The 43927-nt window shown below is 50.3% G+C and carries 30 protein-coding genes; 19 read left to right on the forward strand and 11 right to left on the reverse strand.

The features are described from left to right. The first annotated feature begins 248 nt into the window (after positions 1-248). From BLA28_RS12970 to BLA28_RS12995, 6 genes are all read left to right on the forward strand, one after another. Positions 249-1568: an ABC transporter substrate-binding protein gene (locus BLA28_RS12970; protein ID WP_069159060.1), complete on the forward strand. Its 1320-nt coding sequence runs from the start codon at positions 249-251 to the stop codon at positions 1566-1568. 300 nt (positions 1569-1868) lie between these two features. Continuing rightward, positions 1869-3293: an ABC transporter substrate-binding protein gene (locus BLA28_RS12975; protein ID WP_069159061.1), complete on the forward strand. Its 1425-nt coding sequence runs from the start codon at positions 1869-1871 to the stop codon at positions 3291-3293. Between the two features lie 106 nt (positions 3294-3399). Then, the gene (locus BLA28_RS12980; protein ID WP_069159062.1) at positions 3400-4311 is read left to right on the forward strand and encodes a carbohydrate ABC transporter permease; all 912 of its coding nucleotides are present in this window, start codon (positions 3400-3402) and stop codon (positions 4309-4311) included. Between the two features lie 59 nt (positions 4312-4370). After that, on the forward strand, positions 4371-5213 hold the full coding sequence (locus BLA28_RS12985; protein WP_141702989.1) for a carbohydrate ABC transporter permease: 843 nt from the start codon (positions 4371-4373) through the stop codon (positions 5211-5213). 173 nt (positions 5214-5386) lie between these two features. Then, positions 5387-7219, forward strand: a complete 1833-nt coding sequence (locus BLA28_RS12990) for a sensor histidine kinase (RefSeq protein ID WP_069159063.1) — start codon at positions 5387-5389, stop codon at positions 7217-7219. 21 nt (positions 7220-7240) lie between these two features. Next, positions 7241-8809 (forward strand): response regulator, encoded by a 1569-nt coding sequence (locus BLA28_RS12995; RefSeq protein ID WP_069159064.1) that lies wholly within the window; start codon positions 7241-7243, stop codon positions 8807-8809. A 45-nt stretch (positions 8810-8854) separates the two neighbouring features. Here the strand turns inward: BLA28_RS12995 and BLA28_RS13000 are convergent, their stop codons facing one another. From BLA28_RS13000 to BLA28_RS13020, 5 genes are all read right to left on the reverse strand, one after another. Then, positions 8855-10897: an FtsX-like permease family protein gene (locus BLA28_RS13000; RefSeq protein ID WP_069159065.1), complete on the reverse strand. Its 2043-nt coding sequence runs from the start codon at positions 10895-10897 to the stop codon at positions 8855-8857. Continuing rightward, complete coding sequence (locus BLA28_RS13005) at positions 10887-11654, reverse strand: ABC transporter ATP-binding protein (RefSeq protein ID WP_009250621.1); 768 nt, start codon at positions 11652-11654, stop codon at positions 10887-10889. Before BLA28_RS13005 ends, BLA28_RS13000 begins: the two co-directional genes overlap by 11 nt. Positions 11655-11764: 110 nt before the next feature. Further along, positions 11765-12853 (reverse strand): sensor histidine kinase, encoded by a 1089-nt coding sequence (locus BLA28_RS13010; protein WP_069159066.1) that lies wholly within the window; start codon positions 12851-12853, stop codon positions 11765-11767. Continuing rightward, entirely contained in the window at positions 12850-13521 is a 672-nt protein-coding gene (locus BLA28_RS13015; RefSeq protein WP_009250619.1) for a response regulator transcription factor, read from the reverse strand. The genes BLA28_RS13010 and BLA28_RS13015 overlap by 4 nt, the downstream gene beginning before the upstream one ends. A 123-nt stretch (positions 13522-13644) precedes the next feature. Next, positions 13645-14697: a carbohydrate-binding family 9-like protein gene (locus tag BLA28_RS13020; RefSeq protein ID WP_069159067.1), complete on the reverse strand. Its 1053-nt coding sequence runs from the start codon at positions 14695-14697 to the stop codon at positions 13645-13647. Between the two features lie 460 nt (positions 14698-15157). Here BLA28_RS13020 and BLA28_RS13025 point away from each other — a divergent pair, with 460 nt between their 5' ends. From BLA28_RS13025 to BLA28_RS13060, 8 genes are all read left to right on the forward strand, one after another. After that, a complete protein-coding gene (locus BLA28_RS13025; RefSeq protein ID WP_069159068.1) occupies positions 15158-16087 on the forward strand; it encodes an ABC transporter permease in 930 nt (309 codons plus the stop codon). 10 nt (positions 16088-16097) lie between these two features. Then, the gene (locus BLA28_RS13030) at positions 16098-17030 is read left to right on the forward strand and encodes a carbohydrate ABC transporter permease (RefSeq protein WP_044972345.1); all 933 of its coding nucleotides are present in this window, start codon (positions 16098-16100) and stop codon (positions 17028-17030) included. Positions 17031-17093: 63 nt separating this feature from the next. After that, entirely contained in the window at positions 17094-18731 is a 1638-nt protein-coding gene (locus tag BLA28_RS13035) for an extracellular solute-binding protein (protein ID WP_069159069.1), read from the forward strand. 171 nt (positions 18732-18902) lie between these two features. Further along, the gene (locus BLA28_RS13040; RefSeq protein WP_069159070.1) at positions 18903-20192 is read left to right on the forward strand and encodes an alpha-L-fucosidase; all 1290 of its coding nucleotides are present in this window, start codon (positions 18903-18905) and stop codon (positions 20190-20192) included. Continuing rightward, on the forward strand, positions 20185-21561 hold the full coding sequence (locus BLA28_RS13045) for an alpha-L-fucosidase (RefSeq protein WP_069159071.1): 1377 nt from the start codon (positions 20185-20187) through the stop codon (positions 21559-21561). Before BLA28_RS13040 ends, BLA28_RS13045 begins: the two co-directional genes overlap by 8 nt. A gap of 15 nt (positions 21562-21576) precedes the next feature. Further along, complete coding sequence (locus tag BLA28_RS13050) at positions 21577-22611, forward strand: glycoside hydrolase family 18 protein (protein WP_069159072.1); 1035 nt, start codon at positions 21577-21579, stop codon at positions 22609-22611. Between the two features lie 3 nt (positions 22612-22614). Then, positions 22615-25149 (forward strand): transglutaminase domain-containing protein, encoded by a 2535-nt coding sequence (locus BLA28_RS13055; protein WP_069159073.1) that lies wholly within the window; start codon positions 22615-22617, stop codon positions 25147-25149. Between the two features lie 11 nt (positions 25150-25160). Then, positions 25161-26579 carry a leucyl aminopeptidase family protein gene (locus BLA28_RS13060; RefSeq protein ID WP_069159074.1) on the forward strand — a complete coding sequence of 473 codons (1419 nt, stop codon included), beginning with the start codon at positions 25161-25163 and terminating at the stop codon, positions 26577-26579. A 119-nt stretch (positions 26580-26698) separates the two neighbouring features. On the opposite strand, the gene BLA28_RS13065 is transcribed toward BLA28_RS13060, so the two are convergent. Further along, positions 26699-27736, reverse strand: coding sequence for a LacI family DNA-binding transcriptional regulator (locus BLA28_RS13065; protein ID WP_141702990.1), 1038 nt, complete (start codon positions 27734-27736; stop codon positions 26699-26701). 413 nt (positions 27737-28149) lie between these two features. On the opposite strand from BLA28_RS13065, the gene BLA28_RS13070 reads away from it, so the two are divergent. The 4 genes from BLA28_RS13070 (at position 28150) to BLA28_RS13085 (ending at position 33813) form a co-directional block, all read left to right on the forward strand. Further along, positions 28150-29946: a hypothetical protein gene (locus tag BLA28_RS13070; protein WP_069159075.1), complete on the forward strand. Its 1797-nt coding sequence runs from the start codon at positions 28150-28152 to the stop codon at positions 29944-29946. A 136-nt stretch (positions 29947-30082) separates the two neighbouring features. Continuing rightward, the gene (gene msrB / locus BLA28_RS13075; RefSeq protein ID WP_069159164.1) at positions 30083-31228 is read left to right on the forward strand and encodes a peptide-methionine (R)-S-oxide reductase MsrB; all 1146 of its coding nucleotides are present in this window, start codon (positions 30083-30085) and stop codon (positions 31226-31228) included. Positions 31229-31313: 85 nt separating this feature from the next. Next, positions 31314-32093, forward strand: coding sequence for a response regulator transcription factor (locus BLA28_RS13080; RefSeq protein WP_069159076.1), 780 nt, complete (start codon positions 31314-31316; stop codon positions 32091-32093). Further along, the gene (locus BLA28_RS13085) at positions 32077-33813 is read left to right on the forward strand and encodes a cache domain-containing sensor histidine kinase (protein ID WP_069159077.1); all 1737 of its coding nucleotides are present in this window, start codon (positions 32077-32079) and stop codon (positions 33811-33813) included. The genes BLA28_RS13080 and BLA28_RS13085 overlap by 17 nt, the downstream gene beginning before the upstream one ends. Positions 33814-33820: 7 nt before the next feature. Here BLA28_RS13085 and BLA28_RS13090 read toward each other — a convergent pair whose 3' ends face one another. From BLA28_RS13090 to BLA28_RS13105, 4 genes are all read right to left on the reverse strand, one after another. Continuing rightward, positions 33821-35011 carry an aminotransferase-like domain-containing protein gene (locus tag BLA28_RS13090; protein WP_009250603.1) on the reverse strand — a complete coding sequence of 397 codons (1191 nt, stop codon included), beginning with the start codon at positions 35009-35011 and terminating at the stop codon, positions 33821-33823. Positions 35012-35022: 11 nt separating this feature from the next. Continuing rightward, positions 35023-36534 (reverse strand): MocR-like pyridoxine biosynthesis transcription factor PdxR, encoded by a 1512-nt coding sequence (gene pdxR, locus BLA28_RS13095; RefSeq protein WP_069159078.1) that lies wholly within the window; start codon positions 36532-36534, stop codon positions 35023-35025. 298 nt (positions 36535-36832) lie between these two features. Then, positions 36833-37723 carry an ROK family protein gene (locus BLA28_RS13100; RefSeq protein WP_069159079.1) on the reverse strand — a complete coding sequence of 297 codons (891 nt, stop codon included), beginning with the start codon at positions 37721-37723 and terminating at the stop codon, positions 36833-36835. 353 nt (positions 37724-38076) lie between these two features. Beyond that, positions 38077-39102, reverse strand: coding sequence for a MerR family transcriptional regulator (locus tag BLA28_RS13105; protein ID WP_069159080.1), 1026 nt, complete (start codon positions 39100-39102; stop codon positions 38077-38079). Positions 39103-39341: 239 nt separating this feature from the next. Here BLA28_RS13105 and baiCD point away from each other — a divergent pair, with 239 nt between their 5' ends. After that, the gene (gene baiCD, locus BLA28_RS13110; RefSeq protein WP_069159081.1) at positions 39342-42815 is read left to right on the forward strand and encodes a bile acid Fe-S flavoenzyme BaiCD; all 3474 of its coding nucleotides are present in this window, start codon (positions 39342-39344) and stop codon (positions 42813-42815) included. 88 nt (positions 42816-42903) lie between these two features. Here the strand turns inward: baiCD and BLA28_RS13115 are convergent, their stop codons facing one another. Then, positions 42904-43476 (reverse strand): hypothetical protein, encoded by a 573-nt coding sequence (locus tag BLA28_RS13115; protein WP_069159082.1) that lies wholly within the window; start codon positions 43474-43476, stop codon positions 42904-42906. Between the last annotated feature and the right edge of the window lie 451 nt (positions 43477-43927).

The raw sequence follows: 43927 nt of genomic DNA on the forward strand, positions 1-43927 counted from the left end.
AGGACCGGCGTATTTATACGGCCCATACAGGAATCCTTGCAGAACCGCGGGCCGTACAGAAAGACAGGGCAGGGAAGACGGGGGCAGGCGGAACCATAAGGCTAACGGCACAGAAAACTTGAAGACTGTCGGCATTATTTGCTTCTATACAGTCCGCATGCTTTGGCGTAAAATAAGTCTATAACCGGCTGTTTCAAAGCAGGTCAGTTCAGGCTGTCACGAATATATGCCGCAGAGGAGGAACGGAAGTGGGAGAAAGAAAGGGAATATATCAGGGAATGCTTTGCAAGATTCTGCTGCTGTCTGCGGCTGCCGCAGTCCTGGTAGGGTGCGGCAGGCAGGAGGAACCGGAGGTGACGGAGCTGACATTCATCCATGGCTGGGGAGGGACGGTCAAGACACACTCCACCATGCAGGAAATATACCGCGCCTTTGATGAGGCGAATCCGGACATCGTGCTGAACTACCAGCCATCCTCCGACAGCAATATTGCTGTGGAACAGGCCAATAATATGCTCGCCATAGATAAAATGCCGGATATTGTGAGCACAAACGGACAGTCCTATTATGTGCAGAATGCGGTAAAACGCGGTATGGCGCTGGATCTTCTTCCCTATATAGAAGCGGATGAGGCTTTTATCCGGAGTATCCACCCATCGGTTTTGGAAACCTGGACAGAGGAAAACGGCGGCCTTTATACTGTGCCGGATGCGCTGGAGGTGATGGGCTACTGGTATAATGCGGAATATTTCCGGGAAGCCGGGATTGTGGACGAAAAAGGGAATGCCAGGCCTCCGCAGACCTGGGAGGAGTTCCGGGAAGCTTTTGCAAAGCTGGATGCCTGGGGCGAAGACAGGGTGAATGAGCGGGGAGAGGGCAGAGTAGATACCTGCGCGCTGGAAAATGTGCAGGTGGCGGAAAATCTTTTTCTTGCGGTATTAGCGGGAAAAGGGCCGGAGGGACTGCAGATGGCCGGGGCGCTGCCCGATACCTTCGACACGCCGGTGTTTCGGGATGCGGTTCGGGAGTTCTCCTGGATTTTCAGCCATTCCGTTTCAGCGGAAAGTCTGGATGATGCGAGGGAATATTTCCGTGAGGGCAGGACGGCGGTTTACTTTAACGGCATATGGGAATGTGAGGAGTTTAAAGGCTGTGCGTTCGAGGCAGATATTGCATACGCCAACTATCCCACCGAATCGGGGGAGAGTCTCTCCTATATTTCCCCATCCTCCGGCTATGTTCTTTTCGACAGCTATGATGAGAAGAAAAAAGAGGCTTCCATACGTTTTTTAAAGTATATGCTCAGTGAAGAGGTACAGCTGAAGCTGGCGCTGGAAACGGGGCAGGCTCCCTCCAACCCCAATGTCGATCTGGCGGTAATCAGGGAGGAATACCCGCTGCTGGGAAATGCGCTGGAGCAGGCGCATGCGGCGGATATACAGATTAAGACGATCACAAGCGTATGGAACAGCGGGATCATGGAAACAATCGGTGCGGATATCCGGCGCGCCTGTATGGAGGAAGAGGCTCTGGATTCCCTGATTTCGGCCCTGGATAAAGGTCTTTGATAAGCAGGCTGAAAGTTGAATGAAAACACTCGGCTGATATGCGGACTAACAGGAACTGTTTCTGAAAAAGATGTTATTTTTTTACTGCCCTGCCCTGTAAAAGGGCTGCCGGTAAAAAAATAACATCTTTTTTCATTTAACTGTGGCAACAGGTGAAAAAAAAACAAAATTGTCTGCGGCTTTGTTTATTCAGAACGAACCTCCAACATGGTAAATTGTAAGCATCAGGAAAATGCAGCGGCTTCTGTTCACAGATAAAGAACCGGTGCAGCTTCGTTACCGAAAGGGAGGAAACAAAATATGAAAAGAAAATCTTTAACATGGCTGCTTTGTACCGCAATGATGGCTTTGCTTCTGGCAGGCTGTGGGAACAGTGCGGAAACGATGGATTCCGGGCAGACGGCGCAGGAGAGTAAAACGGCGGAGGAAAGCAAGGGGGAAGACAGCGAACCGGCGGAACCCGCAGCCGATGCAAATGCGGCAGACGGGGAGCTTCCCACCATCACCTTTGTCCATGGCTATTATCATGACGAATCGGAATGGGCGGCAGCCGCTGAGATGCGTTCGATCTACCAGGAATTTGCGGATGCTCACAAAGATGAATTCCATTTTGTGATACAGGCGGATGAAACAGGGGCGGAAGGGATTTATAATACGGCGCTGAACGATATCAGTGCGGGAGAATTTTACGATATTGCGGACTTCGGAGGCTGGGATATCACCCCGGTTGCATCTGCGGCGGGGATGATACTGGATCTGAAGCCCTACCTGGATGAGGACAGCGGCTTTAAGGACGGAGCCGGCGTCTGCTATGAACAGAATCTTACAGAGGACGGGAAAATTTATTCCGTGAGAGAGCAGATCGAAGGCGTGGGCTTCTGGTATAATGAAGCGCTTTTTAAAGAGGCGGGAGCGGATACGCCGGATGCATGGAAGACCTGGGATGATTTCAACGGGGCGGTGGATAAGCTGACGGCGGCAGGTATCATGCCCTTCGGCCTGAATGCGGGATGGCCCACCAATATCCTTACGGCGGCTTATCTTCAGAGGAGCGGGGATTCCAGAAACTTTTATGCGGAAGGAAAAATGACGGAGAGCTTTAATCAGCCGGCGTTTGTGGACACTCTTTCTTTTATACAGAAAAATGCCCTGCAGAAAATTGATTCCGCTAATTTCGGCCCTGGCGGAGATGATGACGAGGCTTATCGTTCCGATTTCTTTGCCGGAAAGACGGCAATGCTCTTTAACGGGGTTTGGGATGCAGGCGGATCCGTAGATTGTGAGGCAGGCGCAGAAAACATCAAGCCTGCGGTGTTCCCTACGGATGAAGCCGGCAAGAAAGCGGCATTGCTGTCAGGCGGCTGCGGTTATGTCGTATCCTCACAGCTGGATGAGGCACAGACGGCGGCAGCGGTGGAATTTATTAAATACATGACCAGCCCGGAGGTGGCGGCCCGTATTATCGAAAAAGGCATCGGTATGGCTCCAAGCACGGCTGTGGATTATGACGCGCTGGCGGATTCTGTGGAAGCGCCCGAGGCAAAGCTTCTGGTAGAAGCCTGCAGACTGTGTCAGAATGCAGATTACCAGGCACTGGGACTGGGAAACAACTTCGGGGATGCGGAAGGCGAAATCCAGGCCAAATATGCCGGCCTTAAGGATGGAAGCAAGACCGTGGAAAGTGCTGTGGAGGAACTGGACGCGTTCCTGGAAGCGGCGGAATAAGGCGGCTTGTTGGAAGAAAAGAACATATGGATGAAAGAGGCTGTCTTGCGGATGGCCTTTTCCCATATGCGGTCTTCCGGATAACAGTGGGGAGAAGAGGATGTATATGAAAAAAATAAGGAAAGTGATGACAAGAAAAAATGGGTTTATCCTGGCATTTCTGCTGCCCGGTATTCTGCTGTTCGGTATTATTTATGCCTATCCGCTTGTGAATATTTTTATGACCTCTTTCTGCAAATGGAATTACAAGAATTTCCTCAGGCCGGAATTCCTTGGCTGGGGCCATATGTTTGATAACTATATCAAATTATTTACCGCAGACAGGAATTTTCAGATGGCTCTGGTGAATTCGCTGAAATGGGTTGCCCTTACCATGCTGTTACAGATCCCGTTTACGCTGCTCGTAGCTTTAATATTGGCAAAAAAGCCGCTGGGCTGGAAATTTACAAGGAATGCCTTCATCATTCCCAACATCATTTCCACGGCGGCCATAGGCCTGATATTTTTGAACCTTTACAGTCCCTCCAGAGGAATCGTGACAGAAATCTGCAATTGGATACGTCCGGGAAGTGATATCAGTGTGCTGGCAAATGAGACTTATGCTTTTTGGGGAGTGACCTTTTCTTTTATCCTCTTCGGCGGTTCCTCCTGCCTGCTTCTGCTGACGCAGATTTTCAGCATCGATACCAGCCTGCTGGAGGCAGCGCGGGTGGACGGGGCCGGCGCAGGGCAGATAGACCGGAAAATTATCCTGCCTCTTCTGCGCCCCATGCTCGGTACGGTATCCGTGATGGCAGCGAACTATGGCCTGCTTTTGTATAATGAAATTGCCCTGATTACAGGCGGCGGACCGGATAATGCTACCTACAGCCTGAGTTATTATGTCTACAAGACCGCTCTGGGAAGCACGAAGCTGAATTTTGCCAGAGGCAATACGGCCGGGGTGATTCAGTTCCTGCTGGGACTGCTTCTGGTGGGGATGATCAACAGGGCCTTCCGTACGGACTATGTAGATTAAGGAAAGCATCGGGCTGCTCTGAAGGGCGGCCGCATGATTAAAAGCAGAAAGGAACGGATATGGAAAAAAAATCACCTGAAAAGCGCAGTGCTTTGCATATTCTGACAGGAGCAGGACGCTGTCTTGTTATGGCCTTTGTCCTGTTTATTTCGATTTATCCCATCCTCTGGGTTTTTCTCTCCTCCTTTAAGAAAAATCCCGGAGGGCTTGCCCTTCCTACGGAATGGGTTTTTGACGGTTATATCACTATTTTTACAAAGCTTAGTATTCAGACCTATTTTGGAAACAGCATTTTCATTACGGTTATTTCCACCGTTATCAGCGTATTGGTGGTGGCTATGTCCGCCTATGTGTCGGCGCGTATGGAGTTTAAGCTGAAGGGGCTTGTCACCCTGATGTTTACCACCACGCTTTTTATTCCGTCCATTTCCATCAGCTTTCCTATCTACAGACTGCTTGGGGATCTGGGGCTGAAGGATACGAGAGGCGGGCTTATTTTCATTTACTCCGGCCTTGGCATAGCGGTAACCTTTTTTATCATCCGCAGCTATTTCCTCACGATCCCGAGAGAAATGGAGGAAGCGGCCAGAATAGACGGCTGCGGCTACTGTGCCTCCTTTTTCCGGATCATAGTGCCGATCGCGAAGCCGGGCCTTTCCACGGCGGCCATCATGGTATTTCTGAATAACTGGAACGAATTTTATTTCGCCTCGATTTTACTGAAAAGCAAGGGAAAAATGACGATACCGGCACTGCTGGGGCAGTTCACCACGGCCTATTCCAAGAATCTGAACGGCATGTTTTCGGCAATTATTGTCTCCGTGGTGCCTACGATCCTGATTTTCTGCCTTTTGTCCGAAACCTTTGTCAAATCACTGACAGCAGGAGCCGTTAAGGGCTGAGCGCCGTACAGGCGGCGGGGGGAGACGGTGCCGCCGTGCGGCATATACAGGAAATGGCCCGGACGGCAATTGCCTCCTTCTGTTGTGCCGGCACAGTAAGAGGCGTGACTTCCCGCTTCCGGCAGGGTATAATACCTTTATAAGAAAAAGGCGGATAAAAATGTGGGGGAACTATGGCCGGAAAAAAGAAAAAACGGTATTCCATGCGCGGAAAAATGATAACGGTAAATATGGGGATCATGCTGGGGGCGCTGCTTTTGTGCGGTAGCATCTTTGTGTTCTCCGTGTTTTTTATTATCAGCGACTATATCCACCATGACATGGATTTTTTCCTGACCGCCACGGCTGACGGTATGGAATCCGGCCTTTCCTATCTGGAGAAGGTGATCTATGCGCTCCGGGATTCGGAAACCGTGATGGGGTATATGGAAAAGAGCAGGAATGGCAGGCTTACAGAGGAAGAGTGCAGGACGCTGGAAGCCGCTTTTTCCCGTGCAGTGGATATCAGCAGTCCGGAAAATCTGGGGAACGTACAGATGCCGGCAGCGCTTGAAATCAGTCTGGCCGATTCCCGGGGAGATTTTGTGAGCACCGGCTATTATGCGATGCCGACCTCAGAAAAGGAAACGGGCGCCCGTGTATTCCGGGAAGTATTCCGGGCTTTTGAAAAAGAATCCGCGGAAAGCGGCGCCGGATATTTTTATCAGGAGAGGGAAGACGGCCTTTTCCTGGCTTTTCCCCTTTATGACGGACTTATGGACAAGGCGGGCACCGTTCTTTTCAAGCTGAATAAGGATGCCCTGGAAAAAAGGATGGAAGAGCTGACGGCAAGTTATCCTGGAGCTTTCTGGGCTCTTTGTGACAGAACGGGGAAATCCCTTGACGGAGGAAATCAGGAAGCCTTCTGGAATACGGCGGGAGCTGAGCGGGAAACCTTTGAGGAGTACCGGTACGAACCCTTCCGTATGGAAACAGGCGGGCGGGATTATCGGGCTTACAGGAAGCTTTTGCCCATGGATTTACAGGTGTTTCTGGGAATCCCGGAAAACCATGCCATGATGCTGATGTATTCCTCCGTCCGTATTTATGTGCTTCTCATTGCGGTCATTACCGGCTGCGGCTGCCTGTTCCTGCTTGTTCTGATCTACCGTCTGACCAGGCCTATCGAGGAAATTACGGATAAGCTGCAGGCCGTGAAGGAAGGGAACTTTGAGACAAAGCTTCCGGCGTATGACAGCCGGGAGTTCAATGAAATCAGCGAAGTGTTTAATGAGATGACGGCCTATGTGAACAATCTCATAAAAGAGGTTTATGAGAAGCAGATATCCATCAAGGAGATGGAACTGAAATTCCTGCAGACGCAGATGAATCCCCATTTTATGTTCAATGTCCTCAACACCTTATCCCTGCAGGCGAAAATGGACGGCAATGAAGAGCTGTTCCGCATGATATCCACCTTCAGCCAGCTGATCCAGGCTAAAATATACAGAAGCGGGGAAGAAAAGGTGACGCTGGGACAGGAGCTTTCCTATGTGGAATATTATCTGTATCTGCAAAGTTATCGCTTCGGGGAACGGTTATCCTATGAAATTGCGGTTTCCGAGGAGAAACTGAAGGAGCAGTATATTCCCAAGCTTTGTATCCAGCTTATTGTGGAAAATGCGGTGGTACACGGACTGGAGCCGAAGGTGGACAATGGTTTTGTGAAGGTGAGCGTTTACCGGCAGGAGGGCTGCATATGCATCGATACCGTGGATGATGGCGTTGGTTTCGATGCGGACGGGGAGGTGGCGCTGCCTCTTGAAAAAAGGGAGAAGGACAGCGCCCATAACCACGTGGGCCTTGGCAACGTACACCATATGATTCAGCTCATGTATGGAGAGGCCTACGGCGTAACTGTCTTTTCCTCTCCCGGCAGGGGCTCCACGGTGCGGATCCGCATACCGGAGGATCAGGGGGAACCGGAGAAGCCGGAAGAGGAACGGCAGAAAAAGGAAAGCGGATAAAAACCAGAAAGGGAGAACGCCATGTACAGGGTAATGCTGGCAGATGACGAACCGATAGTGAGAAAGGCGCTGCAGACGCTGATTGACTGGAAGCGTCTGGGCTGCGAAGTGGTTTTTGTGGCATCCAACGGAAGAGAAGTCCTGGAACATATGGAAGAGGAAGCGCCGGATATTCTTGTGACGGATATCCGCATGCCCGGCGCGGACGGGATTGCGCTTGTTAAGTATGTGAAGGAGCATGAGCTGCCGGTACAGGTAATCATACTGACCGCATATGCGGATTTTTCTTATGCCCAGGCGGCCGTGAAATACGGCGCGGCGGATTATGTGACCAAAACAGGAGCGCTGGACGGCCTGGAATCGGCTGTCTCCAGGTGCTGCAGCCAGCTGGAAAAAGAGCGGAGGGCGGAAGGGGAATACGGCAGGGATGAGGCGGTGGAAAACTTTCTGCGCGCCGTGCTGGACGGAAGCCTTTATGACGAGGAGGAGCTGGAGCAGAGGTACCGGGCGCTGCCCCTCCGGCTTGAAAATTACCTGGTGCTTTTATTCCGTTTCCGTCTCAGCCCGGAAACGGACAGCGGCACGCGGAGCCGGATATATAAAAGCCTGAGCGATTTTTTGGCCATGGCCTTTGAGGAACATATGGAAAAAATGCTTTTCATACAGAGGGATATGCTTTGTGTGCTTCTTAAAGGGATGGAAGAAGGATATGAAACGGCGGTGAGGGCCAAATGCGGACAGATCATTGAGATGATGGATAATTTTATGCAGCTTTTTGTATGTGTGGGAGTCAGCGGCATGGGAAGAGGGGCAGGAGATTTGAAGCGCCTTTATGAACAGGCGGCTTCCGCTCTGGCTTACCGGTTTCCGGATGGTACCGGGAAACTGAACTTTTACAGGGAAGGAACGGAACCGGAGGAAATACGCCTGCCGGGGGAAGAAAAGTGGATAGAGGATATCTGCGGCACTGTGGAAAAGGGGGACGCCGAAAAAGCCGTTTCTCTGTTTCATGGGCTGCTTCAGCGGCAGAAGGAATACGGCTGTACCGCTTCCGCCGTCAGGAATTCCGGGATGTCCCTTCAGGAACGGTGCCGGAAGCTGCTGACGGAGGGGGAGGCGGATGAACGCAGCAGACAGGGCCGGCCCGGAGGGATCGCCCATCAGATCTATGGCTGTGTCTATCTAGAGGAATACAGCCTGCTGATGGAAAGCCTGCTGAAGAATACCGCACAGGCCATGAAGGGCGCTGCCCAGGGGAAGGAATCCCTTATCAGCGCCTGTCTGCGCTGTATCGACGATCATTACCGGGAAAACCTGTCCGTGTCGGATATCGCGGGCAGAATCGGCGTGAATGCCAGCTACCTGAGCCGGATATTCCGGGAAGAGACAGGCAATACCATAATCCATACAATCAATGAAAAAAAACTCAGCAGGGCCAGGGAATATCTGGTTCAGACAGATATGAAAATATATGAAATCGCGGAAATACTGGGATTTGAGAACGTGACCTATTTTTCCCACTTTTTCAAAAAACACACCGGTTTGTCACCGAAGGATTATAAGGATAAAACGGAGCATAATCAGAAATAGAAAAGAAGCGTCGTCCGGGCATTTTTTCCCGAATGACGCTTCTTTTCATTCCTTCCATATATCTCTCACAAACCCGACATAGGCTGCAACGAAGTAAAGCAGATATATCCCCGTAAATAAAACAAGAGAGGGGCCGAAATAATGGAAAAAGGTACCGTTTAAACCTGTTATATCCAGAAACTTTCCGCTCACGATCCAGGCGATCGTTCCGCTTATCAGTACAGCGGGGATAACCGGACAGAGGTAAAAGAAGAACATCTGGCGCAGAACTGTCATGTTTATCTGCCTCCTGCGCAGTCCGAGAGAGGAAAGGAGGTGGCAGTGGAAACGGTATTTACCGGAATCACTCAGCTGTTGGACGGATAAAATGGTGAGAGCCGCACACAGATAGACCAGGCCGATATAGATAAGGGGAAGAGACATCATAGTATATCCCCATCGTCCTTCTTCCAGCAGTGTCTCGGAGAAAAGAATATCGGAAATGACAAGGGACATGGAATCTGTGCCGCTGGCATTTATTCCGCTGTATTCTGTGTGGGCATTCCAGAGGGCATTCTCCAGTCCGTCAGGAAGCTGTCCGGGAATCATGGAGGAAAGTCCGGTATAATAAGTTTCCATGGCTTCCGCTGTCTCATCAGCCACGACTAACAGATAGTCCGAACCATTATGTCCGTCCTGGCAGAAGGCGTCCGTGTAGATTCTTTCCAGATGCAGTTCCTTTCCTTTTACAGGAACGGTAACATCACGGATTCCATCCCCCAGTTCCCTCACAAGCCGGTTCTTTGTCTGCAGCAGATAGCCATCCCCGGAAAGAACGGCCTCTTCAAAGCCCAGCATGCGCCGCAGCACATTGTAATCGCTCAGCTTCATAAAAGTATCTTCCGCATGGTATTGGCCCCACATATTGGCAGGCATGGGAATGAGACCGGGAGTGCCGGTATTGTCCTCCTCTTCTGTGCCGGCTTTTGTAAATGCTTTCAGATGAGCATAGTAATAGTCTTTTACCGAAGTGCTGCCATTGTGGTAGATTTTATATACCAGGGTATCCGCATCAGGAGAATAACGGCGGATAACTTCCTCTTCTTCCTTCAGGCTGTCACCTGCATTTCCGACTATGTTGACGGAAAAAGGATATTTATAATTAATTTCGGTATTCTGATACCGGTTGAGCATCAGTGCGAAGCTGCAGCCGAGCAGGGCCAGGGTGAAGAGTACGGTCAGTGTGCCGAAGGTGAAACGCATCGTACGTATTTTGGAGGAGAGCTGGCGGATGAGGAACAGATTGGTACCCTTATACATCCGTTTGCCCCGTTTCCTTAAGTAGAGGCTGAACAGAGAGGCAAGACCCCAGTACATCAGATAAATGGAAAGGATCAGGAGGAGCATCATAAATACAATATCTCCGCCTTCTAAAGAGCGGCTGAAAAAAGTGAGAACAAGTATGATGGAGAGGATACCTGCAAAGCCTGCCAGAAAGACAGTAGTTCCGATTATCAGGTTTCCTTCCCGTATTTGTTCATTTTCCCGATCGGCCTGCAGAAGTCCGGATATGTTCATTCCCCGGAATTTTTTATGATGGAAGGCCAGGGACAGGAGATAACAGCCAAAAAAGCAAAGGACAGTCATCAGGAATGCGGCCGGGGTAAAACAGAAATTCAGTTGATAACTTTTGCCTATAAGAGCATAAAAACAGGCAAACAGGAATTGTCGGAAAAAGATGCCGCATCCGGTACCGAGCAAAAATGCGGCGATACCCAGAACCAGGCTTTCTCCCCAGAAAATTTTCGAGATCTGCCTCCGTTTCATTCCCAAAAGAAGATATGTGGCAAACTCCCGGCTTCGTTTGCTCATCATAAAACGGACCATATATTGAAGCAGCCAGGTCAGGACCAGGAGGATAAAGAAGGTTGCTATGCCGAGCATTACGGCCATTATAGCGGAATCATCCTGAAGCCTGCGGATATCTGGGTCGAACAGAAGCCCGTTGAAGGAAAACATGATCGCCGCAATCAGAAGCAGAGTGACAAAAAATACAAGATAATCCCGCCATGTACGCTTTGCGTTGCGGAGACTCAGTTTAATCAGCATGATTAAGTTCACCTCCTGTCAATGCGAGAACATCCAGGATCTCATTCAGAAATTGCCTTCGGTCCTGTCCGCTTCGCACCAGTTCGTGAAAGATCTGCCCATCTTTTAAAAAGAGGATTCTTTTGCACCAGCTGGCGGAGAAAGCATCGTGAGTGACCATGAGGATGGTGGAACACATGGTTGTGTTCAGCTGATGAAAGGTTTCCATGAGCATCAGGGAGGATTTGGAATCCAGGGCGCCGGTGGGTTCGTCAGCAAGAATCAGTTTTGGTCCGGTTACCAGTGCGCGGGCACAGGCACAGCGCTGTTTTTGACCGCCGGATACCTGATAGGGGAATTTATCCTGAATGGCCGCTATATCAAGTATATCCATAACCTCCCGCGCTTTTTCTTCCGATTTTTTTCCCTGTTTTCCCTGGAGGGAAAGCGCAAGGACAATATTTTCCCGGATTGTGAGAGTATCCAGCAGATTGAAATCCTGGAAAACGAAACCCAGATTATCCCGTCTGAAATCGGAGAGCTGATCCTCATTCATCAAGGTAATGTCATCATTTTCATAAAAAATATGTCCGCTGGTAACGGTATCTATTGTAGAAAGAATATTTAAAAGCGTTGTCTTGCCGGAACCGGAGGCTCCCATAATTCCAAGAAATTCTCCCTGTTCCACATGAAAACTGACCCGATCCACAGCTTTTGTTACATTGGTTCCCGTGCCATAATACTTTTCTACATCACATATACGGATAAAATCCTTCATACGATTCCTGCCTTTCTTATCCTGTTGGGCCTGAAAGGGCCGCTGTTATAAGTTGTTGTGCGCCGGCTTTAAGTATAGTATAAAGGGTCTTCCTGCCGTGAGGTATCACATCAGCTTTCCTCAGCCTTACAGTTTTGAAAGATTTGCCGCCCGGAATCGGGGCCGTTAAAACGGGGAAGGTTTTCTTCCCGGGGAATTTCCAGCAGGATTTCCGTAAAAACACCTTCACAGGAATGGGCACGGATAGAAAGTCCCAGCTTCTGACATAGCTTTTTGCTGAGGTACAGCCCCATACCGGTGGAACTTTTTGTTTTACGTCCATTGGATCCGGTAAATCCTTTTTCAAAGATCCTGCTTAATTCATTATCAGGAATACCTGTGCCCTCATCCCGAACCGAAAGAAGCACCTGCATTGGGCGCTCCTTTGCGGTGATTGTAATGTTACCGCAGTCTCCCTTTTTGTACTGGGCGCTGTTGCGCAGAAGCTGGCTCAGTATAAAAACAAGCCAGATACCATCGCAGTAAACCGTACAGGACACAGGGATATGCAGTTCCACCTTCATATGGCAGGCGGTCAGCAGGCGCCGGCAGCGGGTGACGGACTCTTTTACGATGTCGTTCAGGCTGCAGGGGGTAATGAGAAAATCACGGTAGACTTCATCGGAGCGGGCATAATATAAGGCTTGTTCCACAGCATTTTCTATGGCTTCCGTTTCCTGCAGAAGCTTTCTTGCAAAATGCCCTTCCTCTTCCTGAGCGGATAGCTGATTGGCGCACATCAGGTTTATGGAGGTAAGGGGAGCCTTGACCTCGTGAATCCAGCTTTCAATATATTCCCTGTATTCCTGCTTCTCTTTTTCCAGTGTATGTATGCTTTCTATGACAGAACGGTTGGATACACGGATGACCTGACGGTATAACCTATCCGTCAGACAAGGTGATTTTTCCATGATTTCTCCGATAAGATACGGCTTGTCCAACTGATTCAGCTGCAGCAGAAGATGGTCAAAGAAAGTTTTTTTATGACAGTAATCGATACCTCCGTACAGGAGCGTCAGTCCGGCCGCCAGCGAAAGAAAAAGGAGTGCATAAGCCGCAGGGTATCCGGTAATCCGCAGAAAACAGAAAAGAAAAAGAAGAAAGAAAGCGAAAAAGCAAAGAAAACGTATTTTATCTCTTATATAGTCCAGCAGATTCATATTTGATACCCCAATCCCCGTCTTGTCCCGATAAAGTCCGGTGCGCCGATGGATTCCAGCTTACTCCGGAGCCGGGTCATGTTTACGCTCAGTGCATTGTCGTCAATAAAAATTTCCTCATCCCAGAGATAATCGACCAGCTCCTCGCGTGATACGATTTTTCCCGCATGCTTCATAAGATAATACAGGATTTTCAGTTCATTTCTGGATAACTCGGCAGGATGGCTTTTTCCCTCCGGCAGGGATATGGTTCCGGAAGCCAGATCGAGCTTTAAATTTTTCCAGTGAAGGGCTGCATCCTCTTCCCGTTTCGTCCTGCGCAGCACGGCGGATATACGGGCCAGCAGAATTGCCGGCTGATAGGGTTTGGACAAAAAATCGTCTCCGCCCCGCAGCAGACAGTTCAGTTCATCCATGGAGGTATTTCGGCCTGTGACAAATATAATCGGGACTGCGGACTCCTTCCTCAGAAGGGAGCAGAGCGTGAGCCCGTCTATTCCCGGAAGGCCAAGATCCAGCAGGATCAGATCCGGGCGGGCTTCCCGTATAAGCGTGAGCAGATCCCCTTCCGGTTTTGGTGCGGATACCCGGTAAGGGACACTTTCCAGAAGAAGCATCAGTTCTTCCCTTATATTCGTTTCATCTTCGATAATCATAATGTGCTGCATGGCATCAGCCTCTTTTCCAGGGGAATTTGGTATTTTAACAGGCCCGGCCGGATAGGATTCCGGGCAGGGCCTGTAATTGTCCGTATATTCAGATTACCATAAAAGAAGGAAACAGGATAGTGCTTACCGCATGATCCTTCCGTCGGAAAGCAGAACGATCCGGCGCCCCTCCTCCGAAGAAGGGCAGGATATCTCATAAGTATGGGAAGTAGTTTCCAACACATAATCCATAGGAAGCAAACTGCGATTCTCTTCGCAGGGAGAGTATTCCCGGAGGATATCCCGCAGGGTGTCCAGGCTGCCGCACCAGGAACCGTGCAGGTCCTGATAGATATTCTGCGCATAATAGAGCTTGCGCAGCTCCCACTTGCGCAGCTCATCCTCCGGTATACTGCAGGTATCGTCCTGAGTGTCGTCCTCTGTAAAGAAAACAAAACCCCACAGCTCCGGATAATGGATATTGATAACCCCGGTAGGGGACCAGACCCAGTTATCCTCCGGCAAAGGATTTCCGTCCGGAGCGGTCAGCTTCCGGTAACAGCCGTCTTCCTTCTCCACTTTCCACTGGACCCTGGAAAAATTAATCCTGTAATATTCTCCGGCCCTGGGCGCCCGTTTCTCAGGCAGGCATTCCGTAATGGCGGCGAAAGGGATGGCCACCTCCACGGACCAGCTTTTATTCTCCGGGCCGGGCGTATTAATGCTTCCGCAGACCGAAACCGCCGTGCGGAGTCCGTGAATATCATAACCATTCAGGGCATTCCCTCCGTCCCGGTAAGCGGAGGGCAGGAAGAGATCCCAGACCGTGTTCAGAACATTCATTTCAAATTCATAATACTGCCGGGTATCCGAGTCCGGATCAATAAAAATTTCAAAATCATTATCCCGGAAAATCACATCGTCCCGTTCGGTAACGTTTCCCCAGATCTCATCCCCCTCCAGCTGCGCGCCTATGTACAGATTTTCGTCATCCCACAGCAATTTTGCCCGGGTAACAAACCGTGGGAGGGGCATATGTTTTCCTTCGATATCCGCAAAATCACAGGTGAATTCCGCTTTTTCCCAGAAAGGCTTATCCAGCCGCCCGTCGGGGATAAAGGGGAGCTCGGCGCGTCTGCACAGATAAACAGGGGGATGAAAACCAACGGAAGGAATCGGAATGCGTATAGCGTCCATAGTTTACCTCTTTCTGCACGTAATGGGAATGTAAAAAACTTGTGAACGTGCGTCACAGAAAATATTTTATTGAAGCAGTTTCATGATTATAACATGCAAAGTATGCTGTTGCAATATAAGGTAACAAAATGAACATTATCCATATATTTAACATGGCAAAAGTGAACGAAAAAATACACTAAAAAGAAAAGATTGTTTGTTGAAAAGGGAAAAAATGGAAAAGCATTATGAGAAATGTTGACATATAAGTTAAATGTATGTATTATTTTAATGACAAAAGCACTCGAAATGTTCAGGAATTAAAAGAGTATTTGTTCATAATGTATAAGCGAGATTTGAGAAGAAAATGTTCACTAATGTTCACTATTGCCTTGGTGAAATATGCTGCCGGATGTATGAAATGCAGCAGTATAAAATATATTGCGCAGGGCCGCAAAAGTAATTTCAGAAGGGAGAAAGTATGAAAACGAGAAAGGTGAGAAAGAAAGGATCCACAATGAGGGCGCTGAGGAGGGACATATCTCTCTGGCTGTTCTGTGTCCCGGGTGTTGTATTGACATTTATATTCAGTTACATACCTATGTATGGTGTCCAGCTGGCATTCCGGCGATACAATGCCAAGGCGGGTATATGGGGAAGCCCCTGGGTGGGGCTGTATTATTTTAAACGGTTCTTTGAATCCCCGTATTTTGCATCCACGATCAAAAATACACTGATACTGAGTCTGTACGGACTGGTCGTATCCTTTCCCATTCCGATTATCCTGGCCCTTCTGCTGAATTCCTTCCGGCATAAGAGATATCGGAAGGTCATCCAGACCGTTACTTATGCGCCGAACTTTATATCCACGGTGGTTATGTGCGGTATGATTATTCTTTTTCTTTCACCCTCTGTTGGTGTTATTAACAACATAGTGCGGTTTCTCGGAGGGGATCCCGTCAATTTCATGGCTAAAAAAGAGTACTGGCGCCATATTTACGTTTGGACCGGTGTCTGGCAGGGAATGGGATGGAATTCCGTTATTTATTTCGCGGCGCTTTCCGGTATCAGCCCGGAGCTGCATGAGGCGGCCAAGTGTGACGGAGCCACCAAATTCCAGCTCATCCGCCACATCGATCTTCCTTCCATCCTTCCCACGGCAACAATCCTGCTGATTATGAACTGCGGAAGTATTCTTTCCATCGGCTTTGAAAAGGCGTATCTGCTGCAGAACAACCTGAACCTGAATGTTTCGGAGATTATTTCTACATATGTTTATAAAGTGGGTCTTATCAATAATGATATGTCTTATTCCACTGCAATTGGTCTTTTCAATACATTGGTTAACCTGGTGATGCTGCTGATTGTAAATAAAACCGCGGACAAGCTTTCCGGCAACAGCCTGTGGTAGGAGGATGACGATGAATCAGAAAACAATGAAAAATAATAAAGGGAAAAAAATGAAACGCTGCAGGGAGGATATGATTTTTGACACAGTAGTCTTTATCCTTCTTACGGTAATCCTGATAGTGGTGGCATATCCTCTGTATTGGGTAATCATTTCCTCCATCAGTGATCCTGCCGCCGTGTCGGGCGGAAAGGTGCTCTGGAAACCCATAGGTTTTACGCTGAAGGGCTATGTGGAGGTGTTTAAAAACAACGCCGTTATGAAGGGCTTTCTGAACTCCATTATTTATACGGTGTGCGGGGTATGTATCAACCTGATCGTCACGCTGCCGACCGCTTATGCGCTTTCCAGGGACCGGTTCGGGGGAAAGAAAATAGTGACGTTATTTTATATGGTCACCATGTTTTTCGGAGGCGGGCTGATTCCCACCTATCTGGTAATCCGTAACCTGCACATGCTCAATACCATGTGGGCGCTGGTGCTTCCGGGGTGTCTGAGCGTGTATAACATGATTGTCGCAAGAACCTTTTTTAAATCCAATATATCGGAAGAATTATATGAAGCGGCGGAAATTGACGGATGTACACAGGGGCAGTTTTTCTTCCGGATAGCGCTTCCCCTGTCTGCGGCTATCACGGCTATCCTGGTGCTGTATTACGGTGTCGGTCACTGGAATGCCTATTTTTCCGCATTGGTTTATATTTCCGATTCAGAGAAATACCCGCTGCAGCTGGTACTGCGAAACATCCTGATCACCAATGAAACCGCACTGTCCCAGACGGCCACCACGGAAGCGGCCAGAGCGGCGCTCAGGGAAAAACAGGAGCTGATAGATGTTATGAAGTATTCACTGATCATCATCAGCAGTATTCCCGTCCTGCTTCTCTATCCGTTTATTCAGAAGCATTTTGTAAAGGGTGTCATGATCGGTTCCCTGAAGGGCTGAGGAAAAAAGATTATTTACCGGCAGTGTGCCGGATAAATATAGAAAAAAACAGGAGGTAAAAGAATGAAAAAGAGAATAGTTGCACTGCTGCTCACTGCGGCAATGTGTGCGGGTCTGCTGGCAGGCTGCGGCAAAAGCAGCGATACCGCGGCGACAGGGGGAGATGCTCCGGAGGAAGGAAGCGTACAGTCTGCCCAGACGGATGACAGCGGAAAAGTAAACGGCGTGTTATACAAGGAGGGTCTGCCTCTGGTGGATGAGGGAACTTACAGTTTTTCCATATTCTGCGATGATTCCAGCGACACCGGTGAGTTTTATATGCTCAACGAGTTTAAGAAGCAAACAAATGTGGATGTGGATCTGCGGATTTTCCCTTATGAAACAGCTACGGAGAGACTGAACCTGGATCTGAATTCCGGAGACTATGCAGATGTAATCGGCGGCTGGACACTGAGCGACAGCATGATTCTTACATATGGAGTAAACCAGGGCGTGTTCATTCCGCTGGAGGATTACTTTGCCGAGTACTGCCCCAAGATCACGGAAATACTGGATCTTCCGGGAGTGCGGGAGGAAATGACGGCTCCTGACGGTCACATTTATGCAATCCCTTATGTATGTGATGACACGATGGTCGGTTATTCTCCGTACATCAATACGAAGTGGCTTGAAAACGTAGGCATGGATATGCCAACAACCACAGAGGAATTTGAGGCGGTTCTCAAGGCCTTTAAAGAACAGGATGCCAATGGAAACGGGGATCCCAATGATGAAATTCCTTTTTCCACAGACCCGAATAATAAGCATATTGAAGCGATGGCGGGATGGTTCGGCCTCCCCATGGATAAATATGGCGTAGGAATCAAGGACTCTGAGGTAGTATATGCCGGAGCGAGCAGTACCTACCGGGAGCTGTTAAGCTGGCTTAACGGGATGTATAAACAGGGGCTCATTGACCTGGAAATTTTCACACAGGACAGCGCTACCTGGGAAGGCAAAGGAAACAGGGATTTGTATGGTGTTTCCATCGCTTATGAAAGCAATGAATTTTCCGGTCATGTAAGAGGCACGGAGAGGGACGAATATGATATCCTTCCTGTTCTCAATACCGATAACGGCGGCAGATGGCTGCGTGATACCAACGGCTTCAGCGTATACAGGACGCAGGCAGTGGTTACGGATAATGCCAAGAACCCCGAAGTGATCTGCCGGTGGTTTGACAACGCCTTTGAGCTGGAAAACGGTATCGGCTGCAACAGGGGACCTGTAGGCACGCTGGTATTTAAAGAGGATGACGGCTATCACGCAATCGATAACAAGACGCTTCCTGAGGATGAGCAGGAAAAACTCAGCTGGGGCAATCTGTGGCCGCAGTCCCTTCCTAAATATATGCCTTCCGGATTTAAGTATATTGAAGACAATCCGCTGTATGATGAGAAGAAAGCGCTGGAAGCGGCTTATGAGCCTTATCTGACAAAAGAAATCGTACCTTCCTTCTGGATACCGCTCGATAAGATTGACCGTTATTCAGATATAGCAACCGCAATAAAGGATTATTTCAATCAGCAGCAGGCCATGTTTGTATCCGGTGAGCTGAATATTAATGACGATGCCCAGTGGAAGAGCTATGTGGACGGACTCTATGCACTCGGTCTGGAGGACTGGCTGGAGGTTCGCGGAGTTGACAAGATAGCGGATTAAGGACGAATAAGTAAGCTGTACTGTGATCAGAGAGAAAAGGCATATTACCGTAAAAAGTAATATGTCCTTTTCCATGCAGCTGTCCCGCTGCTGCTGCCGGAAATAGATGCGGGCGCGTCCGTCCGGCTTGCTGTCTGCGGGGAAAATAAGAAATCCGGAGGAAATCAGATTATGATGCAGGAATGGTTCAGAAAGGCCAAGCTGGGTATTTTTATCCATTACGGAATTTATGCGGTGGGAGATGTGTCCGAATCCTGGTCCTTTCATAACGGAAATATCTCTTATGAGGATTACATGAAGCAATGCGAAGGCTTTACCGCCTCAAAATATGATCCCGCCGCATGGGCGGAGCTGTTTAAAAAAGCGGGCGCGCAGTATGTGGTCATGACCGCCAAGCACCATGACGGGGTGGCGCTTTTTGATACACAGTACAGTGACCTGAGTGTGGTAAAGAAAACACCGGCGGGAAGGGATCTGATCAGGGAATATATGGACGCCATGAGTGAGGCGGGGCTGAAAACAGGCATTTATTTTTCCCTGATTGACTGGTCGGATCCCCGGTACCGGAGCATTTATCCTGAGGGGATGAAAAGAGAAGACTGCCTGAAGGATATTTACGGTTCCCCGGCGGGCGGGGAAGAGGATTATGAGGCCTGGGAAGAATTCCTGCAGTTTAACAGACACCAGCTTGCGGAGCTGATGACCGGCTATAAAACCGTGGATCTCCTCTGGTTTGACGGCGACTGGGAACGCAGCGCCGCGCAGTGGAAGATGCCGGAGTTTCGGGAGTATCTCCATTCCCTGAATCCCAACGTGGTTTTAAATTCCAGGATGCAGGGATATGGGGACTATGAAACGCCTGAGCAGGGCATTCCCATCTATGGGCCTGAGGGAGAATGGGAATTCTGTACCACCATAAATGACTCCTGGGGATACCGGCCCAGCGATAATGACTATAAAACGAGCGGGCAGATCATACGAATGTTCTGCGACTGTATCACGCTGGGAGGCAGGCTCCTGCTGGATGTGGGGCCAAAAGAGGATGGTACGCTGGATGGGCGCCAGGAAAAAGTGCTGCTTGATCTGGGAAGCTGGATTCATGATCATGAAGAAGCGGTATACGGAACGGGAAAGGGCCTGAGCTACCATCAGTTTCTGGGCGGAAGCACCATTTCCGAGGATCAGGAGACCCTGTATCTGATTGTATATGACAAGCCCCTTGAGGCAGTATGCGTAAAGGGACTGAAAACACCTGTAAAGAGGGTGACGGTTCTGCACAGTTTAGAAGAGCTGGACTTTACCTATACCGGAGCCCTGCCCTGGAGCGGTATTCCCGGTACCCTGTGGATTTGGGCGCAGAATATGCAGCTGCATCCTTTTGCAACCGTACTGAAGGTAGAGCTGGAGGGAAAAATAACCTATAATCTGGGACATGGAGAGGCGGTAACGAACAATGACTGAAAAAGAAATTACGGAAGAAGTGGTTGAAGAGGGCGTACACAATTACAGCGCCGCGGATGCCTATGTATGGCCGGCGGATCCGAAGGTCCGGCAGAAGCTGGAGTGGTTCCAGGATCAGAAGCTGGCACTGATGATGCACTGGGGGCCATATTCCCAGCTGGGTATTGTGGAATCCTGGGCTCTGTCGGACGCCGATGCGGAATGGTCAAGAAAGGGAATTGACTGGGAAGCGAGCGGAAAGGAATTTAAGGAACAGTACTTCGGGCTGAACAGGACTTTCAATCCCATCCGCTTTGATCCTGAAAGATGGGCGGATTTGGCGGAGGAAGCAGGCATACGCTATCTTCTTTTTACGACCAAGCACCATGACGGCTTCTGTATGTGGGACAGCAGGTATTCGGACTACAAAATCACGGCGGAGGACTGCCCGTTCCATACCCATAAGTATGCGGATATCTGCGGGCATTTATTTGAAGCCTTCCGTAAAAGAGGAATCGGAATCGGAGCCTATTTTTCCAAGGCCGACTGGCATGTGGACAGCTATTGGAAAAAGGGCTGCGCGAGGGGTGACTATATGTGGCGGGGCCCCTCTTATGACCCTGCGGCGCGTCCCGAGGAATGGGAATGTTTTGTGACGTTTACGCAGAATCAGATCAAAGAACTGGCAGCCAGGTACGGAAAACTGGATATCATGTGGTTTGACGCGGGATGGGTGTGTCCTCAGTCCGGCCAGGATATACGTCTGGGTGAGGTGATAGATGAAATACGTAGCTGGCAGCCGGGAATGCTCTGCGCGGACAGGACGGTGGGCGGGCCTTACGAGAATTATATTACGCCGGAGCAGTGTGTGCCCGACCAGCCTCTGGGTGTGCCGTGGGAGAGCTGTATCACGCTGGGAACCTCTTTTTCCTTCGCCTATGAGGATACCTATAAAAAGCCGAGGGAAGTGATCCTGCTGCTGATTGATATCGTGGCAAAGGGCGGGAACCTGGCCATTAACGTAGGGCCGCAGCCTGACGGCAGGCTGCCTGCGGGAGCGGTGGAATCCCTGAAGGGGATGGGCAGATGGCTGAAGCTTTACGGAGATGCCATTTACGGCACGAGGGTGTGCGCTCCCTATAAGAAGGGAAATATTGCTTTTACCCAAAAGGACGGGAAGGTTTATGCGCTGGAACTGTTCCCGGAGGAAAGTTCGCCGGTTCCGGAGGAGGTTTTTCTTCCATGGGAAGGGGAAGTAAAGAAGGTGAGTCTTCTGGACTGTGGGAAAGAGGTTCCTTTTACCGCAGGGGAAGGAGGCATCCTTGTAAAAATGCCTTCCTTCGAGGAAGAGACGGCGCCGATAGCAAGAGTATACGTACTGCATAGGTAAGAGGGAGAAATGTCAATGAATAAAGTAATCGGATATGTGGGACCCCGGGATTTGGGAGGAATGAGGAATGCGGACATCCGCTGTCTGGATGTCATTAATATCGCGTTCGGACAGGTGGAGGATTCCCGGATGGTATGGGATGGAAGCGGAGCAAAGGAAGCACTGGCGCAAATCCGCGGGGTAAATCCCGGAATAAAAATATTGCTTTCCGTAGGCGGCTGGGGAGCCGACGGATTTTCCCAGGGATCCCGGACTGCACAGAACAGGGAAAAAATGGCGCAGAGTGCGGCAGAGCTGGTAAAGGAATACGGACTGGACGGCATTGATATTGACTGGGAATATCCGTGCAGCTCCCTGGCGGGGATTGCTTCGGATCCGGGGGATAAAGAGAATTTTACGCTGCTGCTGAAGGCCGTCAGGGAATGTCTTGACGAAGCCGGAGACGGGTATATGCTTACCATCGCGGCCGGCGGGGACGCCTATTTTACGGCTCAGACGGACATGAAGGAAGCGGTGCGGTATCTGGATTATGTGCAGCTCATGGCCTATGACCTGCAGGGCGGTTTCCAGAAAGCGACCGGGCACCATGCGGCCCTCTATTTCGGCAGCAGGAACATGTCGGATGCCTGTGCGGACAAAGCGGTGAGGCTGTTCATGGAAGCGGGGGTGCCTGCGGCAAAAATAGTGCTTGGCATTCCTTTTTACTCCAGAAAATGGGAGGATGTGAAGGGCGGCGGAACAGGACTGGGACAGGAAGCGCTCACGGTGGGAGGCTATGGCCCGGACTACGGAGAACTGGAGGCCTCCTATATCGGTAAAAACGGCTTCCGCCGCTATTGGGATGAAGAAGCGAAGGCTCCCTATCTGTTTGACGGCAAAACATTCATCAGCTATGAAGATCCGATGTCCATAACAGAAAAAGTGGCCTACTGCAGAGAAAAGGGATTGTACGGGATCATGTATTGGGAATATAAATGTGACTCTGCCGGTGTGCTGACATGCTTTATTCGGGAAAAAATGGACGGACAGGCGGAAGAAAGGCGGAAATAGGAAATGGTTTCAGCGCGTTTTCAGGATTATGCCCGGAAGAAATATGCGGAAAGAGAAGTTTTTCTCGCGCCCCTTCGGGAGGAGTTGGAGAATGGCTTTTCCGGCTGTACCGGCGATGAGGCGGTCTGTATGAAATTCCTATATGGCACCATGCCGCTGCGTGACGCCGGGGAATATGCATTTTCCGCATTTCTCGGTTTTGTGCGGCATGCGTTGTGGCTTCGGGAAAATGTGGAATGGTGCAAAAGCCTGCCGGAGGACATTTTTGCCGATTATGTCCTTTCCTATCGGATAAACAATGAAGATATCACTGACTGCAGAGCCTTTTTTTATTCTCAGCTCAGGGAGCGGATTGACGGTCTGGAGCCGGAGGAGGCGGTAAAGGAAATTAATTACTGGTGTGCGGAAAATGCGGCATATGAGGCCTCCGATGAAAGGACAGCTTCTCCCATGACGGTCTACCGCTGCGGAAAAGGACGATGCGGGGAGGAATCGGTGTTTGCGGTTACGGCATACCGCAGCGCAGGCATACCGGCAAGGCAGATCTATACACCCAGATGGTCCCATTGTGATGACAATCATGCCTGGGTGGAGGTATATATCCGCGGCTCATGGTATTTCCTTGGCGCATGTGAACCCGAGGAGGTGCTCAATAAAGGATGGTTTGCAGCACCGGCCAGCCGGGCCATACTGATTCACAGCCGGGCCTTCAGTGATTTCAGCACAGATGGACAGCAGGAGAGCCTGGGGAGGGACGGGGCGGCGGTGTATTACAACAATACGCCGGCTTACGCCAGAACCTGCCGTCTTGGCATTACCGTTGAGGACGAACAGGGCCGGCCCTGTGAAAAAGCGGGTGTGGCGGTGGAAATCCTGAATATGGCGGAATATTATCCCGCCGCCGTGCTCGCTGCGGACGGGCAGGGAAGAGCGGAAATCACAGTCGGTATGGGAACCGTCAGAGTAAGAGCGTGGAAGGATGACCGGTTTGCCGAAGCGCTGGCGGTTCTGCCGGAGGAAAAGGAAATAAGGCTGGTGCCGGAATTTTCGGCTGAAGAAAAAGAGTGGGCGGCGGATATATGGGAGCAGGAAGAATGGACGCCCCCTCAGGAGTATCCCATGCATCCCGGAAAGCAGTCTGAGGAACAGAAGCGGAGAAGGGAACGGCGGTTTGCCGAAGCCGGCGCAAAAAGAGAGAGCCGTTTTTCGTCTTATTATGAGGAAGAAAAGGCCGCGGAATATCCGCAGGAGGCTTTTATGCTGCGGGCTGCGGGAGAAAACTTCGGGGAATTATATGAATTTCTTGTCCGGGACGGTTCGGCGGACAGAAGGCGTATGCTGCATTCTCTTTCGGCGAAGGATTACAAGGATCTGAAGAAAGAGGTTCTGGAGGATCATCTGCTTTGTGAAAGAGGGGACTGGCCTGAGGATATTTATGTAAAATATCTCCTCTGTCCGAGAATCGGCAGGGAGGAACTCACGGCATGGCGCAGTTTTATCAGAGCCTATTTTACAGAGGAAGAAAAAAGGGAATTCCGCCGGGATCCTGAACGGATATACCGATACATACAGGAAAATATCCGTTATGCCCCGGAACAGGAGTATGCGGCGCTTTGTGCGACTCCGGCAGGGTGCCTGAAGCTGAAATACGGCAGCCCCGAGTCACAGAACATCCTGTTTGCAGCCATATGCCGCAGCCTGGGGATTCCGGCAAGGCTGAACCGTGTTACCGGGAAGCCGGAGTATTGGAGAGGGGATTCGTTCAGAATACCTGAGGAAGCCGGGGATGAAAACACGAAGGGCAGAGCGGCGCTTGTGCTTTTGGCGGAGGACGGAGACAGCTGGAATTATTTCCGCAGCTGGACCCTGGGCAGGCTGGAAGGAACAGGCTTTCGTACCCTGGATTATTCCGGCTGCATGCCGGAAAATAATTCGCTGTACCTGGCACTGGAAAAAGGTATTTACAGACTGATCACTGTCCGCCGAAGGCCTGACGGAAGCCAGAGTGTTCTCAGGAGGACGTTCGCACTGGAGACGGGAGAGACGAAACGGATTAGGCTGAAATGCCCGGAAGAAAAGAACGGGGATCGGAACGAGAAAATTCCGCTGCAGGATTTTGCTTTAAGGGATGCGGACGGGAACGCACACATGCTTTCCGCGCTGACGAAGGAGGAAGCGGCAGTACTGGCCTTTCTGGGGACGGGAGAAGAACCGACGGAGCATGTGCTCAATGAACTGCTGGACTGCGCATCCCGCTGGAACGAAAGAGGGCACAGGCTGCTTGCGGTTCTGCGCAGCCCGGAAGAACTGGAAAACAGAACACTTCGGAAGGTGCTGGACAACGTATCAGGCATTCAGGTATATGCTGCCGACAGGGAAGATATGGAAAGAACAGCGGAAAGCATGGGTGTGGACAGCGAGAAGCTTCCGGTGCTGGTCATTGTGGGGAATGGACCAGCCGGAATTTATGCCTGTGCCGGCTATCACGTGGGAAGTGTGGAACTCATGCTCGGGATAACCGGGCAGTACGAGAAATAAAGGAGCCGGAAATGATATCCGTAGTAAAAAAGAAAAATGAAATATATTCTGTGGATTTTGTATGGGAAAAGGATGCCCATATCCGCAGCTTCAAAATGGGGCTTGAGAAGGTTTTCCGTGGAGAATACCTGGAAAGCTTGCTGGTACCTCTCAGCAGCCAGGCCGTATTGCTGGCAGGCTGCGGTAAAGAGGAAGAATTGGGGCTTCTTCAGGTTAAGGAGATTTTGGCTGCGGTTTCCAAACGGTGCAAGGAACTGCATATCAGGGAAATTTCCCTGGATCCCGGATGTTTTGTGGAAAAACTGGGAGAAAAGGCAATTACGGCCGTGGTATTAGGGCTGGGACTTGGCGGCTATTCTTACGAATACAGCAAGACAGAGAAACAGGAATCCGCGGACTGTAATTTCCAGCTGGAAATTACGGAGGGCTTCGAAGACAGTCTTCAGGAAGGGCTGGAACTCTTAAAAGGTGTCTGTTTTGCCAGGGACATGGTTAATACGCCGGGCAACCATCTGCGGCCCATGGATTTTGCCCGGAAAATCACGGACTATGTCAGTGACTGCGGTGTGGAAACGGAAATGCTTGTATATGGGCAGCTGAGAGCTCTTCATATGGAGGCTCTTTATGGTGTGGGAGGCAGCAGCGAATATCCGCCCTGCCTGCTGATCCTGCGTTATAAGGGAGATCCCGGGAGCAAGGAAATTTATGGGCTGATCGGGAAGGGAATCACCTGTGATACGGGAGGCTATTGCTTAAAGGAAAGCTCCTCCATGGCGGGAATCAAAGGGGATATGGCGGGAGCCGCCGCAGTGACGGCCGCGGTTCATGCGGCTGCGGCCAGAAAGCTTAAGGTGAATATTACGGCCTGCCTACCGCTGAGTGAAAACCGGATATCCCAGTCCGCGCTTCTTCCCGGAGATGTCATAACGGGTTATTCCGGCAAGACAATAGAGGTGCTCAATACGGATGCGGAGGGGCGGCTTGTGCTGTCGGATGCGGTCAGCTACGGGATACGTAAGGAAGGCATTACCAAAGTGCTGGATATTGCCACCTTGACAGGCGCGGTGGGGCAGATGCTGGGAAATACCATCGGCGGAACCATGTCGGATGACGATTCTTTTTATCAGCTGTTCGAGCGTGCCCAGTCCTGGTCAGCGGAACGTTATCTGCGGCTTCCCTATGGCAAAGAACACGAAAAGATGATCGACAGCGATGTGGCGGATGTAAAAAATGTGGGAGGAGGATGCTGCGGAACGATTACGGCAGGACTGTTCATCCGCAGATTCTGTGAGGGGAAACCCTGGATTCACATGGATATTGCAGGAACGGCGTGGTGCGGGACTCCCACCTATGCGTTTGAAAGCAAGGGGGCAACCGGTGCGGGCGTGACAACGCTGTACTATCTGATGAAAGAGGCGCAGGCAGACTGAAGCACAGTGGTGCCCGCGGCCCGGCGGCAGAAATGCATAGAAAGCCTCATAACAGAAAAATACATAAGGATGCATATGGGAAATGCCGGGCTGAATGCCCGGCATTTCCTGTGTCACGCTTATTTCGCACTGCCTGTTGAAGAACGGAAAATGGTCTGGGTGGAAATATAAATAATTTCAGAACGTGTGTCTGGGTGTTCAATACGGTATAAAATCTGCAGGGCGAGACGCAGCCCGATATCCTGATTGAATACCTGCACGGTAGTCAGATCCTCCGCCAGAGGGCTTTCCATATTTCCGTCAAACCCGGATACGGCAACGTCTTCCGGTATTTTCAGCCCGCGCTTTAACAGAAGCTGCATCAGAAGGCAGGCCACATAATCGCTGACACAGACAAAGGCATCCGGCATGCTGGGAAGCGTATTGAGAAACGCATCGATTTCCTCCTTATACGTATCGGTTCCGATGGAACCGGTAAGAGAAAGCTCCGGAGACGGTGAAAGGCCATAACGCTCCAGCGTTTTGGAAAAACCCTCATACCGTTCGTAATTGGACTGCGCATAATTGATATCGCCGATGAATCCGATTTTTTTACGTCCCTGCTTCAGCAGATGCTCCGTGATTTCCGAAATGCTGATGCTGCTTTCCATTAAAATAAGATCACCATTCAGTGACGAGGGAGGGATGGAAGTGGCGGTATCCAGAAAAACCTTGGGGACAGGAGCCTCTGACAAAAGGCGGATTAACTGATAGTTATATACATTCAGGACAATAATTCCATGAGTATTTCCGTTTACAAGGGAAGCCGGCAGAGTATAATCCTCATCGATGGAAGAAGGAAGATAAGTATAAACCAGATTGACATTGTGGAATGAAAGCTCCTTTGCGATCTGGTGGATAATGTTCATCCAGAAAATGGAGGATTCCGGCCGGCAGACAGCAACCGCAATATTGACCGGAGGCGCAGCAGTCGTTTGGGAAGGGAGAAGAGGAGCGCATTCCGGAAATTCGTATCCCATTTCCTGCGCCGTTGTCAGAATTTTCCTGCGCAGGTTATCGGAAACACCTTTCTGACCGCTGAATACCTTCCAGACAGTGGTTCGTGAAATGCCGAGGGAACTGGCAATATCCTGCAGTGTGACCTTTTTCATTATCATACCAATCTGCGCGCTGCGCTGCGCGCCATAACAGGGAAAAGAACGGAAGCCGGACACGCGTAATTACGGCTCCCGCAGGTGGGAAAAAACGAGCATACAAAAGGCTTTTCGGGCCTGTTCCAATTATATTATTATATCATTACAGGACATATTTTTTCAATGAAATGTTTGGTATAGGGGACTGTTACTTTTCAAAAATATCCTGTCAGATCCGTCTGTTTCATAAAATCCTGAAGAGTGCCGGCTCTGGCGGCTTCCTTTCGCACGGACAGGTTTTCTCCTATACATGCAGACTGTTTTGCAGTAAAATGAAAGTGCAATCAGAAGTCCTTCGATTCAGCAACAAAAAATATTCTACAATGACAGATACAGATTTAGGAAGGGAAAATGGTTAGAAAGGAAGAGAAAATCATATGAAAAGAAAGACACTGTTCGTACTTTGTCTGCTTTCCGCCCTGGTGATGGCGGGCTGTTCGCGGAAGAATACGGAATCGGCTGTCCCGGACTCTGTTACAGAAGAGAATGGCGGGGAAACCGGTAATGTATCACAGGGAGGCGAAACGGAGGAGGTGTCCGGTGAGCTTACATTCCGTGGGGAAAAGCTGTCCGGGGAGGATGCCGTTTTATTTTCTGAGATTAAGGAAGCGGCAGGGGCTGAAGTCCTGCTGTTCGACTGTGCCGATTATGATGGTGACGGGAACAGGGAGGCGTTTGCCTTTGCGGGTGTGAATAATGACGGCATTCTGGAAGGGCAGAGGTGGTTTGCGGGGGCTGAGGGAGCCGTCCCTTTAAAGAACGGCGGGGAAGCGGCGGAATATCTGCAGGATAAGAGTGCCGTGGTGGAAACACCGGAAAATACCGCCTTTTGGTATACGGAATCAGACGGAGGCAGCGCCTCATCTTCCCTGCTGTGGGGTGTTTCGGACAAGGTTCCTTATGAAAGCGTCCTTTCCGGAAAAGGAGAAGCCTTTACGGTGATGGAGGACGGCACCTATATACTGTACCAAAGCAGCACGGATGCCCGCGAGGATGGAACGGGGCGTACGGTAAAGCCCTGTTATTTTTATTATGAAAACGGCAGCTTTCATGAATATGGGGCGATGGCCGTGGGACAGGACAGCTTCCTGGGCCTGCCCGGCGCGGCGGAATGCTTCGCGCCTTACGAAGCGGATGGCTATTGGGTCAGGGATATACGCATTCGTGGAAACGGTCTTGTACAGCTGAACCTGAGAAAAGAAGACCGGAATGTAAATGTGACCTGTGCATGGAAGGATGGTAAGCTTTCAAAAGAAGAAGAAAATGATGGCATTGCCGGGCTTTTGGTGGGAGAACTGGCTTCGTCGGAGTGGCATGGACCCGAAGGAGCGCTGCAGCAGCTGTGGGAGAACCGGCGTGCTGCAGAGGAAGCGGATGGTACTGCCATCAATATAGAACCGGCGCAGGCGGCCTGGTATGACCTGGACGGAGACGGAGTCCCGGAAGAGATCCGGTACACAGTGAGGACAGGGGAAGACATGTATGGAGCGGATGGTATGGAAGTCAGCATCAATGGAAAGACTGTCTGGGAGACAGATCAGACGGTTTCCATCGGTTATCAGCTGCTGGTGGTTGATCTTGACAGAAATGACGGGAAAAAGGAACTGGCAGTATATGGGTTGGAAGACAGCGGAAGCTTTTCCATGCTGAAATTTTTTGCCGCGGAGGACGGAAAGCTTAAGGAACTGGGAGATCTGAGAGAGGTTTCGATTCTGGGCGGGCTGGGGAATCTGTACCGGATTGGGGTATTCGATTTTGACAGCGGCAGAATGATGCGGCTTCCCGGTGACGGCAGCATAGAGATCTGGGCGGATACGCCTGTGTTCGCCGAGGGGCTTGGCTCTTATTATGTGAAGCTGGATTTTGTGTTTGGTGGTTCGGGAATAGCGCAGACAGAGCGGCAGGAATATGACATGAAGGTTCCCCTGACAGGGGGAGAGCCTTATCTTTATACCGCACAGCAGCCCATACCTTTTTACAGCACCCGGGAAGAATGTCTGTCGGGAGAACCCTCTTTTTTTGCAGCTCCGGGAGAACAGCTGAACTGTGCAGCGCTTACACCCGCTGCGGAAAATCAGATTTATGTAAAAATGAGACGGACAGGTACCGGAGAGGAAGGCTGGACGGTATTATCTGATACTCAGGTGTTTGCGGAAACGCCGGGCTGGGGCTGAGAATCTGTAACAGGCTGAATCATTGTTATTCCTCGTAATTCTCCATGATCATAAGAAATCAAAGAAAATGAGAAACGGATTCCATTACCTTTTCTGTAAAAACGGGGTAGAATCAGGGCATGAAAGGAGGAATAACATGAACAAATATAAAATGACAGGGAGCGTTCTGCTGGCCGCCGTCCTTGTTTCCGGCCTGCTGGCGGGATGTGCCGCTGCCTCGGGGAATACAACAGGAATGGAAGGAGAGGAAGAGAATATGTCAGTGAATACGGAAAATAAGATGACGGATGAAGAAAACCTGCACACCATATATTTGGCAGGCGGCTGTTTCTGGGGAGTAGAAGCTTATATGAAGAAGCTTCCCGGCGTCAAAGACACGGAAGTGGGATATGCCAACGGAAACACGGAAAATCCGTCCTATGAGGAGGTATGCTATAACAATACCGGTCATGCGGAAACGGTAAAGGTGGTTTATGATACACAGCTCATCACCACACAGCAGCTGCTGGACGGCTTCTTCAAGGTGGTGGATCCCACCAGTGTCAATAAACAGGGGAATGATCGGGGAAGCCAGTATCGTTCCGGTATCTACTATGTGGACGAGGAAGACCGGGATATCGCGGAAAAGGTGCTGGCAGAGCAGGAGAAAAGGAATGATGTTCCTGTAGTTACCGAGCTTCTGCCCTTATCCAATTTCTATCCGGCAGAAGAATACCATCAGGATTACCTGGACAAGAACCCGGGCGGTTACTGTCACATCAATCTGAACAGTGCGGACGAATTTATTAAGGAAGAAGGATTGGGGGCGGAGGATCTGTCGGGCCTGATCAGGCCGGAAGACTATACGGTGCCCGAGGATGAGGAATTAAGGGAAAGCCTTACGGATATCCAGTATGCGGTCACACAGCTGAATGAGACGGAACGGCCCTTTATGAATGAATATGATGAGGAATTCCGTAAAGGTATTTATGTGGATATCGTTACGGGAGAACCGCTTTTCAGTTCGGAGGATAAGTTTGATTCCGGCTGCGGCTGGCCCAGCTTTTCCAAATCCATTGTTCCTGAGGTGGTGAATGAAAAGGAGGATACCAGCCACAACATGAACCGTACGGAGGTGCGCAGCCGAGTGGGTGACAGCCATTTGGGCCATGTTTTCAACGACGGGCCTGCGGAATCGGGCGGCCTGCGTTATTGCATCAACAGTGCTTCCATCCGCTTTATCCCTTATGAAAATATGGAAGAGGAAGGCTACGGCTTCCTGCTCTCAATCTTTGATGAGTAAAAATTCCTTCAGGGATCTGTGTGTCCAGCCCGCAGGTCCCTGAAATATGTGGCTGAAGGATTAAAACAGGGGGAGGGATCGGCTTATGTATAATCTTCTGGTGGTGGATGACGAAAGTATTATCCGCAGAGGAATCAGGGAGCTTGTGGATTTTGAAAGCCTGGGTATCGGCGGATGCTTTGAGGCGGAAGACGGGGAAAAGGCGCTTGCGGTCATGAAGGAGCATCCGATTGACCTGATTCTGGCCGATATCAACATGCCCGTAATGAGCGGCCTGGAGTTCTGCCGGAGGGCAAAAGAGCTTGATGCCGGTGTGAAAATAGCCATACTTACCGGGTATGATTACCTGGACTATGCGATCCGCGCCATTAAGATCGGGGTGGATGATTATGCCCTGAAGCCGCTTTCGAAGGACGATATACAAAAGCTGCTCTCCAGGCTTGCGGAAAAGAAAAGGGAAACCGACAGCTTCACCGCTGTACGGCAGGCGGTGGATAATCTGACGATGGAAGCCGGCTCGGACGGAAAGGGCGGCCTTCGCGGCCAGATTTCGGAAGCATTGGAAAAGCATCTGTCCGATACCGGTTTTTCCCTCAGTATGCTGGCGGAGGAATTGGGATACAGTGTGAGTTATTTAAGCACTTTGTTTAAAAAATATTTTGGTGGGAATTTCAGAGACTATCTTCTGGACGTGAGGCTGGAACGAGCCAAAATCCTTCTTTTGTCCACGGAAATGAAAAACTATGAGGTTGCCGCGGCGGTGGGAATCGAGGATCCGAACTATTTCAGCGTGTGTTTCCGGCGTAAGTATAAAACAACCCCAAGGGAGTTCAGAACGGAGGCGGGACGTGGAAAACAGATGTAGGATCCGAAACTGGCTCCGCAGGTTCGGCGTGCAGATTTCTTTTTTTTATCTGGGCCTGGGGCTGGCGATAATACTGATTCTGAGCGGGACCATTTATTTCTTTACAGCCAGTCTGCTGATGAATGAGATGGTTTCCAAAACCCATGATCTTCTGGAACTGAGCGGTAATAACATTGCTACCTATATTGCCAGAGTGAAGGGGGAATCGGATGTTTTTGCCAACAGCCCGGTCCTGCGGCAGTATCTGGAGGAAAACGATGAGAGCCTCCGTCCCGCGCTGATGTCGGACATTGAACAGCTGCTTAAAAATGATGACTGCAAGAAATCCATCGTGGTGGTTTCCAAGGACGGACGTATCCTTTCCAATGAGGAAAATCTGGATATGTCGGTTTCGGAAGATATGATGAAGGAAGACTGGTACATGGAATCCATCCATAACACGATGCCCGTTCTTACCGGAGCGAGGATGCAGAGCTTTTCCCCGGATAAAGACAACTGGGTGATTTCGGTGAGCACGGAGATCACGGACAGCGCTGGTGAGAATCTGGGCGTCCTTCTGATGGATATGGAATATGGGGTGGTTGAAGAACATCTGCGCAGCCTGGACGTAGGCAGAGAGGGCTATGTCTTTCTGGTAAATGACAGGGGGGAGCTGGTGTATCATAAGGATACCGGATTTTTTACTTCTCCTGAAAAAAAGGAGCAGCTGCTGACACTGCTTGCAGAGGGGGATCGTTACGATAAAAAGAAAAATCTTCTTGTTTATCAGACGGAAATAGAAAATACCGGCTGGATATTGGTCGGCGTGGTGTCTCTGGATACTCTGAAAATGCTGGAACAGCAGCTTCTTGAGGTGGTGCTTTTTGTGGGAGCACTGCTTTTCGGCGCGGTGATCCTGCTGGGGATCCTGTTTACCCGCCGTCTGGCAGTTCCCATGGCTGATCTGGAAAAGGGGATGGGGGAAATCGAAAAACTGGCCGAAATCAGTGTGCGTAAGCATAGCTTTCAGGAAGCGGAGATTTTGGCTGAAAATTATAATAAAATGATTTTCCGCATCCGGGGGCTGATGAAGGAAATCGCACAGAAAGAGGAAACACTTCACCAGGCGCAGCTGAATGCCCTTGTGAGCCAAATCAATCCCCATTTTCTTTACAATACCCTGGATACCATTGTCTGGATGGCGGAATTTAACGACAGCGCGAAGGTTATCGCCCTCACCAAGTCCCTTGCGGCTTTTTTCCGGCTGTCCCTGAATGGGGGAAGGGAGCTGGTTACGGCTGCCGATGAGCTGGAACATGTACGTCAGTATCTCTATATCCAGAAGGAGAGGTACGGGGATAAGCTCAGCTATGAAATCCGGGTTCCGGAGGAGTTTCTGGACTATACCGTGCCAAAAATCATCCTTCAGCCCATTGTGGAAAACAGTATTTATCATGGTATCAAGCCAATGGAGGGATTGGGCAGGATTCTGGTGACGGCGCGGGAGGAAGGAGAATATCTGATATTCATAGTGGAAGATAACGGAGCGGGCTTTAACCCCGCGTCGCCAAAGGATGGCAGGTGTGTCCGGAAAGGAAGCGTGGGGCTTAAAAATGTGGAGGAACGCCTGAAGCTTTATTATGGGCAGGACTGCGGCATATCGATTGTTTCCTCTCCGGGCGCGGGCTGTACGGTGAAGCTTATGCTCAAAAAGCATGTGGTGCACAGGGAAACGGAATAGCTATGTGCTATTGAAAACCGGCCTGCTTCAGTACATGGCCGATGCGGGCAAGCCCTTCTTCGATCTTTTCTTCCGGTGTGTTGGAAAAATTAATGCGGAGGGTATTGAGCCTGCATTTGTTGGGGAAAAAGGAATAGCCCGGTACAAAGGCTACATTTTCCGCAATACAGCGTTCAAGAAGCTCTGTGGTATTTATCGCTTCATTCAGTTCCACCCAGAGGAAAAGTCCGCCTTCGGGCCTGGTGAATACGGTGTCGGAAGGAAAATACCGGGTTATGGCTTCGATGGCTGTATCGCGGCGTCTGCGGTATACTTCCCTTATTTTATCGATGTGGGCATCAATATCATATTGCTCCAGATAGGCGGAGATTACGATCTGTGCGATGGTGTTGCACTGCAGATCGGCTCCCTGCTTTACCAGCACATATTTGCGGATCACCTCCGCATCCCCTGCAATCCAGCCGATACGGTAGCCGGGGCAGAATATTTTGGAGAAGGTTCCGGTACATATCACGCTTCCCGAGCGGTCGAAGGACTTGACGGAGGGTAAGAAGTCCCCCTCATACCGCAGTTCTCCGTAAGGATTATCCTCGATAACGGCGACACGGTATTTTGCGGACAGCTCGGCAGCCTGCTTCCGCCGCTCCAGGCTCCAGGTTTTCCCTGTGGGATTTTGAAAATTGGGTATGATATAGATCAGTTTGGCGGCGGGGTATTCCTTCAGCGCTTTTTCCAGGCTTGCGGGTATCATTCCCTCATCGTCGGTATCGATTTCGACAAAACGGCAGCCATAAGCCTTGAACGCACTTATTGCGGCCAGATACGTGGGGCTTTCACACAGAACCACGTCGCCCTCATCCAGGAACACCTTCCCGGAAAGATCAAGGGCCTGCTGGGAACCGTGGGTTATCATAATGTTCTCATCACAGAAGGAAGTGCCAAGCTGTGTATTCATGCGTTCTGCGATCCATTTGCGCAGCGGCTGCCAGCCTTCCGTTGTGGTGTATTGAAGCGCCTGTTCACCGCAGCGGTCCAGGACATAATTGTTGACAGCCCTTATTTCTTCGATGGGGAAAAGCTCAGGGGCGGGCAGGCCGCCGGCAAAGGAAATAACCTCCGGCTTTTCCGTCAGCTTCAGCAGCTCCCTGATTTCCGACGCTTTTATTTCAGACATTCTTCTCGCATATTTATATTCCATGTTAATGCTCCTTATAAGATAGGGTTGATTTCATTTTCAGCGGGCCATGCCGCTTCTTTTGACAGACGTAATAATTCCCTGATGGCTTCACATAACAGCCTGATTCCTTCGGAAATCCTGTTTTTCGCAGGAAAGGTGTAATTCAGCCGGACGTGGGCTTCACCCTTCCGGGTTACGAGATAGGAGGGCATTCCCGGCAGGATGGCAACGCCTCCGGCTGCGGCTTTCTGGGCAAGCGCCTCTGCGGAAACGCCTTCCGGGAGAGTGCACCACAGATAATAGCCTCCGGCTGGAATATTCCAGGACAGGCCGGGAGGGGCATATCTGTCCAGCGCCTCCGCCATGATATCCCTTCTTTCCTTATATTCCCTGCGGATCAGGGTGAGATAGTCGGCCATTCCGCCGCTGACGATAAAACGCTCCACGACCTGCTGGGAAATGCAGTTGGAATGCAGGTCGGCTAGCTGGCGGATATTGCAGAGCTGGTGTATCAGTTTTTTGCCCGTGCAGATCCAGCCGAGACGAAGTCCGGGGGAAATGGTTTTGGAGAAGGTGGAAAGATACATGACATATCCGTTTTTGTCCATGGATTTCAGGGGGGAGAGCGGCTGTCCCTCAAAGTACAGCTCTCCGTAAGGATCATCCTCCAATACCGGAATTCCATATTTATTTACCAGCTCCAACAGCCGGATACGTTTGGCAAGGCTCATGCAGATGCCGGTGGGATTATGGTAGGCAGGCATTGTATAAATGAATTTGGGCCGGTACCGGGACAAAAGCTGCTCAAGGATTTCCATATCCATCCCGTCATTTTCCATGGGAACCGCCATGATTTTGGCCCCGGCGGCCCGGAAGCTCTGTATGGCGGGAAAGAAGGAGGGTTCCTCAATCAGGATGAGATCGCCCGGATTGATAAAGGCTCTGGTGATGAGATCTATCCCCTGCTGGGAACCCGACAGCACCATGATTTCCGAGGGCTGGCAGAAGCAGGAACGCTTCTGCATATAAGTGCTGATCACCTTGCGCAGAGAGGAAAAACCCGCCACAGGTGAAACCAGCAGTTCCTTCTGCCTGGATAACAGCTCCGCTTCTATTCCTTCAAAGGCCTGTGTGGGCAGGTTTTCAAAAGAGGCAATACCTGCCGCAAAAGAGATAACATCCTTCTGATTGGCTATTTCCAGATATTTATTTACATCGAAGGGCTCATGGTTTTTCAGGTAGTCGCTGTACAGGAATTCCCAGATGGGCTCTTTCTGATAAAGTGTTTTGACGGGATATTCACCGGCGGTGCTGACAGCCACGGTACCGCGTCCCACATGGGAGGCCATCAGTCCGTCCGCCTTCAGTTCCTTATAAGCATTCAGCACGGTAGTCCGGTTTACGCCAAGAGCGTCCGCCAGCTGGCGTTCCGAAGGAAACTGAAAACCGTGGGGGATTTCGCCGGATGTGATCTGGGCCTGTATCTGCTCCACGATTTGTTTGTACAGCGGTATTTTTTTCGTCTTGTCAACCTGAATTTTCATAGCAGCTCCGATCTGTGCACGTTATTTCGTAATGAAAACAAGAAGATAAAAAGTGATCTTCTGTTTTTGAATTGGTTCGAACCAATATCAGTATGCATGTAAAATTATTGGATTTCAACATCCAATTTGGATTATATTTATACATCCAATTTATTCTTGGAGATAGAAGCAGAGGGAGTTGAAGAAAAGCGTATATGACACAGAAGCGAATTTTTTTGATTTTATAAAAAGAAAGGATGGCTGATCACAACCATCCTTTCCCTATTTTTTGGAAGAGAAGACTAATAAAAAAACATCATCACGTATCCGCACCTGTTTCATAAAACGGCTTAACAGCACCGAACAGTGCGGCATCATTAGCGAGCCGGGCAGGAACGATTTCTGCCAGCTGCCGATACTGGGGAGGAAGCTGTCGGTTTGTCTGTTTTTCCAGGAGCGGAATCAGGATGTCACTTTGCTTTGATATGCCGCCTCCGATTACCACCCTGTCAGGATCCAGCATCAGGATATTATTAGCCAGGACGCGCCCCAACTTCGCGGTCCAGTCCTCCAGAAGCTGCAGGCAGCAGGGATCATTGTCCCGGATACGCTGGATAAAGGAAAAGCCGTCAAGCTGGGAGCCGGTGAGCGCCGATGCCCTTCTGAGGATTCCGAGGGTGGAATAATCGATTTCAAGGTATTCTTCGGAGGAGGAATAATCACTGTAGCCAATTTCCCCGCTTTGAAAATGGCTGCCAGGATAAGGTCTGCCGTCCAGAATCAGGGCGCTGCCGATACCGGTACCGAGGGTGATGCACAGCAGGACACGGCTGCCCCGGCCGCTGCCCAGCCAGTACTCCCCCAAAGCGGCGGCCGTGCCGTCATTCATAATGGATACCTTGAGAGACGGATTGCGCTGCCGGAGGAATCCGGGAATATCCACACCCTTTAAATAGGGCAGATTTTCCACACCGCCCATACACAGCCCGTCCGAATGGATAAAACCCGGACAGGACAAGCCCACGTTTACAGCGCCGCAGGCAAAGCCCTCATCGATGACAGGCAGCAGCTGTTGGTAGAATTCATCCAGATTTTTAAGGCCGGAGGTGGAAAAGGAATTTTTCCCCGTGAGCCGGCCATCGGCCGTTACATAAGCATATTTGGCGGAGGTTCCGCCGATATCAATGGATAGTGAAAGGTTATTCTGCATATAAATCTCCTTACCTGTTTTTATTTAAATGAACTCAAACTTGGCACATGCCCCCGCCCCCTGCGTCCCGTTCCTTCGGGGCTGCTGTCCGGTTCGGATTCCCATCCTTCCCGCTGCCGGCTAAGCAGGGTTTCCTGTAAGGGGCGTATAAACTCGCCGGTCCTTAGGCCGCGTACTTTGCGGCCTTAGTACCGCTGCGTGTTTATCCGAGCGAGAGCGTCCCCTGCAAGGATCCCTGCTTAGCCGGCAGCGGGAAGGATGGGAATCCGAACCGGACAGCAGCCCCGAAGGAACGGGACGCAGGGGGCGGGGGCATGTGCCAAATTTGAGTTAAAGAAGGCAAAAGGGCTCCTTCAGAATAACAGATCTGTAATTTCATCTTTTTCCAGAAGAGCATAAGGACTGAACGCGAACACGGTCATCCGCTCCAGTTCTCCCTTCCCGTTCTGTTCCCAGTTAATGGGAAGCAGCCTGTCCGTAATTCTTTCGTAGATTCTTTTCCCGGATTCCGTCGTCTGCAGCAGGTTCCATATCAAGCCGCACAGAACACAGATGTTATTATAAAAGCGCTCATAGTCGCTGTTTAGTTCAAACATCATGCTGCTTATTTCGGAATAACCGATTGTCAGCAGCGGATAAATCAGAGGCTGGTAGACAAGGTTCCATTTTTCCACAAGAGCATTATCCCGGAGAAAAGCGTCGATCTGTTCCAGCATACGGGCCGCGTGGACAGGAAGGCCATCGTGCTTTAAGGACGCTATTTTTTCAGCCTGCTGGGCTGTTTTTTTACTGCTGTAGGTGAGCTGCTCCGGGGTGAGGGCGGAAATAATGTATTTCATGCTGCGCAGGAAGGGCTGGTAGTCCTCGATTACCTTTCGGGAAATTTTGCTCCAGATGAATTCCTGGTATTCGCTTCGGTTTCCGGAGAGATAGGGCGTCCATATAAAAAGAGGGATGATTCTCTTGTCCAGCTCCGTGAAATCATCGGCGGCCGCCTTCTTTTCCTCATAGGATTCCATGAGCTTTAGGCTGGCGGCAAGGGAATCACAGTCGATTGGGGCGGGATTGTTCTCAAAATAGCGGGCAAGGATGTCCACATTCCGCCGCATGGTATCGATCCGTTTTGTCAGAGTGTCAATCTGGCGGTAAAAATAATAGGAAGCGGTTCCGGGAAAACGAAGGATATGGCGGATATCCGAAACGGGAAAATCCAGCCTGCGAAGCCGTGAGATAATAATGAGATTGCGCACATCCTCATCTGAAAAATCATGGTATCCGTTAACCGGATCCTCCTTCGGAGTGATCAGCTTCTGGGATATATAAAATTGAATGGTTCTTCTGGAAAGTCCTGTTTTTTGAATCACTTCTTTAATTCTCATGGACACTCCTTCCTTTTACAAAAAGCTGCCGCTCATTTGATGCAAAAGTCTCCGGCTGCCCGGCATCACCTAAAGTGTACACCAGGTGCACACTTTTTGGAAGGCACATTGTGGATAAAAATACATTTCATGTAATAATCCCCTGATAATTATAACAAAAGCTGAATAAAAAAACACCATTGACTGTACAGATTGTGGATAGTTTATAATGAAAATATAAGAAAAGGAGGACGGCGCATATGTATGAAAAATTATTTTCTCCCATCACAATCAAAGGGATGGAACTGAAAAACCGTGTCATCCTGCCCGCGATGGGCACCCGTATGAGTGATCATAAAATGGTAACGGATAAGCTGATCCGGTATCATGTCGCCAGGGTGAAGGGCGGAAACGGACTGAATATGGTAGAGGTTGCCAGCGTGGAGCCGTTAAGCTCCCCCAAGCAGTTCCTTTCCATTGCGGAGGATATGTATATCCCGGGGCTGAAAAAGCTGACCGACGCCATTCATGAGGCGGGCGGCAAGGCGGGAATCCAGCTTTGGCAGGGAAGTATCGCCGTGAGCTTTGATCCGGCTGCGATAATGTATGTGGCATCGGATATGCCTGTATCGGCGGAGCTGACGCTGCCCGGCATCAGCGTGGAACAGATTCATTACATAGCGGACTGCTTCGGAAAGGCGGCGGCAAGAGCGGCAAAAGCCGGCTTTGACTGTGTGGAATTCCATTGTGCCCATAACTACCTGCCTCATTCCTTCCTGTCAGGCGGAATCAACCATCGGACGGACGAATATGGCGGATCCCTGGAAAACAGGGCGCGTTTCCCTTTGGAGGCTATCCGTGCCATCCGTAGTGCAATCCCTGAGGATATGCCGATTTTCATGCGGATTGATGCCCATGATGATTATCTGGAAAACGGACTGACCATAGAAGAGGTGGCTCAGTTCTGTAAATGGGCAAAGGAAGCAGGAGTGGATGTCCTGGATATCTCCAGAGGAAATATTATAACGCCTGCATTGAAATATGAGGTGCCTTCCCTTGATTTGCCCTGCGGCTTCAACATTGACAATGCGGCATATATCAGGAAAGAAACAGGTATGCTGACGGTCGGTGTGGGCAGAATCAATACGCCGGAGCTGGCGGAGCAGATCCTGGAAGAAGACAAGGTGGATATGGTGGTTATCGGCAGGGGACAGCTGGCGGATCCTGAATTCTGCAACAAGGCAAAATCGGGAAAAAGAGAGGACATCGTAACCTGTGTGGGCTGTGACCAGGGCTGCTATGACGGCTTTTCCAATCTGGATATGCCCCATATCACCTGCCTGAGAAATCCGGCGGTGGGACTGGAAGCGGAGCTGGAACCGGTTCCCTGTGAAGAGCCGGAAAAGGTGCTCATCGCAGGCGGCGGAATCGCCGGAATGCAGGCGGCACTGATATTAAAGGAACGCGGTGCCAGACCTGTGATTTATGAAAGCGGCGATCATCTGGGAGGACAGTTCCTTCTGGCAGGGGAAGCTCCCCGCAAACAGGAAATGAAGGCGGCCATGCTTTCCATGGCATCCCAGGTAAAAAGAGCGGGAATTGAGGTGCACCTGAATACACCGGCAACTCCTGAACTGATTGCGGAGGAAAAGCCGCATACCGTAATCTGTGCGATTGGTTCCTCACCGATCAGCCTGAAAATTCCCGGTGCGGACGGGGAAAATGTGGTGAATTCCCATCAGGTACTGGGTGGTAAGGTGAAGGTTTCCGGTACGGCGGTGGTAATCGGCGGCGGCCTTGTGGGTATGGAAGCGGCGGAATACCTGGCTGAAAATGGCTGTAAGGTTACCGTTCTTGAAATGCTTCCGGAGGTATGCGCTGATATCGGGCCTGTCCGGAAAATCTGTGTTATGGAAGAAATAGCAAAACGTGGAATCGCCATTGTTACAAATATCACGGTCAACAGGATTGAGAACGGATGTGTTTATGGAAGCAAGGATGGAAAAGAAGAGTCCTACCCCTGCGATTATGCGGTTGTTGCGGTTGGTTCCAGAAGCAATGACTCATCCGCATTGGAAGAAAGCTGCCGCAGTGAGGGCATCGCTTTTGTGAAGGTTGGGGATGCGCTCCGCGCCCGCCGTGCGATGAATGCCACCTTTGAAGCGCAGGAAGCGGCAGTGAAATTCGACCAGCCGGAATACCGTGCGGCGATTTCCAAAGCGCCCAGGACCGTTTTTGTAACAGGCGGAACCGGCAAGATGGGAATTGAAACGGTGAAACAGCTGCTGGCAAGGAAACCCAAATTTGCGGTCCGTATGCTGGCCCGTCCATCCGCCAAGAACAAAGAGCTTGTGAAGAAAATAGCCGATCCTTATCTGGAAGTGATCTGGGGAGATATGAAGGATTACGAAACCATTTTGAAATGTGTGACAGGCGCGGATTATGTGCTGCACATCGGAGCCATGGTATCTCCCGCGGCGGATAAGTATCCGGAAGAGACGCTGTATACGAATATCGGCTCCACGCTGAATATTATTAAGGCCATTAAGGAACAGCCGGATCCGGACAAGGTGAAATTTGCCTATGTGGGTACTGTGGCCATGACAGGTGACAGGCCGGTGCCTGTAAACTGGGGACGCTGCGGGGATCCCATCAATCCTTCCGCACATGATTATTATGCGATGTCAAAGGTATTTTCCGAGCTTTCCGTATTTGACAGCGGCCTTAAATATTGGGTTTCCATTCGTCAGACCGGGCAGTATCCGCCGGATCAGGGGGCGGGCGAGGAACCGATTCAGCATCACCAGAACCCCAACAATGTTCTGGAATGGAGCACCGCGGTGGAATCCGGTATCTGTATGGCAAATCTCTGCGAAGACTGGGTGCCTGAAGAATTCTGGAGAAAGGCCTATAATTTAAGCAGCGGCAAGGGATGGCGTTTTGCCCATTGGGAACTGATGAATTTCAGCTTCGGTCCTATGGGAATCCGTTATCAGGATGTGTTTGACGTGACAAAATGTGCGCTTTACAACTTCCATGGGCAGTACTATACGGATTCCGATCTGCTGGATGACTATTTACATTTCAGGGTTATTCCTCCGGAAAGCTACCGGGCGGAGGTTACGGCGGAGATGGAAGCGATGATGAAGAATCCCATGATTGCCGCAATGATGCCTAATACGCAGTCTATGAAGGAGAATCTGGAAAAAATCAGCCATAAGGAGATGGGAACCTCCTGGATGCTGGAAAAGGATCAGGAAGACTGGATTCATGCATTTTTCGGCTCCAGGGAAAAACAGCAGCAGATAAAGACTGTGGAGGAAGGATATGAGTTTTATCATCCTTCAGAGGAAAATCCGGTTTATATGGATCATGGCTATGATGAAAATAAGGCTTTGGAAGACCTGGATGCTGAGGATATCAGGAAAGCAGCACAGTTCAGAGGCTGTGAGCTGCTGGACGAAACCATCCCCGACATTTATACGCCTCTCCGGTTCAGATGTTCGCAGGGACATGAGTATAAAATGAGCGTCAACGCAATGCTGCGCGGCGGACACTGGTGTCCGGAATGCCAGCGGAACACCTGGCACTATGCCGATATGGCCCGCAAGAGCCCGTTCTATGCGCAGGTTTGGACGCCGGTACATGGAAATGAGGACGACTACAGCATACCCATGCGTTTCTCCGCATTTGATATCTGGAATGAGCTGAAGGAAAAGCTGGGTCTTGTATAAGAGGATATAAAAAGATAATACACAACAGGGGGACAGCAGTTCACACGGGCCGCTGTCCCCCTCATTTTTTCAGCAAAAAAATTTATTACTAATCAAAATGATATATGGTAATTTCTTCCGCATGAAATACAGAACCGTTGCGGGTGCCTGTAGCGTACATACTCCTTCCTTTTTCCAGATCAGCGGCGGTTGCCTCACTGGTAGTGGAAGTAATACCCATATCGGAAGAAGAACAGATGGTAAATACCGTATCCTCCGTATAGGTTACCTCAATGAAAGCTGTCGGATCGGGGTCAGCGGGAGAGACAGCAAGCAATCCATCCTCACCCAGATCCTCCGTAAAGGTTTCGCTGACCCTGAAGCTGGACGAGTCGATTTCTTCAATGGTTCCATCTAACCTGTCTTTGGAAGCCGAGGTTTGCCCCGAAGCTGTTTCCTGAGCTTCGGATGAGGATACCCCTTCCGGTGCTTCCGCCGAAGCGACAGGCTCAGAAACCGCTTCACCAGTATTCTCCACAGATGCAGCAGACGCTCCCGGATCTCCAGAAGAGGCCTCCGCCTTATCACCCGAACCGCATGCACTCAAAAGCAGTGCACACAACAATAAAGCAGACAGTCTGCAAAAAATATTGTCCGTTGTTCTTTCCATCACTTTTTTCATTTGTTTCCTTCCTCTCATTTTCATATTGGCTATTAACAAAAATATCATACCAGCTAATTCTCTAAAGTATTTCTAAACGAGTAATCCCTTTCCTCCCGGCCCTCCCTCCTGCGCACCGTGTCCCTGTCCTTTTCCCTGGCCCCTGCCCTTTCCGGAAACCGTCCGGCGGCACACCTCTCTGCCTGTCGGCTGCAGACAAAAAAAGGGGCGTTTCTAACTGTTTTGTGCCGATACTCCGCTGCCAACGCGGCTGCACCCCCCCCTTTGGTCGACAAACACCCCCGCTAAGAAGGGGCCTTCCCCTTCTCCCCCTCTAACTTTGTATAAGAACAAGACATAAGCATATTTGGCGGAGGTTCCGCCGATATCAATGGATAGTGAAAGGTTATTCTGCATATAAATCTCCTTACCTGTTTTTATTTAAATGAACTCAAACTTGGCACATGCCCCC

Source organism: Eisenbergiella tayi, assembly GCF_001881565.1.
GTDB classification, from domain to species: Bacteria; Bacillota; Clostridia; order Lachnospirales; family Lachnospiraceae; genus Eisenbergiella; species Eisenbergiella tayi.

What these genes read in the sequence shown, in the direction of transcription:
- BLA28_RS12975 (WP_069159061.1), top strand. Translation starts at nt 1,869, where the DNA reads ATGAAAAGAAAATCTTTAACATGGCTGCTTTGTACCGCAATGATGGCT.
- BLA28_RS12980 (WP_069159062.1), top strand. Translation starts at nt 3,400, where the DNA reads ATGAAAAAAATAAGGAAAGTGATGACAAGAAAAAATGGGTTTATCCTG.
- BLA28_RS12985 (WP_141702989.1), top strand. Translation starts at nt 4,371, where the DNA reads ATGGAAAAAAAATCACCTGAAAAGCGCAGTGCTTTGCATATTCTGACA.
- BLA28_RS12990 (WP_069159063.1), top strand. Translation starts at nt 5,387, where the DNA reads ATGGCCGGAAAAAAGAAAAAACGGTATTCCATGCGCGGAAAAATGATA.
- BLA28_RS12995 (WP_069159064.1), top strand. Translation starts at nt 7,241, where the DNA reads ATGTACAGGGTAATGCTGGCAGATGACGAACCGATAGTGAGAAAGGCG.
- BLA28_RS13000 (WP_069159065.1), bottom strand. Translation starts at nt 10,897, where the DNA reads ATGCTGATTAAACTGAGTCTCCGCAACGCAAAGCGTACATGGCGGGAT.
- BLA28_RS13005 (WP_009250621.1), bottom strand. Translation starts at nt 11,654, where the DNA reads ATGAAGGATTTTATCCGTATATGTGATGTAGAAAAGTATTATGGCACG.
- BLA28_RS13010 (WP_069159066.1), bottom strand. Translation starts at nt 12,853, where the DNA reads ATGAATCTGCTGGACTATATAAGAGATAAAATACGTTTTCTTTGCTTT.
- BLA28_RS13015 (WP_009250619.1), bottom strand. Translation starts at nt 13,521, where the DNA reads ATGCAGCACATTATGATTATCGAAGATGAAACGAATATAAGGGAAGAA.
- BLA28_RS13020 (WP_069159067.1), bottom strand. Translation starts at nt 14,697, where the DNA reads ATGGACGCTATACGCATTCCGATTCCTTCCGTTGGTTTTCATCCCCCT.
- BLA28_RS13025 (WP_069159068.1), top strand. Translation starts at nt 15,158, where the DNA reads ATGAAAACGAGAAAGGTGAGAAAGAAAGGATCCACAATGAGGGCGCTG.
- BLA28_RS13030 (WP_044972345.1), top strand. Translation starts at nt 16,098, where the DNA reads ATGAATCAGAAAACAATGAAAAATAATAAAGGGAAAAAAATGAAACGC.
- BLA28_RS13035 (WP_069159069.1), top strand. Translation starts at nt 17,094, where the DNA reads ATGAAAAAGAGAATAGTTGCACTGCTGCTCACTGCGGCAATGTGTGCG.
- BLA28_RS13040 (WP_069159070.1), top strand. Translation starts at nt 18,903, where the DNA reads ATGATGCAGGAATGGTTCAGAAAGGCCAAGCTGGGTATTTTTATCCAT.
- BLA28_RS13045 (WP_069159071.1), top strand. Translation starts at nt 20,185, where the DNA reads ATGACTGAAAAAGAAATTACGGAAGAAGTGGTTGAAGAGGGCGTACAC.
- BLA28_RS13050 (WP_069159072.1), top strand. Translation starts at nt 21,577, where the DNA reads ATGAATAAAGTAATCGGATATGTGGGACCCCGGGATTTGGGAGGAATG.
- BLA28_RS13055 (WP_069159073.1), top strand. Translation starts at nt 22,615, where the DNA reads ATGGTTTCAGCGCGTTTTCAGGATTATGCCCGGAAGAAATATGCGGAA.
- BLA28_RS13060 (WP_069159074.1), top strand. Translation starts at nt 25,161, where the DNA reads ATGATATCCGTAGTAAAAAAGAAAAATGAAATATATTCTGTGGATTTT.
- BLA28_RS13065 (WP_141702990.1), bottom strand. Translation starts at nt 27,736, where the DNA reads ATGATAATGAAAAAGGTCACACTGCAGGATATTGCCAGTTCCCTCGGC.
- BLA28_RS13070 (WP_069159075.1), top strand. Translation starts at nt 28,150, where the DNA reads ATGAAAAGAAAGACACTGTTCGTACTTTGTCTGCTTTCCGCCCTGGTG.
- msrB (WP_069159164.1), top strand. Translation starts at nt 30,083, where the DNA reads ATGAACAAATATAAAATGACAGGGAGCGTTCTGCTGGCCGCCGTCCTT.
- BLA28_RS13080 (WP_069159076.1), top strand. Translation starts at nt 31,314, where the DNA reads ATGTATAATCTTCTGGTGGTGGATGACGAAAGTATTATCCGCAGAGGA.
- BLA28_RS13090 (WP_009250603.1), bottom strand. Translation starts at nt 35,011, where the DNA reads ATGGAATATAAATATGCGAGAAGAATGTCTGAAATAAAAGCGTCGGAA.
- pdxR (WP_069159078.1), bottom strand. Translation starts at nt 36,534, where the DNA reads ATGAAAATTCAGGTTGACAAGACGAAAAAAATACCGCTGTACAAACAA.
- BLA28_RS13100 (WP_069159079.1), bottom strand. Translation starts at nt 37,723, where the DNA reads ATGCAGAATAACCTTTCACTATCCATTGATATCGGCGGAACCTCCGCC.
- BLA28_RS13105 (WP_069159080.1), bottom strand. Translation starts at nt 39,102, where the DNA reads ATGAGAATTAAAGAAGTGATTCAAAAAACAGGACTTTCCAGAAGAACC.
- baiCD (WP_069159081.1), top strand. Translation starts at nt 39,342, where the DNA reads ATGTATGAAAAATTATTTTCTCCCATCACAATCAAAGGGATGGAACTG.
- BLA28_RS13115 (WP_069159082.1), bottom strand. Translation starts at nt 43,476, where the DNA reads ATGAAAAAAGTGATGGAAAGAACAACGGACAATATTTTTTGCAGACTG.